This window comes from uncultured Senegalimassilia sp. (assembly GCF_934630535.1).
Classification (GTDB): Bacteria; Actinomycetota; Coriobacteriia; order Coriobacteriales; family Eggerthellaceae; genus Senegalimassilia.
Map to the genome: position 1 here is coordinate 1 of NZ_CAKTVU010000010.1, position 57,671 is coordinate 57,671.

42 protein-coding genes and 1 pseudogene are annotated in these 57,671 nt (G+C 61.1%); 3 read left to right on the plus strand and 40 right to left on the minus strand.

The genetic code is table 11. The annotated features are described in order from the left end of the window. Window positions 1-3: 3 nt before the first annotated feature. From Q0D52_RS06540 to loaP, 21 genes and pseudogenes are all read right to left on the minus strand, one after another. Complete coding sequence (locus Q0D52_RS06540; protein ID WP_294381215.1) at window positions 4-984, minus strand: recombinase family protein; 981 nt, start codon at window positions 982-984, stop codon at window positions 4-6. Next, the gene (locus Q0D52_RS06545; RefSeq protein ID WP_294381129.1) at window positions 984-2,615 is read right to left on the minus strand and encodes a recombinase family protein; all 1,632 of its coding nucleotides are present in this window, start codon (window positions 2,613-2,615) and stop codon (window positions 984-986) included. The genes Q0D52_RS06540 and Q0D52_RS06545 overlap by 1 nt, the downstream gene beginning before the upstream one ends. Before the next feature lie 213 nt (window positions 2,616-2,828). Further along, entirely contained in the window at window positions 2,829-3,113 is a 285-nt protein-coding gene (locus tag Q0D52_RS06550; RefSeq protein ID WP_294381131.1) for a hypothetical protein, read from the minus strand. Then, the gene (locus Q0D52_RS06555; protein ID WP_294381133.1) at window positions 3,103-3,561 is read right to left on the minus strand and encodes a hypothetical protein; all 459 of its coding nucleotides are present in this window, start codon (window positions 3,559-3,561) and stop codon (window positions 3,103-3,105) included. Before Q0D52_RS06555 ends, Q0D52_RS06550 begins: the two co-directional genes overlap by 11 nt. Window positions 3,562-3,922: 361 nt before the next feature. Beyond that, the gene (locus Q0D52_RS06560; RefSeq protein WP_294381135.1) at window positions 3,923-4,462 is read right to left on the minus strand and encodes a hypothetical protein; all 540 of its coding nucleotides are present in this window, start codon (window positions 4,460-4,462) and stop codon (window positions 3,923-3,925) included. A 451-nt stretch (window positions 4,463-4,913) separates the two neighbouring features. After that, window positions 4,914-5,396 (minus strand): acyltransferase, encoded by a 483-nt coding sequence (locus Q0D52_RS06565; protein ID WP_294381138.1) that lies wholly within the window; start codon window positions 5,394-5,396, stop codon window positions 4,914-4,916. Window positions 5,397-5,435: 39 nt separating this feature from the next. After that, complete coding sequence (locus Q0D52_RS06570) at window positions 5,436-6,413, minus strand: Coenzyme F420 hydrogenase/dehydrogenase, beta subunit C-terminal domain (RefSeq protein WP_294381140.1); 978 nt, start codon at window positions 6,411-6,413, stop codon at window positions 5,436-5,438. Between the two features lie 9 nt (window positions 6,414-6,422). Further along, window positions 6,423-6,590, minus strand: a pseudogene (locus Q0D52_RS10110) (4Fe-4S dicluster domain-containing protein); the annotation flags it as partial. After that, entirely contained in the window at window positions 6,574-7,827 is a 1,254-nt protein-coding gene (locus tag Q0D52_RS06575) for an O-antigen ligase family protein (RefSeq protein ID WP_294381142.1), read from the minus strand. The pseudogene Q0D52_RS10110 and the gene Q0D52_RS06575, both read right to left, overlap by 17 nt. 83 nt (window positions 7,828-7,910) lie before the next feature. Further along, window positions 7,911-9,401, minus strand: a complete 1,491-nt coding sequence (locus Q0D52_RS06580; RefSeq protein WP_294381144.1) for a hypothetical protein — start codon at window positions 9,399-9,401, stop codon at window positions 7,911-7,913. Between the two features lie 16 nt (window positions 9,402-9,417). Continuing rightward, on the minus strand, window positions 9,418-10,518 hold the full coding sequence (locus tag Q0D52_RS06585; RefSeq protein ID WP_366930332.1) for a polysaccharide pyruvyl transferase family protein: 1,101 nt from the start codon (window positions 10,516-10,518) through the stop codon (window positions 9,418-9,420). A gap of 17 nt (window positions 10,519-10,535) precedes the next feature. After that, on the minus strand, window positions 10,536-11,066 hold the full coding sequence (locus tag Q0D52_RS06590) for a serine O-acetyltransferase (protein ID WP_294381146.1): 531 nt from the start codon (window positions 11,064-11,066) through the stop codon (window positions 10,536-10,538). A 1-nt stretch (window position 11,067) separates the two neighbouring features. Next, the gene (locus tag Q0D52_RS06595) at window positions 11,068-11,868 is read right to left on the minus strand and encodes a glycosyltransferase (protein ID WP_294381148.1); all 801 of its coding nucleotides are present in this window, start codon (window positions 11,866-11,868) and stop codon (window positions 11,068-11,070) included. Between the two features lie 37 nt (window positions 11,869-11,905). After that, a complete protein-coding gene (locus Q0D52_RS06600) occupies window positions 11,906-12,961 on the minus strand; it encodes a glycosyltransferase family 4 protein (RefSeq protein ID WP_294381150.1) in 1,056 nt (351 codons plus the stop codon). Next, on the minus strand, window positions 12,954-13,907 hold the full coding sequence (locus tag Q0D52_RS06605) for an ATP-grasp fold amidoligase family protein (protein WP_294381151.1): 954 nt from the start codon (window positions 13,905-13,907) through the stop codon (window positions 12,954-12,956). Before Q0D52_RS06605 ends, Q0D52_RS06600 begins: the two co-directional genes overlap by 8 nt. Further along, the gene (gene wecB / locus Q0D52_RS06610) at window positions 13,904-14,995 is read right to left on the minus strand and encodes a UDP-N-acetylglucosamine 2-epimerase (non-hydrolyzing) (protein WP_366930333.1); all 1,092 of its coding nucleotides are present in this window, start codon (window positions 14,993-14,995) and stop codon (window positions 13,904-13,906) included. The genes Q0D52_RS06605 and wecB overlap by 4 nt, the downstream gene beginning before the upstream one ends. Window positions 14,996-15,034: 39 nt before the next feature. Then, on the minus strand, window positions 15,035-16,252 hold the full coding sequence (locus Q0D52_RS06615; protein WP_294381156.1) for a nucleotide sugar dehydrogenase: 1,218 nt from the start codon (window positions 16,250-16,252) through the stop codon (window positions 15,035-15,037). A 3-nt stretch (window positions 16,253-16,255) separates the two neighbouring features. Then, entirely contained in the window at window positions 16,256-17,029 is a 774-nt protein-coding gene (locus Q0D52_RS06620) for a WecB/TagA/CpsF family glycosyltransferase (protein ID WP_294381157.1), read from the minus strand. Between the two features lie 4 nt (window positions 17,030-17,033). Continuing rightward, complete coding sequence (locus Q0D52_RS06625; protein WP_294381159.1) at window positions 17,034-17,666, minus strand: sugar transferase; 633 nt, start codon at window positions 17,664-17,666, stop codon at window positions 17,034-17,036. Between the two features lie 212 nt (window positions 17,667-17,878). Next, a complete protein-coding gene (locus Q0D52_RS06630) occupies window positions 17,879-18,670 on the minus strand; it encodes a sugar transferase (RefSeq protein ID WP_294381161.1) in 792 nt (263 codons plus the stop codon). Window positions 18,671-18,809: 139 nt separating this feature from the next. Then, a complete protein-coding gene (gene loaP, locus Q0D52_RS06635) occupies window positions 18,810-19,346 on the minus strand; it encodes an antiterminator LoaP (RefSeq protein ID WP_294381163.1) in 537 nt (178 codons plus the stop codon). A gap of 682 nt (window positions 19,347-20,028) precedes the next feature. Between loaP and Q0D52_RS06640 the strand changes: the two genes are divergently transcribed. The 3 genes from Q0D52_RS06640 to Q0D52_RS06650 all read left to right on the plus strand — a co-directional run bounded on the left by Q0D52_RS06640 (window position 20,029) and on the right by Q0D52_RS06650 (window position 25,514). Next, window positions 20,029-22,854: a transporter substrate-binding domain-containing protein gene (locus Q0D52_RS06640; protein WP_294381164.1), complete on the plus strand. Its 2,826-nt coding sequence runs from the start codon at window positions 20,029-20,031 to the stop codon at window positions 22,852-22,854. 225 nt (window positions 22,855-23,079) lie between these two features. Then, window positions 23,080-23,778 carry a cytochrome c3 family protein gene (locus Q0D52_RS06645; protein ID WP_294381166.1) on the plus strand — a complete coding sequence of 233 codons (699 nt, stop codon included), beginning with the start codon at window positions 23,080-23,082 and terminating at the stop codon, window positions 23,776-23,778. A 20-nt stretch (window positions 23,779-23,798) separates the two neighbouring features. Beyond that, the gene (locus Q0D52_RS06650; protein ID WP_294381168.1) at window positions 23,799-25,514 is read left to right on the plus strand and encodes an FAD-dependent oxidoreductase; all 1,716 of its coding nucleotides are present in this window, start codon (window positions 23,799-23,801) and stop codon (window positions 25,512-25,514) included. A 320-nt stretch (window positions 25,515-25,834) separates the two neighbouring features. Here the strand turns inward: Q0D52_RS06650 and Q0D52_RS06655 are convergent, their stop codons facing one another. The 19 genes from Q0D52_RS06655 to Q0D52_RS06745 all read right to left on the minus strand — a co-directional run bounded on the left by Q0D52_RS06655 (window position 25,835) and on the right by Q0D52_RS06745 (window position 57,341). Then, window positions 25,835-27,532 (minus strand): helix-turn-helix transcriptional regulator, encoded by a 1,698-nt coding sequence (locus Q0D52_RS06655; RefSeq protein ID WP_294381170.1) that lies wholly within the window; start codon window positions 27,530-27,532, stop codon window positions 25,835-25,837. A 266-nt stretch (window positions 27,533-27,798) separates the two neighbouring features. Next, window positions 27,799-29,040 carry a Fic family protein gene (locus tag Q0D52_RS06660; RefSeq protein ID WP_294381172.1) on the minus strand — a complete coding sequence of 414 codons (1,242 nt, stop codon included), beginning with the start codon at window positions 29,038-29,040 and terminating at the stop codon, window positions 27,799-27,801. Between the two features lie 560 nt (window positions 29,041-29,600). Further along, a complete protein-coding gene (locus Q0D52_RS06665; RefSeq protein WP_294381174.1) occupies window positions 29,601-32,858 on the minus strand; it encodes an SMC family ATPase in 3,258 nt (1,085 codons plus the stop codon). Further along, a complete protein-coding gene (locus Q0D52_RS06670) occupies window positions 32,855-34,213 on the minus strand; it encodes an exonuclease SbcCD subunit D (RefSeq protein ID WP_294381175.1) in 1,359 nt (452 codons plus the stop codon). Before Q0D52_RS06670 ends, Q0D52_RS06665 begins: the two co-directional genes overlap by 4 nt. Window positions 34,214-34,455: 242 nt before the next feature. Further along, window positions 34,456-35,370, minus strand: coding sequence for a HipA domain-containing protein (locus Q0D52_RS06675; RefSeq protein WP_294381176.1), 915 nt, complete (start codon window positions 35,368-35,370; stop codon window positions 34,456-34,458). A gap of 457 nt (window positions 35,371-35,827) precedes the next feature. Beyond that, window positions 35,828-38,074, minus strand: a complete 2,247-nt coding sequence (locus Q0D52_RS06680) for a DNA gyrase subunit A (protein ID WP_294381178.1) — start codon at window positions 38,072-38,074, stop codon at window positions 35,828-35,830. An 83-nt stretch (window positions 38,075-38,157) separates the two neighbouring features. Beyond that, the gene (locus tag Q0D52_RS06685; RefSeq protein ID WP_294381180.1) at window positions 38,158-40,155 is read right to left on the minus strand and encodes a toprim domain-containing protein; all 1,998 of its coding nucleotides are present in this window, start codon (window positions 40,153-40,155) and stop codon (window positions 38,158-38,160) included. 151 nt (window positions 40,156-40,306) lie between these two features. After that, window positions 40,307-41,839 carry a hypothetical protein gene (locus tag Q0D52_RS06690; protein ID WP_294381183.1) on the minus strand — a complete coding sequence of 511 codons (1,533 nt, stop codon included), beginning with the start codon at window positions 41,837-41,839 and terminating at the stop codon, window positions 40,307-40,309. Window positions 41,840-42,237: 398 nt separating this feature from the next. Beyond that, window positions 42,238-43,884 carry an ATP-binding protein gene (locus tag Q0D52_RS06695; protein ID WP_294381184.1) on the minus strand — a complete coding sequence of 549 codons (1,647 nt, stop codon included), beginning with the start codon at window positions 43,882-43,884 and terminating at the stop codon, window positions 42,238-42,240. A 498-nt stretch (window positions 43,885-44,382) separates the two neighbouring features. Further along, window positions 44,383-46,107, minus strand: coding sequence for a helix-turn-helix transcriptional regulator (locus tag Q0D52_RS06700; protein WP_294381186.1), 1,725 nt, complete (start codon window positions 46,105-46,107; stop codon window positions 44,383-44,385). 356 nt (window positions 46,108-46,463) lie between these two features. Further along, window positions 46,464-47,951, minus strand: coding sequence for an FAD-dependent oxidoreductase (locus tag Q0D52_RS06705; protein ID WP_294381188.1), 1,488 nt, complete (start codon window positions 47,949-47,951; stop codon window positions 46,464-46,466). A gap of 10 nt (window positions 47,952-47,961) precedes the next feature. After that, a complete protein-coding gene (locus tag Q0D52_RS06710) occupies window positions 47,962-48,534 on the minus strand; it encodes a cytochrome c3 family protein (RefSeq protein WP_294381190.1) in 573 nt (190 codons plus the stop codon). A gap of 170 nt (window positions 48,535-48,704) precedes the next feature. Then, window positions 48,705-49,298 (minus strand): ATP-binding cassette domain-containing protein, encoded by a 594-nt coding sequence (locus tag Q0D52_RS06715; RefSeq protein WP_294381192.1) that lies wholly within the window; start codon window positions 49,296-49,298, stop codon window positions 48,705-48,707. Next, on the minus strand, window positions 49,292-50,446 hold the full coding sequence (locus tag Q0D52_RS06720) for an ATP-binding cassette domain-containing protein (protein WP_294381195.1): 1,155 nt from the start codon (window positions 50,444-50,446) through the stop codon (window positions 49,292-49,294). The genes Q0D52_RS06715 and Q0D52_RS06720 overlap by 7 nt, the downstream gene beginning before the upstream one ends. A 12-nt stretch (window positions 50,447-50,458) precedes the next feature. Next, window positions 50,459-51,310: an ABC transporter permease gene (locus Q0D52_RS06725; protein WP_294381197.1), complete on the minus strand. Its 852-nt coding sequence runs from the start codon at window positions 51,308-51,310 to the stop codon at window positions 50,459-50,461. Further along, the gene (locus Q0D52_RS06730; RefSeq protein ID WP_294381199.1) at window positions 51,310-52,293 is read right to left on the minus strand and encodes an ABC transporter permease; all 984 of its coding nucleotides are present in this window, start codon (window positions 52,291-52,293) and stop codon (window positions 51,310-51,312) included. The genes Q0D52_RS06725 and Q0D52_RS06730 overlap by 1 nt, the downstream gene beginning before the upstream one ends. Before the next feature lie 244 nt (window positions 52,294-52,537). Next, window positions 52,538-54,172: an ABC transporter substrate-binding protein gene (locus Q0D52_RS06735; RefSeq protein WP_294381201.1), complete on the minus strand. Its 1,635-nt coding sequence runs from the start codon at window positions 54,170-54,172 to the stop codon at window positions 52,538-52,540. A 235-nt stretch (window positions 54,173-54,407) separates the two neighbouring features. Next, a complete protein-coding gene (gene ligA, locus Q0D52_RS06740) occupies window positions 54,408-56,609 on the minus strand; it encodes an NAD-dependent DNA ligase LigA (RefSeq protein ID WP_294381203.1) in 2,202 nt (733 codons plus the stop codon). A gap of 207 nt (window positions 56,610-56,816) precedes the next feature. After that, complete coding sequence (locus Q0D52_RS06745; protein WP_294361685.1) at window positions 56,817-57,341, minus strand: HdeD family acid-resistance protein; 525 nt, start codon at window positions 57,339-57,341, stop codon at window positions 56,817-56,819. Window positions 57,342-57,671: the final 330 nt, after the last annotated feature.

Consider the following 57,671-nt stretch of genomic DNA (forward strand, 5'->3'; position numbering starts at 1 on the left):
TTCCTAGCCACGGCAGGGCCTCCTTCCCTCGGCCTTAGTCGGGCAGGCATAGCGGTTGCGCGCAAGCCCCTCGTTGGCCTCCTCGAACAGCTCGCGGCCGACCAGCGCCGGGTGGTGTCCCTCGATGACGGGGAACGACCCGATCGAGATGCCGCTTTTGCGCATGCGGATGCTGGCGAGGCGCTCGGGGGCGAAGTCCCCCGTGTAGAAGGGGTTGGTCACCATGCTCCTGATGGCGGCATAATCCCAGCCTTCAATGGCGTGCCGATTGTGGCCGTAGAGCTCGTTGGCCCTCTGCCTGGGCCCGGGGCACCCAAGCTCGCGCACCTGGCCCTCCAGCTTGCTGCGCCACCAGCGCCCCTGGGCGGCAAGCTCGAAGATTCTGGGGACGAATGCCGCCACCTCGCCGTCCACGCGCACGCCGCATGGCGCGTCCTCGTCGAAGACGTAGCCGAAGGGCACGTTGCGCCTTATAAGCCCGCCGGAGACGAGCCTGCCGTGCTCGGCATGCAGGGCCAGCGCGTCGGACATCTCTGTCTGCAGCCCCTTGAAGTACGCCCGCACGTCGCCGCCCTGCGTGTCGAAGCCGCGCGCGCAGTCCACGAAGCGGAAGCCCATGGGCACCAGCACCTCCTCGACGTAGAAGCGGGCCTCCGAGAAGCACGGCGCGAACACCGCTATGTCGGGCACGACCACGCAGTCGGCCCTGCGGTTCTCGATGACGCGCATGAGCTCGTCGAAGGCGGCGCGCACGTTGCGCACGGCGTTGCGGTTCCTGATGGTCTCCACCTTGCGCGCATCGCCGTGGGCGGAAAGCCATGCCTTGCACGCCGCCGACTGCGCCGCCATGTCGGGGACGCGAAGCCAGCCGCTCATCCAGTCGTAGGCGGAGAGGTACACGACGCAGCGCCATCTGCCGTCCTCGCGCGCGCCGGGAATACCGCGCGCCGCCGCCAGCACGTCGGAGAGGTCGAAGCCCGCCATCACGCCACCCCCTCTTGCTTCGAGGCGCATGCGGCGACGGGGTCGCCGAACCGGAAGACCACCTCGATGTCGCCGCCCTCGCCGACGAGCACCCTGTCGATGAGCTCGACGACCATCACGCGCTCGAGGCCCTCGGCGTCGCGGTAGCGCGCCAAGGTTTGCTCCCAGGTCTCCGCGCGAACGTCATCCAACTGGGCCGATTCCCGCTCGATGCCGGCCTTCTCGCCCTTCAGCTCCTGCAGCCTGGCGTCGACGGCCCGGGCGAGCTCGGCGTACTGGGCCTTGTCGATGACGCCCGCTGCGTAATCGGAGTACATGCGCAGCCGCAGGTCGCCGTTGTGCTCGATGCGCCCCTTCACCGACTCCAGGCGGCAGGCGAGCTCGGCGCGCCTGTCGTGGCGGTACGCCTCGGCGCCCCTCACGGCGCCATCGCCGTCGACCGCCGCGAGGGCATGCCCGTGCACTGCCCGCATCACCGCCGCCGAGAGCTCGTCCTCCCACACCTTGTGCATGCCGCACTCGGCGCGGTTCTTCCTATGGGTCTCGCAGGAGTAGTAGAAGCGCTTGCCGTCGGAGCAGCGGCTCGCATGCCGCGCCATCGTCGCGCCGCAATCCGCGCAGAAAAGAAACCCCGACAGCGGCAGCGACCGCTTGGCGCCGGGCGACAGGCGCATATCGCGCCGCGCCAGCTTGCGCACCAGGCCGAAGGTAGCTGGGTCCACTATCGCCTCGTGAGCGCCGGGCGAGCGGTCCCACTCGGACTCGTCGACGGGAAGCACCGCTTTGCGCCGGAAATCGGGCTTGCAGGTCTTGCCCTGCACGAGCGTGCCCGCATAGGTCTCGTTCGACAGGATGCGCAGCACCGTGCGCGCGTCCCAGGCGGTCCTCTCCCCCTTGCAGAAGTTCGAGCTGCGCGCCGCGCCCTTCGCCGAGAAATACTCATAGGGGCTCGGTACGAGGCCCTCGTTGAGCATGGCGGCTATACCGGCGGCGCTCATGCCGCCGATGCGCGCATCGAAGATGCCGCGCACAACGCCGGCGGGTTCCGGGTCGATCACGAGCCTGCCGCGGTCGGGGCCCGACCCCTTGGCGTAGCCGTATGGGGCGAAGGCGCCAACGAACTCGCCGCGGCGGCGCTTGGCGGAAAGCGACGCCTTGGTCTTGGCGGAGGCGTCGCGGCAGTACATGTCGTTGAAGAGGTTCTTCACCGGCAGCAGCAGCGCGTCGGTCGGCGTCTTCTCGGCTACGGAGTCGTAGCCGTCGGCGATGGCCACCACGCGCACGCCGAGCGCCGGGAACACCTGGTCCAGGTAGCGCGACACGTCAAGGTAGTTGCGGCCGAGGCGACTCAGGTCCTTGACCACGATGCAGTCGATCTTGCCGGCCTCCACGTCGGCGAGCAGGCCGCCCCAGCCGGGACGGTTCTCGAAGGTGGAGCCAGAGAAGCCATCGTCGGAGTACTCGGCGACGATGCTCAGGCCGCCGTTCGCGTCGGCGAAGTCGCGGATCATGGCATGCTGATTGAGCACCGAGCCGCTGGTGCCGTAGCTCTCGTCATCGACGGAGAGCCTGGCGTAGCTGGCGGCGCGATAGACCCTGGCCGCCGGTTTCGGCATTTTGGTTTTGGGCATGAAAAGGCCTCCTTTTGCACATGTGTGTACGTGCGCCAGGAGGCTCTGAGGATGCCCTCGGGATGCGCTGCGCTTCCCGCCAAGAAAACAACCGACGCCGAGGGCCCTTGTATGCGTCTGGCGCAATCGTACCACGCCTTCGGCGGCTCGGCGCCGGCGAAGGCGGAAATCTCGGGATTGATGAAGATGTTGGCCGATGCCGGCCTAATCGCGTCAGGCAGGTTCGTCGCCTATGACGTCGCGCACGTTCTCGCGCGCGGCAAGGTAGCGCGACACGGCCTCCTCGATGCTGCACTCGCCGGCGTAGGACACGCGCACGCCGATCGATCCGCGTCGGGTGCAAGGCTCATCGCAGACAGCCGCAGAAGCACCCTGCTGAAGCTCGCGCGGCAGCACGCCGACAGCCGCGGCTTCGTTCGATCCGTTGCCAACGAACGGCTCGTCGCCGCTGCGAGGGAGCATCCCACCCTGTACAGCTTCCACCTGCTCACTTCCCATCGCGACCGCCGATCCCGAACATAGCCTCGAGCTCGACGCGCGTCTCATCGTCGAGTCCCTCCAACTCCTCAAGGACGATCTCTTTGATGACGGGATACGAGCGCGCAAGGCGCTTGTAGATCGCGTAGACGGTGACGTACTCCTCCTCGCTGTGCTGCTTGACGGTCTTGCCCTCGAAGTAGATTGCGCGTATGGTGCCCTGGCTGGACTCGCTCAGAAACGATATCGCCCAGTCCAATATGCTGCGCATGAGCGAATGCAGCTCATCCTCGTGGACGCGCTCCTGCTCGGAGGCGGGGCTGCGGTCGTCTGCGAACAGCTCCTCGGGGTTCATCGCCCCCTCTCCGTCGCTCCGCATGAGCTGGCTGAACAGTATCGGACGTGTGGTGACGCCCTTGATTTTGACGATGCAGTCGTAGCTGCTGATGCAGCCTCGCGATGAGGGCATGTTTCCTCCCCTGGGTCGGGGAGCGCGGGATTGCGCTCCTGCCCAGAGGCGGAAAACGGAATATTTTGGACGTGCCCTAAGGGCGAACGGCGGCCACGACGAAAGAAGGCCTTTTGCCGATTGTCGCCCCCCGGTAGTTAGCGAACGTTAACCGTCGGCGAATAATCCGCCCAAAGAACAAGAAACCCCGCAACTCGGTTTGAGTTGCGGGGAAAACGGCAGAAGCACAACGGGCCAGATTCGGTCAGCTGCGCAACCTCGGTCTCTCGGTCGCATCTGGGGCTTATGAGCCCTGAACCAACAAGCACGCCCGAGATAGCACGAGGTTAAAAGACACACTCAAGGTGTTCGCCTCGCTCTTTCACTTGCTTATCCTCTTCAGCGACTCGGCCATGCTCTCCGTCGCCACGACCATATTGTGAAAATCGCTCATCGTGTACAGGCTCCCTGCAAACGACCCCATGTCCAGCAAGAACTCCTCTTCGCGATGCTTGGGCCTGCCTAGCAGCCCGCGCTCGCTATAGCGCAGCGTCACAGAGCAAGAGACGTCGAGCCGCTTCTTCGTATCGTTTGCCCCACTCAGCAGAAGGGTGTCCCTTCTGGCGCTGGGGACCAGCATGGGGATACCGGTTTCGACGAAGCTGCGCTCTACGTTCTTCTTCTCGCCCTCGCCCACCAAAGCGTAATCGAACCCGCTAATCTCAATGTTCGAGGCAACCCCGGTACCGAAGTTTTCGATGACAAACAGGATGCACGACTTATCACGAACGTGCTCAAGGAAGGCGACAGGCTGTGGCCGCCGGCTCTCATGGACGGTCCAGATGGCAATCCCCATCGCGCCGATGCTGCACAAAGTTGCAAGCGCGCAGGCAAAAATCTGGACGATAACGCTCGCATCCATTATTTACCTCCTTACATCACAATATTATTAGTCCCTCTTGAACAAATCGCGCGTGTACAGGGTGCGATCAGCGTCAACGATGGCTCTGATCAGGTTCCTGGCGCGTCCTTATGGTCCGCCGGCAACTGCTCGGTATCTTCGGGCAGGCAGTAGTATAGCTTGGGTTGCCATTGTTGGCGCCAATGCGCGACTCCACGCCGTCGATGGCGTCGCAAGTGTCAAGACCGCACGAAACGCCATACCCACCAGAGCCCGAAGTATCTACCACGTTATGTGCCATTTGGAGCGTTGGAAAACGTCTTGGGCTTCATCTTCAGGCGGGGCAGTCAGTCAGTTTGCTTTTGAGTCAAAAGCAACGCTCAACCATTCGAAAAGCGCCACTATGTTTTATTGCGATGAGTAAAATCACTTACATACCTATGAAGCAGGGCATCACTGCAACCGTCCTCGACTACCGCAGATCCCTATAACACCGCTCGCGCTTCTCGTAAAACAATGTGTTCGCAGGTACGTCTTTTGAGACGACGCTGTTCGCGGCAATAACCGCATTATCCCCGATGGTGACGCCCTTGAGCACAACAACGTTCGCGCCCAACCACACATTGTCTCCGATGCGGACCGGCGAGGTCTTGGTCGGCTGGTCGCGGTACATCATGCCGTCCTGCGCCATGCCGTGGTCGAAGTCATATACATGCACGTTAGGCCCGAACAAGCATCCCTTGCCGATGTCGATGCGTTCGTGGGCAATCAAAACACACCCGTAGTTGAATGAGGTCCGCTCTGCCACGTTGATGCGTCCCGTAGCCGACACGCGACAGTAAAAAGGCCGCCTAAACGCCTTCGTCATAATAATCTGGCCGGGAAACCTGCCCATTAGGAATGCAAGTTTGCCGCGAACGTAAACCCAACACGCTGCCCGCTCGATGAATTCCATAGGATTCAAAGGAAGTCACCCTCTCCTTCTATTTGTTTGTCAAACTCTGCCCATAAGTCGCTTAACCAGAGTCTTAACAGTCTTGACGAACCCGTAGGCCCCCACATAGCGCGCCGCCCCTTCGAAGCCACGCTTTTCATACGCCCGCCAAAAATCCTCTACGTCGTCCTGGGGCGCTGAGGGCCTTTGCAGCATGGGGTTGCCGGGAATCACCTCGTCGATTGTTATCTCCACAGCCCCAGGCTCGAAAATACCCTGGTCTACAATATCCTTCGCAAGCTCACTATTGACCATGATGACAGAGAGGCCTCTTCGGTCATTAAGTTCTTTACGGCACCTGTCCACACCAAGAAAGTCAGCAAGAGTGAAATCGGCAACCCTACGAGTATCGGTGTAGAGGCAGCGGTAGCAGCAAGAGTTCAGCCCATCGTTGCTGTAGAAAACGTCTCGCCACGCATTGCTCTCAATCGTATCGTAGAGCGTGCTGCCATCTTCCAAGGCCGCCTTCTCAACATGAACCCCCCAACCCCTGTCCTTCGGGCGATGGCAGTAGCCGACCACCTTCTTGCCACTTTTCCGTTCGAGAAACGCGATGTACTCGCGGAACAGCCGGTTGCTCGGCGTCCCGTGGCATATCAGGTCACAGGTTATCAGCTGCCCAGAATAGCTCTTCTTGGAAAGGAAGCTCCGCAGACCCGCAATCTGGCAGGGGGTACCTGTATACAGCACGCACCTTCCCTGCCTCAGGTCTTCATAAACCTCGCCGTACGTCGTCCCCGTAAGACCCTGTGAATACTTCGACCCCCTACACGCCTGCGCCTCGCTCTCGGTGACGCAGCGCCTCTGCACAACCCGGAACTCGTCATCGAAACAGGCGCCGTACACCACGCCGCCTCCGCTAAGCGCGTATTGCGCCAGCGTCCAGAAGGCGGCACCCGAGGAACTCTTGGCCCTCTCTTGGTCGGCGCTCTTGTACGCTAGCACTTTGAGCGGGCCCCTCTTCAGTTCCTCCGCCATCCCCCCATTGGCAGGGCACACCGCCTCGCACAGGCCGCATTGCACACACTTTGCCTCATCCACGTTGGGACGATAGAACCCCCGGTCATCCTCGACTACAGTGATTGCCGAGCGAGGACAAGTCGATTGGCACGCCGAGCACCCACAGCACAGCTGCGGATTATTGCAGATTTCCATGGACCTCCCCGTCCTTGCGCTTGACGTCGATCCCGCATATAGCAAACACGGTGACGCACGATATGAAGTACGGCACGTAACACTGCGGATCGTAAAGAGGGTTACCCGAAAAACAATAGACCAGGAAGAAGATCTGCGCGCCCACGCAGGCCCAAAGGCAGAACGACTCCCCGTAAAGTCCTCCCCCGCGATGCGCGGCCGAGCGCCGCATCGCCGCGATTAGCGTGACCGCGGCGGGCACTAGGAACAGGGCCAACCCCACGATGCCCGTCTCGGCCAAAAGCTGCAGATAGACATTATGGGTACTCATCGACGTGAAGCCCAAATTGTTATACATGGCGCCAAGCGATGTCGTTGCAACGTACTTCGAATACGACCCCCACCCACTTCCAAACAGGGGATTCGAATAGAACATACTCCAGGCGCAGTCGTACAGCTCGCTCCTGCCGTTACCAGTCTCGTCTTCCGACAGTTCTACGAATCTTTGAAGGGTTGCCTCGACGCCCGGCACAAATGTCGCCAGCACGCCCACGGCAAGAATAGCCAGCATAACGATAATCAGGGCTTTCAACGCTGTACCCGTGAACTTATCTCTGTTGACGAAGAGGTAGCATATCGAAACGGCAACGACGGATGCGACGAGCGGTCCACGCTTCGTCGTCAAGAACAAGGCGAACAGAAACGCCACGCCCAAGATTATGTCTTTCGCTCGCGGCTTGGATTTCTCCCCAATTAGTCCGCACGCCCAACACACCAGGCCAAAGCTCAAATAGATGGAGTTGGTGCTGTAATGGGCGGTGAATCCCGATCGGTAGTCGCTTGCCATATAGCTCGAAGAGAAAAACGTCGCCTTCACAGGCGCATACAATGCGGGAAAGAGCCAGAAGGCTATCGTGCACGTGGCGTGGAAGGCCGCAAACGCAACCAGCACCTTGATACACGTCGAAATCCACCCCCTTTCCCCCGATGCGGCGTACATGCACACGAACAGGATGGTGTAAACCACCAGCAGCGTCAGGTTGTTCACTCCAAAAACGAAGCTATGTACATAGAAAAGAATGAAGAATGGGATCCACACAATCTCCAGGCCGAACTTCTTATTGGCAAACCTGCCGTTGGCCAAAAAATGCATGACGAGCGACACGAAGGAAACGGTGAGACACGCATAAAGCACCACGGAAGACGAGGCAAGGGATTGGCAGAAAAAGGCGTAAAAGAGCAGGGGGATGAAGACCATCGACCCATTCTTTAGGGAGAAACGCGCTCCACGCTGAGCAGGGAGCGCCGCATCGATTTGCGACGAGGATGCAAGACGCATGACTATCTATTCCTTACGAAGCGTTTGAAGATGGAGCGGAAACTGTTCTTGTCGAGCAGGGCGAGCGTCAGATACACGACGACAACGCCCCAAAGAACCAGAGCGGCGGCGACGGCAGCCCAAAGAGCCCAGGTGCAAGCCAAGCTCGAGAGAAGATACCCAGGCATCGCGATAAGAGCAGTCTGCAAGACGTACAGCCCGAAGGCCGAAAGTGAGCTTAACACCGTGTCCCTGGAAATCCTGGTGGGCTCGAACAACAGCAAGTCAACCACACGGTAGGCGTTCGACACGCAGGAAGCTACGATGGTGCCTACGATACCAAACCCCATTGTCAGGGGGATGCCCAGGACAACGATAATCAGCGCCTGCATGCAGGTCTGCCACCTTGTCTCATGATACATCCCTGCGGCTATGACAAGAAGCCCCTGGGAAGACTTGCCATGGTAGAGGAACACGTTCAGCACCACGAGAAAGCCGAGAAGCGCGTTATGGTAGTCCGCGTCGCGAAAATCCCCTGCATATAAATCAACAAAAGGCAGTATCAGTGAGAAGGCGCATCCACAGGCAACAGCTGACACCGAATAGACCAGCGCCCTGTAAGGCTTGTACGAAGCGCGAAGCGCCCCGTAATCGCCATTTGCAATCTGTCGCCCAAACGAAGCCTGCAGGCCCGTACCCAGCACATTGGGAATCATCTGCAATCCGTTTGAAATCAGCAGGTACACCGCCAAAACGCTGACCTCGCTCATGCTTCCGCACAGCACGGTGGCCAAGATAACGGGCGCACCCGACTGCACCGCACCCAGAATCTGCAGGAATAGAGCATCCCAGCGCTGCGGCAACTTGAAGTCCCCGTAATCTACCTTACAGTCAAACTCGGAGTAGCGCCGTCGCGTATACACAGCCAGGATGGCGCTTCGCGCGAACACGGCCGCGAGCGCCAACGCGTAGACCGCCACGACAGGCGTGCGCAAATACGAGAACACGATGATGATTGCGGTATTCAGCAGCGTGTAGACAGTCGAGGCGAGCTGGATGAGCCAGTTTTTCTTGTCGGCAGTGAGGAACACCCTATACTTCGAGAGCGAGAAGAAGTCAACAACGACCTTCGCGCCCAAAAGGAAGGTCAACGCCACGATCTCCCATGGCAGCAGCGCGCCCGCCGAAACAAACACCGGGTAAATAACCGAGAGCCCTACCAGCAGGGCCAGGAATACAGCGCCCGATTTCTGGTAAAAGGCCCGCGACGCGGACGCGACAATGTTGACGCCCCTCCAGTCGTCCTGGGCGAGCGGCTTGTACAGGGCGAACGTCGCCGCACCCGATATTCCGGCCTCCACGAGCGCAAAATATCCGATGAACTGGGTAAGGGAGGTCACCAGGCCGTTGACCTCGGAGCCGTACACTCCGATGATGGCCCTTGGGACCAGGAAGCCGGCGACCACGGCGGTCAGCTGGTAGACAAGGTTCCAGAAAGTATTCTTGGCAAACATAGGATAGTACCGGCCCCTAAAGCCCTGCGCACTCGGCGATGAACGAAAGAGCGTTAGCGCGGTCGCGATCCAAAGCCTGGTTAGCACGGCCGTAATCCACATTGCGTACCGGCGTCTCGCCGGCGGCGTATAAGCAGTCCTCGATACCGTAGCGCGCCAAAAGGTCGGTGATTCTAACGTTACTCTGAACAGCAGCGTCGGAGGTCTTTACAACAAATTGCTTATTAAAGTTCAGGGAAAAGCATGCGCCATGGAAGGAATCTGTGCACACGAACGCCGCCCTACGCACCAGCTCCAGAAAAGCACCGGGACCAACGTCCCTCACATTAAGCACGCCAGGAAAATCTTTGGTGTTGTAATGCAGGCAGACGACGGGAATGCCCAACCGCCCCGCAACCTCCAAGGCCCTGTCCAGAAGCTTCTGCTCAGAGTTGAGCGTGTAGAGCAGCACGTATTTCTCGGGGATGGAATCAAGGCCTTCCCCTGTGGCAAGCTCCGACCAATCGTCGCACGAGAGCAGAAGCGTCGGATCCGGCATGAAAACAGGCTCAAGACCCATGCTGCGCAACACTTCCATGGAGCTAGGTTCCCTCACCGAAAGGCCCGAAAATGTGGCAAGCCTCTCCGCAGCTTCCTTATCACACGCAGTGATTGCCTCGGCCGTCGCATCGCCCAGGCTAGCCGCATACGAGGCGACGCGGGCAACATCTGCAATACCTGCACCCAAGAAAACGGGGTCGTGTCCGTTTACGCGAGGGTTGAAAACCTGATCGCTGCCGATAAAGACGCAATCAAGCGTCTTGGCCTCATCGATCAGAGCCGCCCGGTCGAGTTTGCTCGTAAGATTCAAGTTGGCTTCGGCAAAGCACGAAAACGCCGCTACCCTGCGGCGTTCGAACCCCCGCCTCAAAAAGTAGCGCGCAGCCCCCGATGGGCTAAGCGAGAAATGCGTTCCCAGCTCGCGATCGTCAAGCTCCCTGTTGCTGTAATTGAGGATCTCACAGTCGCAGCCCAAAGACTCCACGGCCCTACGAAGTGCGCACGCCTGGAGCGACGCCCCATAGTTCACGGTATTAGAGAATGTGAGTATGCCTACGTGTTTCAAAATGCGTTTCACCTATCCTGAAGCCTGAACTAAACCAGGTTAATGATGTAACCCTCGGTCGCATTTTGCCTTTCGATAATCCTGCAAGGATTGCCAATGACGATCGAGTGGCTGGGAATGTCTTGATTGACAAACGTGTTCGACGCAATGAAAACGTCATCGCCGATGGTAACGTTCCCCGCAATCGTGGAGTTAATGCCTAGATAGACACAGTCGCCTATCGTGGGAACGCCCTTTCTTTTTCCACGGTTTTCCTGGCCGATGGTGCACCCTTTGTGAATGTTGACGTTGTGCCCCAGCTTAGCATCCACGTTGATCGTGATTCCATAGGGATGGCCGATATAGAACCCCTCGCCAATCTGAGTTGATGGGGAGATTTCAAGCCCGCATTTCCTTGAAAGATGCTTCCTAGGCAGCGTAAAAATAAGCTTTCGCAATCCCCCCGCCTGGCACATCCTCAAGTAGAAAACGTAACGGTACCCAAAATCGCCAATCAGGCGCCCGAATTTCACACCCGGTGCACCGAAGTAGTGGATTGTGTCTTTAGAGAAAGTGCCCACGTTAGTCTTCCCGTCCTTTCGCGACCTTCTCTCGAGCAACACCGAGGATGCGCTTCGACCCTTCAATCAAACCCCCGTCGCTCACTTCCATGAGAACTCGTCCGAGAATCTGCGCAGGCCGCCTGCCAATAAAAGGCGAGCATTTGCGCACTACGCTCCTCTTGATACGGTACTTGGGCTCGACCCAGCTGCCTGAAGAACGATGGACGCTGTATGTGCACGACTTAATATGATACCCGCCGAAACCGTACACGGGGTTGAATGCCCTGGAGTCCATAACGCGCCAATCTCCGAAAGACTGCTCTTTGTCCTCGCGTCTGAATCCAATTTTCTCAAGCTCAGCCGTGAACACCTCGTTGACGGTAGTCTTATCGAGAAAAACGGGATCGGTGGAAAACCGCATCGATTCATATCTGGCAACACATGCTCCGATTATAGGATCATGCGGTTCAACCGCAACGATCAGTCCAGTCGTGGCGGTCAACGAAGATTCTTCTATTGCGGTGAAGGGAACGCTACCTAAAAGGGGCGTTATGTCGCGGATGAGCTCACTGCCCACGTCCATGTAGACTCCGCCGTATTCATGCAACACCTTGAACCTGGCGTAGTCCGCAACGAAAGCCCACATCTTTGCTGCGTAGGCGTCCCTAGACCACGCACAGGTTTCGAAATCGAAGTTATCTTCATTCCATTGTCTCAACTCGAATCCGGGCGCAAACCTCTCCCATGAAGCCAAGGACTTCTCGGCTGTATCAGAAAGAGGCTTGCCCCCAAACCAACAGTAATGAATGACCTTTTTCATAGTCGCATCGTACCTAAATAGCTGAAATCGAACGAGATCATTTACGGATGATCTCGTAAATTGTATCGATTTGGTCCATATAGGCATCGAGGGAAAACGACTCCTCGATACATGCGCGACCGCATTTGCCAATTCTTTCTTTCAGGGCATTATCACTCATGAGTACATCGAGCTTTTCTGCCAGGGCAGTGACGTCACCGACTGAAGACAGGAAACCGTTCACGCCATCGTTGATGATTTGAGGAACGCCTCCAACAGGAGTTGCAATCGTGGCCAAACCGTACGACATTGCCTCGAGCACACTCATAGGCATACCTTCGTTTTTGGACGGAAGACAAAAAATACTGCTGCCTTGAAAAGCCTCAACTTTCTTTCCGCCAGCCGCCCATCCGATGAAATGGCATTTATCGCATATGCCGAGCTCATCTGCCAGCTTCTCATATGCACGCACATCACCATCTCCGCCGAAAATAAATCGAGCATCTGGATGCGTAGAAAGAGCGCAAGCCGCAGCACGCAAAAGCACGTCTGGGCTCTTGCGCTCGTCAAGGCGTCCCATGAACAAAACAGTATTAGAGGTATAGTCCGTCACGTTTTCGTCCGGAATATCCACTGCGTTATGAAGAACCTTTACTTGTTCAATATCGCAGATACGCCTGTTAAGCAGGAAGTCCCTCCACTCCTCGGACAGAACGACAATCCTGCTGCAAAGACGAAATGTTTGGCAGATATCACGCCTTTGGCCCTCTGTGCATTCCTCGTCGTACCACATAGCAAACTCGCTACCATGCAAATGAAGAAGAACCGGCTTTTTATGCGCAGCGGCTGCTGCAATGAAAGCCTTTTTCCGAAAGTAACTGCCGCGCGAAGCCATGTGAACGTGAACGAGGTCACAACTCTTCAGCCTTCTTAGGTACCTCGCATACGCAACCATAGCCGTTGCCAGCTTCCTAGCCTTGCCCCCTTCTATGGTCGTTGGTAGAAAGGTAACTTTTTCGCCTCTACGGTGCGCCGCCTCAAGCATGTTCTTCTCAACTGTTGCAATGCCGCCCATAGATTCTGGACTAGGCCCAACCATCAAAATGCTAGGCATCGCTATCTCCCGCAAAACTAATACCTACCTGCCGGGATAAAGCACTATTTGCATTGGAGTCACTTCCCTCAGGCAACACAAAGAGCTCGCCAAGCTCTCGGTCCAGCTTATCCGGCTGCTCTTCAAGAGCATAGAAGGGATCGTAGCCTCCGCCTGTGTAAAAAGTCATCTCACCAAAGTATGGCTTTCCGCCGATGTTGTACCAGTCAACACGAACGTGCGGGAAGTCCGCAGACAATCTCTCGGAAAGTTCAAGCATGAGCTCATAGTTCTCAGGCTTAGGCGTGGGTTCATGGTCGGAAACCTCGTGATTAATGTCGCCGCGCTGCTCCCACTTTGGCGAAAAATACTGCATATCGTGGTTGGTGAACCGGTCAGCGTCCGTCTGCACGAGCGCCGCTTTGCCATCGAAACAATAAAACTTATAGTCAGTCGGGGTCTCCCTGCCAGGCTCATCAAGGTACGCTTCGGCAACTACACGCGGCACAATATCAAGGTATGCCCACTCACGACCTTGCCAGTACCAATTGCGGCCAAGAGCCACACGCAACCGTCTCTTGGCCTCCTCGAAGTCGAACTTCGCCTTATCGGTGCACACGAAAGTGCTTTGCGAATCATGGGTGCACTTAAGCACAAACTTCTCAGGCAACTTTTCCAGGTCAATCTCTTCGACTGAGCCATACACACCGTAGAGGGGGACCAAATACTCGGCACCAACAAGCTCTTCAACGAAGGAACGGACACCGTACTTGTCGGCGAGCTGCGTCAAGACTGGATTACGATAATTAAGTTTATACCACTGAAGCTTTTCATTAAAAGTCTTGGGGTTCTCAAAATCGGGTTCGTAATGGAGCTTCGCTTTGAAATACATGCACATGTACGCTTCATCAGGTATGAATCGTAGATTGTTCTTGAGAGAAAGGGTGAACCTCTTCTTCAGTTTCATCGATTGCCTCCCAGCACATCCGCAATGCGCTCGCTCGCATGCCCGTCGCCGTAAGGATTTGAAGCCTGGCTCATCCCTACGTACTCATCCTCGTCGGATAGCAGCCTGCTAAACTCTCGGTAAATTATATCCTCCTCGGTTCCGACGAGCTTCAGGGTGCCAGCAGCCACGCCCTCGGGGCGCTCGGTGGTGTCACGCATCACCAGCACTGGCTTGCCCAGGCTCGGGGCCTCCTCCTGGATGCCACCCGAGTCCGTAAGGATGAGATGGCTCGCTGCCAGGAAGTTATGAAAGTCCAACACCTCCAACGGGTCGATGATGCGCAGCCTATCGAAGCCATCCAGCTCCTCATGGGCCGCCTTCCTCACGAGTGGGTTCATGTGTATGGGGTAGATGGCCTTGGTGTCGGGGTGCTCCTCCATCACACGTCGGATTGCGCGGAACATATGGTGCATAGGCTCGCCAAGGTTCTCACGACGATGCGCCGTGATTAAGATCAGGCGGCTGTCGCTAGCCCACTCCAACTCCGGGTGGGTATAGTCCTCGCGCACCGTGGTGCGCAGAGCGTCGATGCCGGTGTTGCCGGTCACCCAAATCTTCTCGGCACACTTGCCCTCGTCGAGTAGATTCTGCTTACTCGCCTCGGTGGGCGCGAAGTAATACTCGCTAACGATATCCACGGCCTGACGATTGAACTCCTCAGGCCACGGACTGTAGATGTCGTAAGTGCGCAGGCCCGCTTCCACATGTCCCACGGGAATCTGCAGGTAGAAGCAAGCGAGCGCCGCAGCAAAGCTCGTGGTCGTGTCGCCGTGCACGAGCACCACGTCAGGCCCCTCCTCCTCGAGAACGGCCTTGAGCTTCTGCAGCACGTCGCACGTGACGTCAAATAACGTCTGCCCCGGCTTCATGATGGCCAGGTCGTGGTCTGGCGTCACGTCGAAGACGCGCAGGACCTGATCAAGCATCTCGCGGTGCTGGCCCGTTACGGTCACAACCGTCTGAAACTCGTCGGGGCGACTCTTGAGCTCGTTCACGAGCGGACACATCTTGATGGCCTCCGGGCGCGTCCCGAAGACAAGCATCACTTTCTTCAAACCTGCTTCTCCCCGCATCTCTAAAATGGCTTACAGCTTATAGACGTTCTCGCCGTCGCCGCACACGTTGCGCGGGTCGATCAGAATGCGCCCGCCGAAGGCCTCGGGCTTGCCCTTGATCTGGGAATGGCCCACCATCACTATCACCATCTCCAGGCCGTCCAGGAATTCCTCCATGGAGTGCACCTGGTTAGGAACCTCGTCGCGCTCGACCCACGGGTCGTACACCTTCACGGCGCCGCCGCACAGGTGCTCCTCCATGGACTCGAGCATCTGCAGCGTCGGGCTCTCGCGCACGTCGTCAACGTCCTCCTTGTAGGTCAGGCCGTAGATGCCCACCTTGGAGGCATCCCTGATCCCACGCTCGGCCATAACCTCGTGGGCACGATACAGCACATACTCAGGCATGCCCGCGTTGGTCTGAAGCGCCAGACGGATGAAGTTTGCCGTTTCGGGGTAGTCGCCCACCAGGAACCATGGGTCGACGGGGATGCAGTGGCCGCCCACGCCAGGGCCGGGCTGCAGAATGTTCACGCGCGGGTGCTTGTTGGAGATGCGAATGACCTCCGCCACGTCCATGCCGCCGATACGGCAGATCTTGGCAAGCTCGTTGGAGAATGCGATGTTAATTGCGCGGAAGGTGTTCTCGACGACTTTGGTCATCTCGGCGGTGCGGATGTCGGTCACACTGATTTCGCCCTGACAGAAGGTTGCGTAAATCTTAGCAACCTCCTCACCCACCTCGGGGTCGTCTGCACCAATCGTACGGTTGTTGTGCAGCAGCTCGTAAACCATGTTTCCGGGGATGATGCGCTCCGGGGCGTGCACGAGCTTAACATCCTCACGCTCAGCCTCAATGAGCAGCGGACGCACAAAGCGATCCACCGTGTTGGGCGAAATAGTCGACTCGATTACGAGCACGGCGCCCTTCGGGGCGACCTCGAGCACCGTCTTGCAGGCGGCAATCACATAGCAGGGGTCAATCTTCTTGTCCAGCTTATCGTAGGGCGTCGGCACGCTCACGATGTAGGTATCGCACACCTGATACTCGGTCGTGAATTTGATGCCAGATTTCAACGCGTCGGCGAACAGCTCGTCAAGCCCCTCCTCCTTGAAGGTGGTATGCCCGGCATTCAGAGTTGCCACGAGTTCCTCGTTGTAGTCAGTTCCCACGACCTCCACGCCGTGCGTGGCCATCATGAGCGCGGTGGGCAGTCCGATATAACCGAGACCGATAACGTTAACCATTCTTTATTCGCCTTTCCCTGAGAACTTATATCGGTATGTAAGGGCAACAAACTTTGCGTTACCCACGATGTAGCGCTTCCAAAGCCTGCCAGGCTCCTGTATAAACCGGTAGAACCATTCCAAGCCGTGATTCTGCATCCACTTTGGCGCGCGATCGGTCACCCCAGCCACCACGTCGAAACTGCCGCCAACGCCCATCACGAAAGGAATTCCTATTTGATTAAGGTATTTGTGCACCCAATACTCTTTCTTAGGAGAGCTGAACGCGACAAACATCATGTCCGCCCCAGATGCAGCCATGTCCGCCACAATCTGCGGCTCGTCGGCCTCAGTGAAGTAGCCATTGCGATAACCGACTATCTGAATGCCGGGATAACGCTCCTCGAAAATCGCCCTGACCCTCGAGACAACTTCCTCCTTCGCGCCGAAGAGGTAAACCTTGTAGCCCTTCTCAGCGGACAGCTCCACCAGACGCTGGAACAGGTCAATGCCCGTCACACGCTCGCTCAGGGGCACGCCCAGCTTCTTGGCAGCCCACACGATGGAGGCGCCGTCGGCGTTGATAAGCGGGCAGGCGTTAACAATCTCGGCCAGCTTCGGGTCGGCCTCCATCAGGTTCACCTTCGAGGCGTTCACCACCACATGTTGGGTGGGCGCGCCGGCAGCAATAATCTTCTCAACCTCGGCAACCGTCTCGTCGAGCGAGAGAGCATTAACGTATGTGTTGAGAATGGGATAGCGCCTGGATGCTTTTATAGTTTTTTGAGAATTCAACAATTGCCTAACTTCCCTGTGCCGTAAGCACGACGCCCACGGTCTGAATAATCAGCTTCAAATCGCTCCATACGGAGCACTTCTTGATGTAAAGCAGGTCAAGGTCGACCCACTCGTCGAAAGTGATGGAGTCGCGGTTGCGGCGCGTCTGCCAATAACAGGTAAGGCCCGATTTGACCAGAAGCCTCTGGCGTTGGTAGTCGTCGTAAGTCGCAACCTCAGCCGGCAATGCGGGACGCGGGCCCACGATGCTCATATCCGCGCGTAGGACATTGATGAACTGTGGCAGCTCGTCGAGCGACAATTTGCGCAGCCACTTGCCAACGCGGGTGATGCGTGGGTCCTCAGCGATCTTAAACACCGGGCCGGTCTTCTCGTTGAGCTCCCTAAGCTCGGCGAGCCTGTCCTCGGCGTCCACGCACATGCTGCGGAACTTCAGCATCCGGAAAGTTCTGCCGTCCTTGCCCACTCGCTCCTGGCTGAAGAACACGGGGCCCTTCGGATCGTCGACCTTGATGAGGACCGCGATGATGACATACAGCCAGCAAAACACGATGAGCACCGCCGCACTGAAAACGATGTCGAACGCACGTTTAAGAAGGCGGTACGCCACCCTGTCCTCGATGCCGGTAACCGGCACACTCCCAAGCTCCTCCTTGAGGCGCCTGGCGCGCTCGGAGCTTTCGACTGAGCCCCCGCCGCCATTGATGTCGTACGCAAAGCCGCTACGAACAGTTTTCCGCCCCAAGTCGCCGTTGCCCGCCGTCGCTCGGCTGGCTTCGCCTGACGACGAATAGCGGAGGTCGGACCTTGCCTGCGCGGGTTCGCAAACGGCCGTAAAATCACTGGCCACTATGCGCACACCGCCCTAAAAACAGGTTTTGCAAGAAATTGCCCCTCCATGCTGCCAACGCGTTTACAATTGAACCAAGAGATGCGGTGCATCCGCAGGCCGCTCGCAAAACAGCTCGTGGCCTGCGAAAACACCTTTTTCTTGTTCGTGCTAGATTTGGCGGGAAGCGCGAACGCACCCATAGATTCCTCAGAGAACTCCGGGCGCGTTTTTAATATGCGCAAAGGGATATCCGAACGGAGCACGTTGATGAACTGCGGCAGCTCGTCCAGGCTCAGCTTGCGCAGCCACTTGCCTACGCGGGTAATACGAGGATCCTCTGCAATCTTGAACACCGGGCCGGTCTTCTCATTAAGTTCTTTAAGCTCCGCCAGCTTCTCCTCGGCATCAACGCACATGCTGCGAAACTTCAGCATCTCGAATTCGCGGCCGTTTTTGCCCACACGCTTCTGCTTGAAGAACACGGGGCCCTTGGGGTCGTCGACCTTGATCACGATGGCGATGACGACGAACAGCCAGCTCAGCAGCACGACAACCGCAGCGCTGAAAACGAAGTCGAAGACTCGCTTCACGAAGCGGTAGGCGATCCTATCATCGGTTCCCGTTATGGGTTCATCCCCGAGTTCCGCCTTCAGTTTCTCAGCGCGCTCAAGGTTTTCGCGACGACGCTCTTGCATCTTGAAATCGTAGACGGTGCCGCTACGCACGGTCTTGTTACCGATCGAGCTTTTGCTGGCCGACGAGGTTTCCGGCATGGTCACGATGTTGCATTGCTCCCTGCGTTCCCCCATCGTTTCCTTAACAGCTGTAGCTTCCCCGGACATTACGAATGCGCCATCCCATACGCCAGCGTCTCCAACAGCGCCATTGCGCCCGTCATCGACACCCGCGTCGTCATTCCGTATTCCCTTTTCAACCTGTTCTTGCTGCTCACTTTTCCCTGCCCATTAGTTTGCCTTGGGTTTTGCTTACCATTTGCAGGCCTGCTTGGGCTCGCACGGTGCGGCCGCCCATCGGCATTTCCAGATACGCTAGGCGCTTGCGGTGATTCACCTTGCGCACCCAGTCTTCCCTGCCCTTTAGCGGGCCCTCCACGATCACCAGCTTGCCGTTTTCCATGTAGCCCACGGATTCCCCAACGGTTCGCTGGTCTTTTTGGGTGACCTTCTGCACCCACGCTTGCTCGCCTTCGGTCAGGGGGATGAATGCGTTGTCGTTTCCCAGGATCTTGGTGAGGCTTCTCACGCGCCGCAGCTTGTCGGCCAGCTCGTCGACCTGCGACGTCACGCAGATCAGATAGCCGGGGAACAAGCACTCCTTCAAAGCCCTCCAGGTGCCATCGGCCTGCCTTTTGCCGGTCAGGTACTGCGGGACGAAGCATTCGTCCAGCACGTCCTCGGCTGCCTGCTTGATGTCGCTGCATGCCTTCTTCTCGCGGCCGGTCTCAACTTGCACGACGTACCACATGGCCGCCCCTTTCCGCTTGGCTTCCTGATTTTGGGAAGGCTTCGCCAACCCGCCATGGACGTGCGCGGGTGACTATTGGAAAACGCATTCATTCCCCTGGCACCAACGAGCATCGAACGCGATGCTGTTCAGGGCACCCAGGTATGGTGCAGGCCGCAGCGCCTAGGGCGCACAGGCCTACGGAAAACGCGCTGATGGGGTTTCGCCACCATGTCGGTGGCACGACATCTTTTGCGATGCGGTGGCCCCGACACGATGCAGGAAACGGGCCATCGGCTTGTTTTCCATCACGCAATAATACACGAGAATGTATTTACTGCTGTAAAGAATCTGTTACGCCCCCCTACATCTTCGCATGCTATGTCCCAAGAGCGCGTCTTTCTGCAATAAACGCGCTTTTATGTGGCTCTTTATGAAACCCGTTTCATATCGGGCGGAGGGGCGCCACGGACACGGCACGCGGGGGCCGCTTCCGCTTACCCCCACTGACGTTTTCGCGCTTCCCCTGCCGCCATCTGCATGGTTTCGCCAGCGGCCTGCTAAACGGCCTGTTGGGGTGCCCCCCGCGCAGGCTGCGCGATTTCCGCGTCCTTTGCTGGGGCCGCTCCCCTCGTATTCCCCGGTTCATCTGCTAGAATCGCTTGTGCATCGCTTCTGTGCTTTTTACTTGGGGGAGACCGCCTTGAAACACTTGTACACGCTCCGCGCCGTTGGCCGACGCGCCGCCGCGCTTGCGTTGAGCGCGGTACTGGCCGTCACCTGCATCTCGCTGGCGCCGCTTGGCCTGGCATCCGCCCATGCCGAAGCGGCTGACGTCCCTTCCCAATCCAACGCCCCCGAAATCAAAACCGTGCGCGTGGGCTGGCTGCTGAACAACCAGGGCTTCCAGACCGGCACGCCCGGCGACTACCTGTCCGGCTGGGGCTACGAGTACCTGCAAACGCTGTCCTACTACACCCCCGGCTGGAAATACGAGTACGTCACCGGCACCTTCCCCGAGCTTATACAGAAGCTCAAGGACGGCGAGATCGACCTCATGCCCAACATCTCCTACACCTCCGAGCGCGCCGAGAAGCTGCTGTTCTCGTCGAACCCTCAGGGCATGGAGCACTACTACATCTACGCGAAACCCACCAACGATGCGCTGGGAGCGGGCGACCCGGCCGCGCTCGACGGCCTGACCATCGGCGCCAACCCAGGCGTCGTGCAAACCGAAGTGGGCAAGCAGTGGATCGAGAACCAGGGCATCACCTGCGACTATCGGTATTACAGCAGCGGCAACGAGCTGTTCGACGCGCTTTCCTCCGGCCAGGTGGACGCCATCATCATGAACGACACCATCTCGTCAAACGACGCCATGCCCGTGTTCTCCGTGGGCGAGAGCAACTACTACTTCGCCGTGCCCAAATCGCGCCAGGACCTCATGGACGACATCAACGCCGCCATGACCATGCTCAGAAGCACCAACCCGCGCTACAACGACGAGGTGAAGGCGCGCTACTCCGCGCGCGACAGCGGCTCGGCGGCGCTGACCGGCCCCGAGTCCGCCTGGCTTGCCGACCACGGCAACGCCATCACCGTCGGGTACCTGGACAACCTGCTGCCGTTCTCCAACCAGGGCCAGGACGGGCAGATGGAGGGCTCGCTTTCCGCCCTGGTGGCCACCTTGAGAGAGCAGTTCGGCATCACGGTGAACGAGGTGGCGTTCGAGTCGAACGAGGAGCTGACCGACGCACTGCGCGACGGCAGCATCGACGTGGCCATGCCCATCAACAGGGACTATTGGCTTGCCGAGCAGGCCGGGTTCATCCAGTCGTCCATGATGAGCACCACCTCGCTCGTGGCCATCTACGCAGGCGGCAACCTTGATGACGCGCTGAAGAACATCGCGTACCACGACCGCTCGCTGCTGGACAGCATCGACCTGAAGGTGCGCTACCCCGAGGCCACCATCACGCAATACCCCGACGCCCGTGCGTGCATCGATGCCATCAAGGCAGGCAAGTCGACATGCATGATCATGACCGTCACCGGGCTTGACACGCTGCGCGACCAAGTCGACCTGGGGAACCTTGTCACCTACGAGATGCCCAAGAGCATCGCGCTGGCCTGCTGGCTGCGGCAAGGCGACGCGCAGCTGCTCAGCATCGTGAACAAGGGCATCGTCAACGCTGCCGACGACATCGCGGCAAGCGCGTATTCGCATTATTCCTACTCGGACGATCGATCCGACTTCGCCAAGTTCGTCGAACGTTACCGCGTGTCCATACTCACGCTGATCGGCCTGCTGCTTGCGGGCACGATCGCCGTCCTTGCGTGGTCGCTGCACAGCGCACGCGAGGCACAGCGCAGGGCGCAAGAGGCAAACGCCGCCAAAACCGCGTTCCTCTCCCGCATGAGCCACGACATCCGCACGCCGCTCAACGGCATCCTGGGGCTTTTGGAGATCAGCGACCAGCACCCCGACGACGCCGAGGCCAATAGCGAAGACCGCGCGAAGGCCAAGGTGGCGGCCAATCACCTGCTCACGCTGATCAACGACATCCTGGAGATGAGCAAGATCGAGGACCGCGCCGTGGTGCTTGAGCATGTGCCGTTCAACCTGACGGACCTGTGCCGCGACCTGTACGTGCTGGGGCAGATCCGCGCCAAAAGCCGCGACGTCACGCTGACCACCAGCGGCCCGGACACCTTCGCCTATCCCGACGTGTACGGCAGCCCCCTGCACGTGCGCCGCGTGTTCCTGAACCTGGTGGAGAACTGCATCAAGTACAACAAGCCTGGCGGCACCGTGCACTGCACGGGCGAGATGATGGACCTGGTCGGGGACAAGGTCGTCTACCGCTTCACCGTCAGCGACACGGGCATCGGCATGTCGCCGGAGTTCCTCAAGCACCTGTTCGAGCCGTTCGCGCAGGCCAACGACAACGCGCGCAGCAACTACCAGGGCACGGGCATGGGCATGCCCATCGTGAAGGCACTGGTGAAGAGCATGGGCGGCAGCATTTCCGTGGAAAGCGAGCTGGGGCGCGGCACCACGTTCACCGTGGACCTGCCGTTCACGATCAACCGCTGCCCTGAGAAGGCCGCGGAAGCGGCGGCGGACGCCGCGGATTGCGACATTTGCGGCATGAGCATCATGCTGGTCGAGGACAACGAGCTGAACACCGAGATCGCCCGGACGCTGCTGGAGAACGAAGGCGCGCTGGTCACCACCGCCGCCGACGGCAAGGAGGCGCTCGAGCTGTTCCGCGACAAACCCGCCGGCGCCTTCGACGCCATCCTCATGGACGTCATGATGCCCGAGATGAACGGCTACGAGGCCACGCGCGCCATCCGCCTATGCGACAAGCCCGACGCCGCCGACGTGCCCATCATCGCCATGACCGCCAACGCCTTCGCCGAGGACGTGGAGCGCGCCAAGGAGTCCGGCATGAACGACCACCTGTCCAAGCCGATCGAGCTGGAGAAGCTGAAGGCCACGCTGGCGAAGTATCGGGTGAGGTAACGCACGGGCGCGCGTCGGGCTTGCCGCGTCGGATGCCCAAGCGCCAACTTGCGGCGCGGCGGTAGGCGCGCCTCAGCCTCCTTCCCTACCCCCTTCGCCACCTTCTTCACCTGCGGAAACGCTGATATACCCTACTCCATGCGATTCTTTTGCCCGGGTGTTTTCCCTATTCTTTTCCCTGCTCGCACGTAGCAAGAGAAAAGGAATTCAAGGAGAGGAGAACATGTGAGCGAGAACGAGAATGCGCCTGCGCCGAAGCGCGCGCGGCGCGGGGCCATCGTGGGCGGCGTGGTCGCGGTCGTCGTGGTGGTTGCCGCGATCGGGGCGTTCGTCTGGCACGGGCAGCCCAGCTTCTGCAACGCCATCTGCCACACGCCGATGGACGGCTACCTGGAAACCTACGAGGCGACGCCCGGGCAACCCGCAACCGACAAGTGGGGCAACCCCGTGGCCGACGCGTCCGGCATGCTGTCCGCCGTGCACCGCACCAACAGCAGCGACGCTAACTGCCTGACCTGCCATCAGCCCGTCATGAGCGAGCAGATCAACGAGGGCATGGAATGGCTCGGCGGCAACTACACGCTGGTGGCCACCGACGGCAACCCCGACGGTGTGCTCACCGAGCGCAACACCGACCAGCTGACCGAGGCGCGCGGCGTCGAGGGCGACCAGTTCTGCCTGAACAAGGACTGCCACAACATGACGCGCGAGGACCTGACCGCCATGACCGAGGTCAAGACCGACAACCCCGCCATCAGGATCCGCAACCCGCATTCCTGGCAGCACGGCCAGCAGGCCTGCACCGATTGCCATAAGGCGCACCGCGCCAGCGTGCTCACCTGCACGCAGTGCCACGCCGACATGCAGGTCCCCGAGGGCTGGATTTCCGCCCAAGAAGCGAAACTGCTTCCCAACCAGGCCTAACGCGAAACAGGAGCAACCATATGAGCAATAAGACGTTAAGCCGCCGAAGCTTCCTCACCGGCTTCGGCGCAGCAGGCGCCCTGGCTGCCGCAGGCGCGCTGACGGGCTGCGGCGCCCCCGCCGTGACCACGAAGGAGGACCTGGAGCGCCAGAAGGCCGCCGAGAAGGCCGATTGGTGCGAGAAGCCGGCCGTCCCGCAGAAGGTCGCCGAAACCTTCGACGCCGACGTGGTCGTGGTCGGCGCCGGCAACGGCGGCATGGTGGCCGCCACCACCGCGGCGCAGGCGGGCGCGAAGGTCATCGTTCTGGAGGCGTCCAACGGCCTGGCATGTGCACGCGAGGCCATCGGCGCGCTGAACTCCAAGCTGGCCGGCGAGCACACCGAGGACGTGGCGAAGCTCATCAACTACGCCAGCCAGGTCGAATCCGGCGACATCAACCCGCCGCTGTACCGCACCTGGGCCGAGAAGTCCGGCGAGATGATCGAGTGGATGGCCGAGACGTTGGCGCCGCTGGGAATGGTGTTCCCGTTCGAATGGCACAAGCCCGACGACGAGCATGCCTACTACCCGGCCATGTGCTACAACCCCTGCCTGGGCGAGTACAACCCCGACGGCCCGAACTACACCGCCTACATGCACGTTAAAATGCTGCAGCAGGTGTTCGAGGGCCTGGGCGGCGAGATCAAGTTCCTCACGCCCGCCGAGCAGCTGATTCAGGACGCTGACGGCCGCGTGACCGGCGTGTATGCCACGCAGGCCGACGGCAGCTACATCAAGATCAACGTGGCGAAGGGCGTCATCCTGTGCACCGGCGGTTACGGCGCCAACGACGAGATGCTCGAGGCCCTGCAGCCCGGCGTGACCGACTGGTGCGTCACCGGCAGCGCCACGTGCGAGAAGGGCCAGGGCATCAAGATGGCCCTGTGGGCCGGCGGCCAGCTTGAGGCCGGCGGCGGCTCGATGATCTGGAACCGCGGCGGCATGACCGACGACACCACGTTCGGCAAGCCCTACAACGGCGAGCTGTTCATCATGGGAAGCCAGCCCTACCTGCACGTGAACACGCGCGGCGAGCGCTTCATGAACGAGGACCAGTGCTACCCCATGAGCTACGCCATGGGCTGCAACCAGCCCGGCCACTACAGCTGGGAAGTGTTCGACGGCAAGTACTACGAGGACGCCGAGCGCTTCGATACCTGCGGCTGCTCGCGCATCGTGCCGGCGCCGTCGGGGACCGCGTTCAACGCCGACGTGTACAGCCTTGAAGCGGTCGGCAAGGACAACCTCGACAACTTCTGGATCGGCCCGGCGCTGGAGAAGGGCGTGCTGAAGAAGGCCGACACGCTTGAGGGGCTGGCCGACATCATGGGCTTCACCGGCGAGGAGAAGAAGACGTTCCTGGCCACGGTCGAGCGCTACAACAAGCTGTACGAGCAGGGCGAGGACGTGGACTTCGGCAAGCCGATGTACCGCATGAGCTCCGTGACGCAGCCGCCGTTCTTCGCGGCGCGCATCGCCGGCACCATGCTCGTGACTCTCCACGGCGTGATCACCGACACGAACAGCCAGCCGCTGCGCGAGGACGGCAGCGTCATCGAGGGCCTGTACGTGTGCGGCAACGACCAGGGCGGATTCTATCCACACAACTACCCGAGCAACTTCACGGGCATCAACGCCGGCCGCACGGCCACGTTCGCCCGCATCGCCGCCAAGCACGTCTGCGGCGTGGAGTAGGAAGCGGAGCGCGAGGTGCGGGCGCTCGCGAGGCGCGCGGGGCCGGGGCCCACGGGGCATAGCAGGATTGAGCGATGCCGGATTTGGGTTTGCCCCGCGTGCTTGCGCGCGGCGAGAGCGGGAGCGAACGCGCGGAAACGCTTGCAGGGGGCGTCCTTCGGGGCGCCCTTTTTAGGTTTGGAGAGCGGGAGCGCGCCGCATTGCCGACGTGCCAGCCGCACATGCAAGCGGGGTTCCCACCGTGAGTTTTGCGTGCGACAAGCATTTAGCATGTCGCGCGCTTTTCGTTTTGGGATAGGTTTGCGGGGTGCGATTCGGGATTACAGTTCGTCGCTCATGACCAGGTCGATGAGCTCTTGGCGCGAGTGCACATCAAGCTTCGCGTAGATATGCTTCGCATGCGTGGCGGCCGTGTCGCGGCTGATGATGAGCGCATCGCGGACGTACGGGATGGAGCGCCCGTGCGCCAGAAGGCCGAACACCTCGGTTTCGCGCGGCGTCAACTTATGCTCGCGAGCCAAAAGCGCCACCCGCTGCCCGATGGAGTCCACAGGTTGGGGGTTTTGCGAAGAGGAAGCGGACGCCGAAGAGGAAGCGTTGCTCGCAGCAGCAGCGCCCGCCGCTTGCGCCTCAGAGACCGAGCCCCCTTCGCCTTCCCCTTCCCCACCTGCATTCCTGACACTTTGGGGACGTAGCACTAAGTGTCCGGCCTCTGCTTCGCCAGCTGCGCCTGCGCCCGCCACCGCGCCAGCCGCCGCGCCGGTACCCGTTGTCATGTCCGCACCAGCCGCCGACGCCGCGCAAACCGCGCCTGCGTAAGACCGGGGCGTTTCCCAGGACAAAAACCTGGTTTCGTCGTTGAGCGCCAGCATGACCGCGGCCACCAGCGCGACGATCAACACCGCCGCCACCCCAGACGGCTCGATGGCGCCGGCGCCTATCGCGCCCTGCAGGGGAAACGACACCAGCAGGCCGAGCAAATCGCCCACATGCACGAACAACCAGCCCACAGCATACGACTGCACCGGGGTGGCCGCACCGCGGGCGGCGTAGGACGCGAAGTACATCTGCGTGATGACGCAGAACGCGAAACGCGACGCGATACCCACGCCCGCTGCCGCAAAAGCCCCCGTTTTCGTGCCAAGCACGATGATCGCGGCGAATCCGGCGACCATGAGCGGGCACATCCATCGATACGCGAACGACAGCGACACGCGGCGCGGCCCGGCGGTTGCGGACACGCTGACCACCGCCATGAACAGGGCGCTTACCACGAAGATGATCACGGCATGGGACGCATCGGCCGAGGCCGATGCCCAAAACGAGCCCTCGATGCTCACGAACATGCACGCGGCCAGGATGCCGAAGCCTCCGCGGCCCATGGAGCCGAACGCCTCGCGCAACGGAAGCGGGGCGGCCGGCGGGGACGCGTGGTCGGCCGAGGCCGAGGCGCTGGTTTCAGACCACGCGCGCCAAAGCAGCGCGCCGCTGACCAGCGGAAATGCCGAAACAAGCGCGATCGACGCACCTTGCGGCGCCGCCATGGCCGCAATCGACAGCAGCGCCGCCACGAACGCGGACGCCGGCGCGCACGATTCGACGGCATCTTGCGGCAAACGCGCGTACAGCTGACCCCACATCACCCACATGAGCGCGCTGCCCGCGCCCGTGAGCACGGCCGATACAGCGAACAAGAACGGCGTTGCGGCAAAGCCGTACGCCGGTAGGAACAGCATCGGCGTGGTGACGGTCACCGCCAAAGGCGCGGCAACAACGAGCGCACGGCAGTTCGTCGGCGGTCCGAGCCGACGCTCCGCCGCAACGATGACGACCAACGACACCACTGCGGAACCGACCGGCAGCACGCTCATCGCCAGGCGCCGGGCAACGCCGCCTCCCATCGCATCGACCACCATGGATAGCCCGTCCATGGACCCGGAATAAAACGCGCAAAACACCCAAGCAAGCAGGAATCCCCATCCCAGGCAGCGGGCGTTCGCTTTCAGCTCATCGATCATGATTCCCCTTTCGCTTCGCCTATCATACGGTAAAACACCAGGTGAAAGGAACCACCCTCTTTCGAGCATTGACGCAAGCCGAGCACAGGGAGCGCGTCAGACCCAAAGTGTCCGACGCGCAAACCCGCAGCATCCGATGTGCAAACGGTTAATACCCCGCGCCTCGTGTCAAATGTGCTGGCCTGTCCTTATTCCCCCATCAGTCGGCCTTTCCTCGCTTCCCCGCCAATCGGCTCTCAGCAGCCTCCTTAACGTTCAATGTACCCCTACTTCCCCGCTAAAATGCGGCGGATGCCCTGCATGGAGGACACGTCCTCGAGCACGGCGATTAGCTCGTCGCATTGGTAGAACACTCCGCGGCGACGGTTTCCCATGGGGCTGAGCATCCCCATCTCGCACGCCCTTTCGATGATCGTTGCAGCGGTGCGCGTGGAGATTCCCAGCTCTGCGGCCACGAACGAACCGTTCACCACCGGCTGCTTTGCCAGCAGGTTAGGCAAGCGAAGCAAGGCGGACCCTTTGCGCTCGTGCATGCACTCCGCCCATTCCGCGAACACGCCGTCGATGTCCCGCGCGACCATGTTCCCGACGGCCACCGCAAGCTCAAGCGCGTCGACCAGCTGCTCGACGATCGCAAGCGGATTGCCGGCCTGGAACTGGACGATAGCATCCATGTACGCGTCGATGTTGTGCAAAAGCCCGGCTGAAATGGGCAGACTTGCATGCCGCAGCACGTCGGAGCTGCGCAATATCGCATGCAGAAGGACCCTGCCCGTGCGGCCGTTTCCGTCTATGAACGGATGAATCGTCTCGAATTGCGCGTGCGCGACGGCGGCTTTCGCGATAGAGGGCATGTTGCCGTGATTCATGAAAGAGACCAGGTCATCAAGGCAGCCGAGCACACGGCTGACGCATGGTGGCACAAACAGCGCGCCGTGCGGACTGTACGCGGTGCCGCCGACCCAAACCTGCTCATCGCGCAAGCAGCCGCCGAACGACAAACCTGCATCTTGCCCATCCTGCCCGCCACGCGTGATCAGGGCTTCATGCACCTCGCGGATGCGCTGGACCGAAAGTTCTCCCGAAAAGCCGAGCGCGGCGCGCATGGCCGCAACGTTTCCAGCGATAATGCGGGCGTTTTGCGCCACATCGCCTGACAGCTCGGCCAAGGCAACGTTGCGCACGCTCGACGTCATGTTCTCTATCTGCGAACTTGCCGCCGACTCGCTGCGCAACAGCAAAGCCGGCAAATCGTAGCCGCGAGCCTCCTGCTGCGTATCGAAGCGAACAAGCAACAAGGCGACTTCCTCCATGCGGCTTTGCAATTCGGCAGGGACGGAGATGTCTTTGTCGCGCAACTCAAAGGGGACCGCCGCGCGATACGTTCCGGTGATTTTTCGGCGACGCGACTTCGGCACGCCCTCTAACGCATCGGGATCAACCCGCCACGCAAGCTCTTCGTAGCCCACGGGCTCCCATTGATAGCCCAGCTCGCCGTTGCCACCCATACGCCCCTCCGTTTCGCGTCCATGATGCTTTTGAATAGGGAACCGATGTCGTTTCGTTTCTCTTGTGACTAGTATAACGGAAGCGAATCGCGCTTCGCTTCCGTTAAGTAATGGTTTACGGAAGTGTAATGAGTTTCACTTCCGTTAGATGCACATTTGCGGAAGTGAATTGCGTTTTGCTTTCGTTAGACACACGTTAGCGGAAGCAAATTGCGTTCCCTTCCGTTATTGGTGCAATATTTGAAGCAAAACCGCGTCTCGGGCGTTCTTACACATCGACGAAACTTGTCGGATTTGCAAGTTTCGTCGATGGCATAGTCAAAACTTGCAGCAGATGCAAGTTTCGTCGATGCGATGGTCAAAACTTGCAGCGGAAACGGGCTTTGACAAACGACGGTGCAGCAGTGAGCGTTATCGACTCTCAGCCTGACGACCTTCGCAGCAGGTGTTGCGCGACCTGATCTTTACGGCTTTTACGACGGGTATTGCCCGCACTAAACCTGACGGCTTTTGCGCCAGGCATGGCCTAGCGCAAAAGCCGTCGATTCGTTCGGAAACCCTTAGGCTTCCACTTTTGCGGTAGAACCTGACTGGGTTTTGGTCACGATGATACGCTTGGGGATGTTCGCCTTCAGATCCTCAACGTGACTGATGATGCCCACCAGCTTGTTGCCGCCCGACAGGTCGGACAGCAGGCTGATGGCATTGCCCAGCGCACCCTGGTCGAGCGAGCCGAAGCCCTCATCCACGAACATGGTGTCGAACTCGATGCCGCCGGCGTGCGCCTGCACGATGTCGGAAAGCCCCAGCGCCAGGCACAGCGACGCCTGGAACGATTCGCCGCCCGAAAGCGACGACGCATCCCTGGCGCGGCCCGTGAAGCTATCGATAACGTATAGCCCCAGGCCGGCCTTCGAATTGCCCGTGGACTCCGACCAGCGAACCAGCTCGAACTGACCCGCCGTCAGCACCCGCAGGCGTTGGTTGGCCGCCGCGATGACCTTGTCGAAGTACATGCCCTGAACGTACGCCTCGAAGCGGACTTTTGCGCGCCCGGTCAGGTTGCCGTTCGCGGCATCGGCCATCAGCTTGATCCGGCCGTAGCGCTCCTCGATATCGCCCGCGCGCTTCAGCGTTTTGCGCAGCTGCTCAAGGCACTCCCCGTTCGCGGAAACGCGCAGGTTCACGGCGCCAAGGTGCTCGTTGGCCAGTTTGCCCTGCTCCTCGTAGTCGCTGCGTTCCTTTGCCGCTGCGGCAGCGTCGCCGGCAGGCAGCTCGGCCAGCTGCTTGTCCTTCGCGGCCAGCAGCTCGCGTTTGGTTGCAAGTTGCTGCGCATTTTGCTCGACCGCCTGCTGGGCCGCATCACGCCTGCGCTTCAGGCCATCCGCCCGCTGACGCAGCCGCGCGGCCTCGGTTTGAGCCGCCTCGAGCGAGGGGAAGTCCAGGTCGGCGCGCAGATGCTTCGCCTCCTGCTCGGCAAGCTGTTGCGCCTGCGTTTGGCTTTGCAGCGCCTCCCCGGCCTTGCGCGCCTGCTCAGCCGCCTGTTTCGCGGCTTCTTCCGCAGCCTGCTGGTCGCGTTGAGCGGCGGCGAACGCGGAGACCGCGCGTTCGGCATTGTTCAGCTCGGTTTGCGCAACACCTGCATCATGCTGCGCGTTCTCGAACGCACGCTGGGCTTCGTCCACGGAAACGACCGCCAGGCGCTCTTTAAGAGCGCGCGCTTCGGCTTCGAGCGACGCGTAATCGCGCTCCGCAGCCTGGCGAGCGTCCTTGACCTGCAACAACGCCGTTGTAGAACGCTCATGCGCCGCCTCAGCGTCGGCAAGCGCCTTCGCAGCGTGCGCCGCCTCGTCGCAACGCAGCTGCGCATCGGCTTTCGTGCGCTTTGCGGCCGCAACGCCATTGCGCGCCTGCTCAAGAACTTGCGCGATGTTCTGCTCGCCGCCGTGCTCCTTGTCAAACTCACCGAGCGCCAACCGTGCAGCTTCGCAGCGGGCCTTTGCGCCCTCGGCTTCGCGCGCCGCCTGATCGACCGCCTTTTTGGACGCAGCCTCGACGGCCGCTGCTTTGTCGATCTGATCATCGCTCGGGATGCTGCCCGCCGCCTGCGCCGGCATGGGATGATGCACCGAACCGCACACCGGACAGGGCAAACCATCCTGCAAATCTGCCGCAAGCAGACCCGCACGACCCGCACGCTGGGCCTTTTGCAGCTTCTGCACCTGCGCCAAGTCCTTATCATGAACGACTTCCGCAGCTTTGAGCCGCTCGACGGCACGAAGGTGCGGCTCGGCCGCAGCCTGAGCCGCCTGCTGCAATTCGCCGCGACGCTGCACCGCGCGGGAAGCATCCTGCTCCGCACGCAACGCGCGATCGAGCGCGGCGCCCGCTTCGCTCAGCGCAACGTCAGCACCGGCGAACGACTCGCTTGCCGCCTTCGCCTGCGCAACCGTATCCTGCGCTTTGCGTTCGGCCGCAACCAGCGACTCTTCCTGCTCCAGCAAGGTTTGCACCTGCTTTCGGGCCTTTTGCGCCGCCGCAAGCTTGGCAGCAAGGTCTTTTGCGCCCGCAAGCGCCTCGCCCGCGGCATTCACGCGCAGCTGCGCCGCATCGAACGCCGCCTGCGCCTGCGCCTGGCGAACGTCCGAGCCCGCAAGTTTCTCCACGGCCTGCGCCGCCTGCGCCCGCTGCTCTTCCGCCTTGCCGGCAGCTGCCTGAGCAGCCTTGGAAGCCCGCTCAGCACGCGACAACGCTTCCTTCGCAGCCGAAAGCCCCTGATCAGCACGCTGCAGTGCCTGATATTTCGCAAACGTCCCCTCGATAACCGCCGCGCGCTCGGTTGCCTCCAGGCGCTCGGCATCGTGCGCGCATTCCTGTTGCAGCGCCGCCTGCAAACCTTCCGTCCGCCCCTCGTGCTGAGCGACCTCTTCGGCAAGCGCCGCGCGTTCCTGCTCGTAACGCGGACGGTTCTCCACCTGCTTCACCAGCGCGTTAGCGTCCGCCCATTTGCGACGCAACGCCTCCACCTGCTCGCCCAGCTGCGCAGACTCCGCCTTATCGCACGTCAAAAGCCCCTCAAGCAGCTCGACCAGCCACGCGCCCATGGGCGCCCCGCTGCGACGGCGCTCGTCAAGCTCCTCCTTGCGCGCATCCTCTGCCGCAAAACGGACGGTTTGCGCGCACCGCAAAACCTCGCTTTTCAGCTTCTCGTTCTCGCGCTCGAGCTTGCGGCACTCCTCGCCCAGGCGATCTTGCAGCATCTCGTACTTTTGCGTGGCGAACAGCTTGCGGAAAATGCCCTCGCGCGTTGCCGTGTCGGCCGTGAGCAGCTTGCGGAACTCGCCCTGCGCCAGCATGACGATCTGCTTGAACTGGTTCGCGTCGATGCCCAGCAGCTCTTCCACCTGCATGTTCACCTTGCGCACGCCGCTGATGCAACGCCCATCGGGCAGCTCGATCTCAGCGTTCGCGGGCTCCTTCGTGGTGCCTTCGCCGCGCTTCTTCGCGCGCTCGTAATCGGGATTTCGCTTCACGCGATAGGTTTGTCCGCGGTAGGAGAAGTCCAGTTCAACGAACGTTTTGCTCGCGGGATCGGCGAAATCGCTGCGCAAACTTGCGGAAGACCGGGCGCCGTTTCGGCTGTCGCCGCTTGCCTCGCCGAACAGCGCGAAGCAGATGGCGTCGAAGATCATGGTTTTGCCCGCGCCCGTGTCGCCGCACACCAGGTACACGCCCGAGCGTCCAAGCGTTCGAAAGTCGATTTCCGTCTCGCCGGAATACGCCCCGAATGCGGACATGGTCAGCTTCAGCGGCTTCATTTCGCACCTTCTTCCTGCCCATCGGGGCCTTTTGCGGCCGAATCCTCAACCTTCGCGATCAGATTGCGCGCGAAATCTTGCTGCTCATCATCCAGGGGATTGCCCACCTGGCTTTCATAGAAGGCGCCGAACAGCTCCAACGTGTCCATGCTGTCGGGGTCGGCCGTAAGCGGGGTTTGCGGGCGATCGATCAGCACCGTCACGTTGTCATAGTCCAGCATCATGGCGTTAGGGAACACCTCGTGGATCTTCGCCATGGCATCCAGCTGCGGATGCTCGTCGGAGAGCGTGATGTGCAGATAGTCCTGCGAGGCATCGCGCACCGCGGCTGCCGGAGAATTCGCTTCGCCATCCTGCGCAGCCGCATCACCGCCGCTATCGGCCAACGCAGCCGCGTCGCCAACGCCATCGGCCTGCGCCGCTTCGTCGCCAATGCCGCCAACGAGCACCCCGGCACCCGCCAGCGAACCGCCCGCTGCCGCACCCATCGCCAGCACATCGGCCAGCGTGCCGCGCACCTCGCGCACGTCATGCAGCGGCACGAGCGGAATCAACTCGAACGACACGCATTCGCCCACGTCGTCGCCCGGTTTCTTCTCCCCCAGCTCAACCAACGCCACGCTCTTGCCATACCGCGCTTCGCTAAACGAATACTTCAGCGGCGACCCCGAATAACGCACGGTGTCGCGCCCCACGCGCTGCGGGCGGTGCACATGCCCGAGCGCCACGTAGTCGAACGCGCCGTATACCGACACGTCCACGTTGTCCATGCCGCCCAGCTTGATCTCGTCGTCGGCGCGATCGGGCGCCGTGCCGTACGCTGTCACTAGCTGGTGCGACAGCACAACGTTGCGTTTGCCCTGATCGATATCGCATGCACCCAACACCGCACGCAACGCGGCCGAATAGTCATCGCCGATTTCCTCATCGGGGAAGAACCTGCGCACATCGCCGGGCTTCAAAAAAGGCAGCAGCCAGAACTCCACCGGCCCGTGCTCATCCTCAAGCTCAACCCGCTCGACCGTACCCGCATACACCGGAGGCAGGCAAACGCCCTGCTTCTCCAGCAGCCCCTGCGCGTACGCGATGCGCTCGGCGGAATCGTGGTTGCCGGGAATGGCCAGCACACGCAAACCCGCCGCCACCGCATCGGTCAAAAACGCGTCGAACACGGTGACCGCCTCGGCGCTAGGCGATGCCTTGTCGTAGATATCGCCGGCAATCAGCAGCACGCTGACCTGGTGCTTCTCCGCAATATCCAATATCTGCCGCAGAATATAGCGCTGATCGTCCAGCATCGACATGCCGTTAACGCGCTTCCCGATATGCAAATCGGAAACATGCAGCACCTTCATACCGCCACCTTCTCTCAAGCCTTAACCCCGAGCCATCCCATCACGCCGACAACGCTGACCATGCCGGCCGCCCAGCAATGCAACATCCCAGGTCAACGCTGGATTTTATCACTGCAGAATCATTGCTTCCCTCGCGTGATTCTGCAGCACATCTACGAAATGCAGGTTTTTCACAGCCGTCTTTCCGACGAAATGCGGAATTTCTAAAGCCGGAAATCCTACGAAATGCAGATTTTTTACCATCAGCCCTTCAACAGGACGGCGGCGTTTTCCCGAACAGCACGCCCGAGCGTAAGCAAACGCTGCTCCGAAAACACAAAACCATCCACCTGCCGCCCCACGCGCGCCAACGCGGCATTGTCGAACGCGAAATCATGCAAACGCTCAAGCTGCGCTCGCTGCTGCGGACCCAAAGCCGCACGAGCCTGCTGATAAGCCGTCGGGCCAAATGCACCGGGTGTGACAACAAAGCGTTCACGCAGCAGCTCCCTAGAAAGCGCTTCCGCGCCGTACTGCGGCAACAACGCTAAGTTGTTATCAAAAACGGGCGCAAAACCCAGCACACGTCCAGTGCGATTGTCGCGAAACACGCCATAATTGCCCATGTGGCGATCAGGGTTCATAATCACCGCGTCGAACACTAACATGGACCGGAACCGCTGCGCAGCCTCTTCGCCAAGTTCATCGAAGAATGCCAACGCGCGCTCCAGGTTCATCCCGTCTTTCGCATCGCGATCAAGCATATAGGCGAACGGCACGAACGACGTTTCCGCATCGTTCATCAAAACACACGTCGAACATAGGCGCCCTTGCCAAACGTCCAGGTCATACGCAACACGCGGCAATCCCATGGCAGCGGCAACCTGGCTTGCCAAGTACTCGGACACAGGTTCAAGCCCCAAGCCATCGGCGTGCGCCGCCTTATAAAGCACGCGCTGCCCGTTCGCAACGCGCCACGTCTTCGGAAACGACCCCGACGGCGACAACTCGCTGGGAATACCGGAACCCACCTGGCTTGAAGGAATGCGTCCCGTGTACGCAATGATGGAAAGTACCGTATCGAAGCTGTTGGAAAACAGGTTATACTCGGCGAAGCAAGGCCGTTCACCTGCGGGAACAATGCAATAGGAATCATTGATCGACATGCCCTTCGTCACATCGATGATTCCTTTCGTGTCGGAAGCCTGCAACCCGAACGGCGCAAGGATGCGCTCAACGTACGCGCGATTCTTCGGGATTCTGCGCGAATCCAGGAATCGCCGCAACTCGACATCGTTCGAGCAGCCCACCAGGTTCATAGGCAGCAGACGCTCCGCCCCCGGCTCTACGCGCAAGCCGACGGCGCAAGACTCGCCAAAACAGTTCGTCTCGAACACGAACGAGGCGATTCGCTTGTCGAACAATCGTATCTCGTAATCCTGCGACGCCATGTTTCTCCAAACTGCTTTCCGCTGACCTACCAGGACGAACGCACCCTTCTCGCCTAGCCCGCACGGCACACCCGACGCCCAATGCATCTCGCGCACTCGGCACACCCTTTGTGTTGGCCGCGCACCGCACCCAGCACGCCCAGCACGCCGAGCGCGCTGCGCGTTCGCCCCGCTTCGCCGGTTGTTACTCTTCCAAGTCGAACAGGCTCTTCATGTCCGTTTCCTTCATAGGCGAGCCGGAGGAGGGCAGGCTTGCCGCGCGGAACTTCTCCACGCTGGCGGTGCCGCCCAGGAACTCCTCGGCCGTGCCCACCATGGTCACGATGCGGCCGTTCTTCGCGGTGAACGCCTGGACGCCCTGCGTGCTGTTGGTGGTCTTGGTTTTCAGCAGCGACGTGTTGAAGTTGATCAAGCGCTGATCGCTTGACACCAGGGCCAGGTCGCGGTCCTCTTTCAGCACAGTTGCGAACAATAGCTTGCTACCGCCGTAGATGGCGTTCTTCAGGCGCTTGCGATTGGTCTTCGTGACGTAACCCGCCAAGGCCACGCGCGCCACGCGGCCGTTCTCGAACACGAACAGCACATCGGCCTTGTAGTCCTCGGGATCGATCACCCAGGTCACGCTCTCGTCGGGGTCCATCCCCAGGTCGGTGGGCAGGTATGAGCCCAGCTGCGCCGACTTGGTGTCCTCGAACTGCGCCACCTTGCACTTGTACACCTGGCGCTGGTCGGTGAACACCAGCAGCTCGTGGGTGTTCGACGACGGGAACTCGATGAAGGGCTCGTCGCCGTCCTTGTACTTCAGCGTGGTAGCCTTGCGCAACACACGCTCGGTCATCTTCTTCAGATAGCCGTCGCGCGAGAGCATCATGGTAACGGGGTATTCCTCCACCTCGGGCTCCAGGCTGACCTCCACGATGTCGCCCGGCTCAACCAGGCCGGTTTTGCGCGGCGTGACGTGCTTCTTGTTCACCGCGGCCAGCTCGTCGCTGATGACCTGCTTGATCTTCTGCTCGCTGGCCAGGACCTCCTTCAGCTCGGCGATATCGCCTTCCAGCTTCGCGATGTCCTTCGTGCGGTTGAGGATGTACTCCTCGTTGATGTTGCGCAGCTTCAGCTCCGCCACGAACTCAGCCTGCACCTCGTCGATGCCGAAGCCCTTCATCAGGTTCGGCACGACCTCGGCCTCCAGCTTGGTGTTGCGGATGATGGCGATGGCCTTGTCGATGTCCAGCAAAATGGCCTCAAGACCATGCAGCAGGTGCAGCCGGTCGCTTTTCTTCCCCAGGTCGAAGCTCATGCGGCGTCGCGTGGAATCCACGCGCCACGCAACCCACTCCTGCAGAATCTGGCGCACGCCCATAACGCGCGGGTACCCGTCCACCAGCACGTTGAAGTTGCAGGAGAACGAATCCTGCAGCGTGGTGGAACGGAACAGCTTCGCCATCAGCAGCTCGGGGTCCACGCCTCGCTTCAGGTCGATGGCGATGCGCAGGCCCGAAAGGTCGGTCTCGTCGCGGATGTCGGCGATCTCGCGCACCTTGCCTTCTTTCGCCAGCTTGACGATGCGCTCGATGATGATGTCGGTTTTCGTGGTGTAGGGGATCTCGTACACCTCGATGATGCGCTCGTCGGGCAGGTAGCGCCAGCGCGAGCGGATCTGGAAGCTGCCCAGGCCCGTGTTGTAGATGCGATCCATCTCCTCGCGGCGGTAGATGATCTCGCCGCCGGTGGAGAAGTCGGGCGCAGGCATGTATTTCTGCAGGTCGCAGTCCGGGTCCTCAAGGAAGTGCATGGTGGCTTCGCACACTTCGTTCAGGTTGAAGCCGCAGATGTCGGAGGCCATGGCAACGCCGATGCCCTTGTTCGCCGACACCAAGATATTGGGGAACGTGGTGGGCAGCAGGCGCGGCTCCTTCATGGCGCCGTCGTAGCTGTCCATAAAGTCGACCGGGTCCTTGTCGATGTCCTTGAAGATCTCGGCGCAGATAGGGGAAAGCTTCGCCTCGGTGTAACGCGAGGCGGCGTAGCTCAGGTCGCCGGAGTAATACTTGCCGAAGTTGCCCTTGGATTCCACGAAGGGCGTGAGCAGGGCCTCGTTGCCCGTGGCAAGGCGCACCATGGTCTCGTAGATGGCCGAATCGCCGTGGGGGTTGAGCTTCATGGTCTGGCCGACGATGTTGGCGCTCTTTTGGCGCGCGCCGTTGAGCAGGCCCATCTTGTACATGGTGTACAGAAGCTTGCGGTGCGACGGCTTGAACCCGTCGATCTCCGGGAACGCGCGGGACACGTTGGTGCTCATGGCGTAGGGCATGTAGTTCACTTCGAGGGTTTGCGTGATGGGCTGCTCCAAAACCTCGGAGTGCAGGCCGATCACGTTGGGGTTGTCCACATGCTTTTTCTTCGGTTGTGCTTTGGTCTTTCTTGCCACGGTCTCCCCTTGATGCGAATGGGCGGGCGCCGTCTTGCGCGCGCCCGCCGGTTTAGATCTTCAACAGCCTTGCGAAAGGTGCCTTATTGCAGGTCAAGCTGGTCGAGGTATTCCCTACCGTGCTCGGCGATGTGGCGCTTGCGGCCCTCGTCGTCGTTGCCCAGCAGCAGGTTGAACATGATTTCCATACGCTCGACATCCTCGGGCTCCACCTTGATCAGGCGGCGCGTCTCGGGGTTCATGGTGGTGAGCCACATCATGTCGGGATCGTTCTCACCAAGACCCTTGGAGCGGTTGATGGAGCACTTTTGCCCGTCGATTTCCTTCAGGATGTTGTTCTTCTCAAGATCGGTGTAGGCGAAGTAGGTCTTCTCCTTGCAGTTGATCTCGTACAACGGCGATTCGGCGATGTAGACGAATCCCTCGCGGATGAGCGTGGGCACCAGGCGATAGAGCATGGCCAGGATTAGCGTGCGGATATGGTAGCCGTCGACGTCGGCGTCGGTGCAGATGATGACCTTGCTCCAGTTCAGGTTGTCCAGATCGAAGGTGCCCAGGTTCTTCATGCGGCGGTCGTTGACCTCCACGCCGCAGCCGAGCACGCGCAACAGGTCCATGATGATCTCGGACTTGAAGATGCGCGGGTAGTCCTCCTTCAGGCAGTTGAGGATCTTACCTCGCACCGGCATGACGCCCTGGAATTCGGCATCGCGCGAGGTGCGAATAGCGCCTGCTGCCGAGTCGCCCTCTACGATGTAGACCTCGCGGCGGCCCTTGTCCTTGGAGCGGCAGTCGATGAACTTCTGCACGCGGTTGGCCATGTCGGTCTTCTGCTGCAGGTTGGTCTTGATGCTCTGGCGCGTCTTCTCCGCGTTCTCACGCGAGCGCTTGTTGATGAGCACCTGCTCCATGATCTTGTCGGCGGACTCTTTGTTCTCGATCAGGTACGTACCCAGGCGCTCCTTGAAGAACGCCGTCATAGCCTGCTGGATGAAGCGGTTATTGATGGCCTTCTTCGTCTGGTTTTCGTAGGACGTCTGCGTGGAGAAGCAGTTGGTCACGAGCACCAGGCAGTCCTGCACGTCCTGCCACTTGATGGCGCTCTCGTTCTTGTTGTATTTGCCCTGTTGCTTGATGTAGGCATCGATTGCGCTGGTCAGGGCGCTGCGTGCGGCCTTCTCCGGCGAACCGCCGTTTTCCAGCCACGACGAGTTGTGGTAGTACTCCTGCATCTGGAACGTGCGCGAGAAGCACAGGCACGCGGTGATCTTCACGTTGTAATCGGGCAGGTCGTCGCGGTCGCGGCCACGGCGATCGGCCTGGATGAAGAAGGGCTCGGTCAGGTAGTCGTGGCCCACCTTCTCCATCACGTAGTCCTCGATGCCCTTGGGGTAGCAGAACTCCTCTTCAGAGAAGACGCCTTCCTCCCCCTCGATGCGCAGACGGAACGTGACGTTGGCGTTGACCACCGCCTGGCGGCGCATGGTTTCGCGATACCAGTCGTCGGGGATGTCGATGGCGGTGAAGACCTCCAGGTCAGGGCGCCATTTGATGGTGGTGCCGGTGCGCGCCTCGTCGGTGGGCTCGACCTGCAGCGCCTTCTTCTTGGCGCCGACGACCTTGCCCTTCTTGAAGTGCAGCTGGTACTTGTTGCCGTCGCGCCAAACGGTGACGTCCATGTATTCGGAAGCGTACTGCGTAGCGCACGAGCCCAAGCCGTTGGTGCCCAGCGAGAAGTCGTAGTCGCCGCCCTGGTTGTTGTCGTATTTGCCGCCCGCGTACAGCTCGCAGAACACCAGCTCCCAGTTGAAGCGCTTCTCGGTGGGGTTCCAATCCAGCGGGCAGCCGCGGCCGTTGTCCTCCACCTGGATGGAGCCGTCGGCGAAGGCAGTGAGGGTGATCAGGTTGCCGTAGCCCTGGCGCGCCTCGTCGACCGAGTTCGACAAGATCTCGAACGCGGCATGAGCGCAGCCATCTAGGCCGTCGGAGCCGAAAATGACCGCCGGACGAAGACGTACGCGCTCCTCGTCCTTCAACTGGCGGATGCTGTCGTTACCGTAATTGACCGTGCTTTTTGCCATACCGTTCTTTCGCTTCTCGTATTCCCCTTGTGGTGTGTCTACCGCAAGTTACCACAAGGGTTGCCCGCCCCACAGCAACATCACGGCAAAAACATCGTACACCTGTTCGCTGATTTAAACAAGCGACTGTGCAGCAAACGCGAAAAGCGCCTTACAGCCCCGCCTTCGCCAGTTCGTCGAGAAGGGCGACCTTGCGCGGATATCTCGCGCGCAGCTCGTCGGCGACCTCTTGGGCCGCATCCTTGCCGCCGGGAAGCTCGAGCAGCCGCACAAGCTCCTTCGTCTTGCGGCGGTAGCCCTTGCGGTCATGCGCTTCCTCGAAATCCCTCAGAACACGACGCTTGTGCCACGCAAGAACAAACGGCGCATCTATCTGCAGCAACGCATCTTGATAACGCTCAACGTCGAAACGTTCCTCGGCTTTCGCAATCTGATAGATGCGCTCCGGCATGCCCTCCGCCAGCAGGCAATCGCATAACGTATAGCGATTCGCCATTCCCGCAAACAGCTCCTCGCGGGCCTGCGACCACGATTCCGCCGAGACCGTAGCTTTATAGCGCGCCAGCAGCTCAGCCGCCGACGGCCCGCGAAACGGGAGCTGTTCGGCTTGCAGCATGGCGCGCAGCAGTTCGCGCAGTTCAGCGTCCATACCGCATTCGGCATACGCATCGAGCAGGCACAGGCGAACCAGATTCATGCCGCCTGGACCCAGCCGGCCATCGTTCGTCCCAGCCTCCAAATCCGCAACGGCCACGCACGGCTCACCGGCTCGCGAGCATGCGTCCGCAAAAGCCACGAGCACGCTCGAGTCGTCGAAGAACGGGTGCGCGAACTCACGCAGCGCGGCAACGCCCTCCCCCAACGACTCCATGGCCTCCATGCGCGCAAGCGCCCAGCGAGCCGCCTCGTAATCGGACGTCGTCTTCGTTTCCGGATTCTTTTGCGCCAAGCCGGGCCACCGCCTCCGCAACTCCTCGCGCTCGTGCTGCGCACGAAGACGCAGACAGGCAATCCGTTCGTCGGCTAGTCCAACGATTTCCGCCGCGAACTGCGAGTTACCGGCGAAAAGCCGCGCGGGGATGAAGCGCAACTCGGGAGCGATCAGGTCGTCGAAGTCGCCTTCGCGCTGAGCTCCTTCTATTTTGTCCGCCAATTTGCAAACGTCGCGGATCCGCGCCGGCACGCAATCCGCCGGCGTAGCGGAAAACGCCTGCTCATAGTATGCGTTCAGCATGTCCATCGTTCCGGTGACGAACCCGTTCGAATCATCGATATGAACGCCCCGGAAATGCATGATCGCCACATCCAACAGGGCGAACAGCGCATCGGCGTCGCCGCGCTGCGCCGACGGCTCGAGATACGACTCGAGCACGTCCTGATAATCGACCTCAAAACCCCAGGAATCGCGATAGTCGATAAAGCCACCGCGGGCATACTCCTTGCGAACCGCCGCTAACTCGGAGCGAAGGATTTTCTTCCGCACGGCAAAATCCTGCTTGCCGAAGCGAGCGGCGAAACGCATCGCCATACGCTCATCGCGTTGCATCTCGTCAAGGAGAAACGCGCGAACATCAGCATCAGAAGCCCCGGCGAGCGCATCCGCAACCGCAGGCGGTATACGTGGCTCGGTCACCCCACCGCACAAGCCGGAAGAAGCCGATTCAAACCCAACGCTTTGCGCCATAGCAAGTCCTTTCGCACCGAAACCACAGCACGCCCCAAAGCCGCAAGCCACTCGAGAAGAACATGCCGCCAGTATACCCGCACATCAACGAATGACACTTCGGAGACGTAGCATTAAGTGTCCGGAACCAATGGCGCACGCCGGACGCGAGCCCGGACGAATAACCCCGCGTCCCCGAAGCGTCAGAATTCGGCCGATTGCGAACGAAACGACGATGAAGCGATAACGGAAACCGACAGCAACCGGAGAGACGGCAACCCCGCGTTCACCGGTATCTCGAGATACCTCAGAGTTAACTCAGGAATTCTGAGTTAACTCACAATTCCTGAGTTAGTTAAGACATATTTTCTGAGTTATACCTATTTCCGCAGGTCATCTGCCAACTATGCATATCAGGATTATCCCATTATATAAAATGCATCTGGACCGTTCTTTTCCTTTTTCAGCACACCTTGTCGTATCAACTTGCTGATTTCGTAATACGCCTTTTGCTTCTCGACATGAAGCAAATCGCTCACATCAGCCGTCGTCACTCTTCCCTGGCTCTCAACAAGCTTCATAATGAGTTCCGAGTACCTTAGCTTGTCAATTTCGGCTTGCCGGACGTACTCTTTCGCTTTCCCCGCTTTTCTGTACACGTGCGAACTCAGCATATATACACGATTCCGACCCGTTCCAGACGTCTCCAGCAATCCCGCCTCCACTAGCATCTCGACCGTTTGTCGCAGTCGAGCCTGACGCATGTCTATCTGAGATTGCATCTCGCCAAGGGTTAAACGTCTAGCATTTCGAACAGCATCGAGAACGAGTAGCGATTCAAGGGACAATGACAACCCGGTTTTTTTCGCCTCCGACGCCAGCAAGCTGATAAAAACCTGATCGGGCTTGCTCCTAGCAAGATACAGCGAAACACGCGTCGTGTTCGAATCGGAGTAATCCGGAGCCGGGCGGCCGTATTGCAGCGAACCTTCAAAAATCCTGTCAATACCTCTTCCCGTGCGCTCCGCCAAACCCACGCGCTTCAACGCGTCCATTAGACATTGGTTTCTACCCCGGGGATCGGCGGTCAGCAGATTATCCACCGATATCCCTTCGATAAAACCTCCAGGATTGGTTATCGTAAGCCCAGAATCATCAATCAGGATTCTTACTTCTCCCAAGACTGAATAATCCCTATGCCCAAACGCGTTTACTATTGCCTCGCGTATCGCACGCTTATCGAATAGCGGAACCGGCGCGCTATATACGCCTATAGCTATTTCGGTTACAGGGTTCCAAGGCTCAATATTGTCGAACAGCCGCTCTATGATGCTGAGAAGGGGGGCGTTTGATGCTATATTCACCTTCACGTCCGTTCCTTGTAACACCTGAAAACTGGCACCATGAGTGGGTACAAACCTTTTCAGAGAGTCAGTTTTTCCTAGAAGAAGCATGCCCGTTAACGTAGGGACGCTTTCGCCGCTCACGTTTGCCGTTAGGGACAGCGCTCGCTCGAGCTCTTCATCAGGCAGTTCTAAGAGCGTTTTATCCCCTCCGCTATACTTTTCTATAATCGCACGAAGTCTCTCGCGCTCTAAGACATCAAAATCCTCCCTTGTTGCATCGGGAATAGGTTGAGCCGAAAAGTCCAGTCGACCCAAATCGGTCAACCTCGATGTGATTTCATAGGGGAACATGGGCACGGTCTCAGGTTCGCCATTTGGCTTCAGCCGGCGGCGCAGCACTTTTCCAGACGACGTGGCAACGACGCTTTTCGATTGCGCAACCTCCAACCTTAGCACCGGCATTTCGTAATCAAGAAGCACTGCCCTAACCGAAAGCGGCGGCACCGTTCTCCCCGCAATCAATGCCGCAATACGAATAACATCCCGATGCGCGGGCTGAACTCCGGTTATTTCCCCATTATCCTCCACGCCAATATACAACTCGCCACCATCGGTATTGGCAAGGGCAACGATTTCTTCCACGATAACCGATTCGCTAATCGTTTTGCGATCGCTCTTAAATTCAACCGTTAGCGATTCTGACATCGAGATATTCGACATGGCAATCTCCTTGCTTCCCAATGCCTAAATCATATCTCGATACATCTCAGAGATAACTCAGAATTTCTGAGTTATCTCAAGAATTCTGAGTTATTTAAGATATATTTTCTGAGTTAAATCTGTTTCCGCAGGTCATAGGTATATCTACTCGTGTGTTTTATCTCAGGATTCAGAGATGTTATTCTGAGATATATCGGAACGAAGTATTATAAGCCCGCGCTGAATCGCCCATGGATGCGTGCGAACCCCCGATACGATACCGGGCACTTCGAGGAAGTGGGGTTAAGCGTCAAGGAGCACCGCGCAAGAGCGCGACGCTCGAATCGCAACTTGCACGGGCACGCTCACCACACCCCCGGATAGATAGCCCCACGCCCCAAAGCGCCCTGCCGCATTCGACCCCAAGGCAAGGCGCGCTAGGCGCAAGCCAGACGCGAACCCTGACGCTTGGTACTACGTCCCCGAAACGTCCCCGAAGCGTCAGGCACACGGAACTCGCTAACGCATTTCGCGAACGGCTTGCTGAAGTTCCCGTTTGCTATGCACGTCCATCTTCGCGTAGGCGTTTTTCGCGTAGCCGCGCACGGTGTTCTCCGAAAGCACCAGCAGCTCGGCAATCGCCGCCTTGCTTTTGCCCTCCGCGAGCATAAGCGCCACTTCGGCCTCACGGCGCGTCAGCCCGAATCCCGCGATCAACCGTGCAATGCCCCCATCGTCGGCCGCATGCAAGACCGCCTCGGGCTCTGGTCCCGATTCGGCAACATCGCCCGCAAAACCCGACCCGGCACCGCTTTCCGTCTGCGCTTCGCGACGCCCGGCAATCGGCAGCTCGACGGCATCGCCTTCGCCGCCGGCAATCTCAACGGCAACGCCCGCGCGACCAGCGACCGCGCCCTCCGCAACACGGCTCGCAGGCCTCGCATCGCCTTCATCAGCTTCTTCACCGGGAAAGCCCACCAGCAACGCTCGGCTGCGCGGAACGTTATCGCCAAGCAGCACCGCGATGGAAACGGACAGCACGCACACCATCAACGCGGCCAGCAGCGTCATCAACGAGCTTTGCGGCGCGAAAACCAAGATGCCCCAGCGCCCGACTTCGCGTGCGAGCAGAAACACCGCCCAGCACACGCCGAGCACCGCGTACGGGTTCCACGGAGAATGGCGCGCGACGTCGTAGCAGATGATCCACAGAATGCCGAGCGTCATGGTGTTGGCGATGGACACGAGCGCCGCACCGCCGGCAAGACCCCACCATTCCAGCGTGGCCATCAGCACCACGCCCGCCGATGCCGCAACCACCTCGAAACGCCACAGCGTCGCCGACGAAACCGCACGGCCACGGCCCAGCGCAGCCCAGGCCCACACCGCGCACAGCACGATCACGCCGCCTTGGTGCAACAGTTGCATCCCCAGCGGCAACGCGATGGACTCGCCGAACGGGAAACCTCGCGACACGCCCATGACCAGCATGAACAACGCCAATCCGGCCAACAGCCGCAAGAAATCGACGCGCGACCCCGCACCATACGCCTTCTCGGCGATCGCGAAAGCGGGGCACTCGCGCGACGACGAGAAGCCGCCTGGCGCCTGCGACCACCCGCGCTCATCGGCCACGCGCATCGACCGGCCGAAGCACACATATGAAACGGTAGGGAGGAACACGCCCACCAGATAGCATGTCGAACGCGGCAACGCACCCATGACGAAGCCGCCCAACGACCCCAACGCCAGCGACCCCAATGCGCACAGCAAAGCTGTTCGCGGACGTAAGCGCAGGTAGAACGCCATCCACATACCGCCGCCCCACACGATGCCCAGCCCCGCGCACGTGCACGCCGCGTACAAGACCGCGTCGGAATCAAGCGTTCCGTTTAAGAAGAACAGCACGCTGCCCAGCGTCATGGCCGTAACGGAGAACCATTCGAGCGCCTTCGCGAACCGACGCCCCATCAAACCGCGCAGGGCGAACGCCACCAGCAAAACGGTAAACGCGATACGCACGAAATTGATGACGACGCTGACCAGCCCGGCATCGGACAGCACGTAATTGCCGTACAGGTTGCACTGAATCCAAATACGAACCACCGCAAGGCCGAAAAAAGCAAGTGTGCAGCCGTCGAACGCCTGGCGCAGCGCCGCGCACGCTGCCGCCCTTTCGACGACGCGCCGCCCGCCGGCATCGGCCTTGCGAACTTCTCGTATGTTCTCTAAATCGCTTCCCACTGAGCCCTCTCCCGGACTTCCCTTCTCCAACCTCGGCAGTATACCGCTTCCTGCAGCCTGCGAAAATCAGCGGAAACGAGATGCCGGGGCAAAGCGCAAGCTGAAAGCACGACAAGCTCGCCCAAGCCTTTTCACGTCGACAAACGCAAAGGCGTCGCACCCCGAAGCACGGGCCGCGACGCCTTATCGGCTTGACATCTTCTCCAGCCGCGGACACGCAGCCCGAAACCATGCTGCGCAAACGATTGCAAGGACGTAGCGGCTCGCCGATCACCGCCGCATTCCGCCGACGTGGCAACCATGCGATGACCTACCTGGCCCCGCCACGCTGACCGCGTGCTCCCACTGCGGCGGTCTTACGCGCCAAGCGCCTCCCTTGCCGCGTTCGCGCCCGCAAAACGGCCGGACGTGTATGCGAAGTTCAGACCGCAGCCGCCCGCCGGGTAATCGTCGTAGATGAAGGTGCCGCAGCACACCTCGCCGGCGGAGTACAGGCGCGGGATGACCTCGCCCTGCTCGTTTTTCACCTGGAAGTCGGTGTTGATGTCGAAGCCGCCGAACGAACCGTGCGTGCACACGCCCATCTTGAGCAGGTAATACGGCGCCTGCGTCAGCGCCACCAGGTTCGCCGCACCCTTCTTGAACTGCGTGTCGGCGCCCGATGCGACCATCTCGTTGTACGCCGCCAGCGTCTCGGCGCACGCCGCGCCGTCCACGCCCAGCTGGGCCGCTGCGGCCTCGACGGTGTCGCCCTTGGCGAACATGCCCTGCTCAAGGCCCATAGCAACCTTCTCCTTGAGCTTATCGGTCAAGCCGTCGACCATTGCCTGGTCGTACACGGCGAAGAACTGCTGGTCATCGAAGTGCGCCACCTGATAATAGATGTCGTGAGTCTGGCCGCCTTCATTCACGAAACGCTTGCCCTTCGAGTCGACCCACAGCGCCTTGGCGCTGATCAACTTGGACTGACCAGGCTCGACCGGACACGCCAGAATGCCGTTCGTGCCGCCGTGACCCGTGTAAGCCGCGCCGATGTCCAACCCCATCTGCAGCCCGGAACCGTCAAGGCCAACGCCCACTTCCGTGTAAACGCCAACATAATCAGGGCAATACTTCGCGATCATCTCGGGATTGCGGCAGAAACCGCCCGACGCGATGATAACGGCCTTGGCGTTGTAGATGACCTCCTTGCCCGCCTTCTCGGCACGCACGCCCACAACGCGGCCCGTTGACTCGTCCACGATGAGCGCGGTGGCGTCGGTATCGAAATGGAAGTCCACGCCCTGCTCGTTGGCGAACTGGGTGACGGCCTTCAGCGCGTCATCGGCGTTGTTCTTGCACATGTGGCCGCGCTTGACCTTGTCCTTGCCGTTGCCCTTGATCTCGTCCTTGAACGGGACCTTCAGGTCCTCGCGCAGCCAGTCGATCGTCTCGCCGGAGTGATCGGCCATGAAGCGATTCATAGCCAAGTCGACCTTGTCGGCGTTACGCGTGAGCAGATAGTTGTAGTAGTCATCCGGCGTGTCGTCGATACCGAGCTCCTTTTGCTGCACCGTGCCCGAGCCGTAGAACGTACCGAGCGCCAGCGAGCTGGAACCGCCCTGCCAGCCGAGCTTCTCGATGCACACCGTCTTCGCGCCGTTTTTAGCGGCGAAGGCTGCCGATGTGGTTCCCGAACCACCGGAACCCACGACCACCACATCGTAGGTGTACTGCGTCGCGCCCTTCGAACAGCCGGTCAGGTTGCCAAGCGCGATGGTAGCCAACCCAAGGCCCGCAAGGCCGACGAACTGGCGGCGGCTCATGCCGCGACGTGCGTCAAGCGTCATATCGTTCGTAGTCATTCCGCTCCCCCTAGCTCTGCTTCGCGCTCATGTAGTCGCTGTACGACATCCAGCCATCGGGCACCTCGGCCTCGGCATGGCACTGCGTGCAGTACATCACGGACTCGGAATGCGCCTTATGGCATTCGCCGCAGTCGATATCGCCATGCTGCTGCACATGCGGGTTGAACGCCATATCGCTGGTGGATTCGGTGAGCTCGTCGCGCGTCATGTTGTGGCACGACTCGTTCAGGCAGAAACTCTCGTTGTATTGGAACGTATTCTCGGCAACGGGGTCGGTGAAGTCGCCGGATACCCACGCGGTGGCCTCGGCGACCTGGTCGTCGAGCTTCGCCTCATGGCAATCCAGGCACACTTTGCCCTGCTTCGCGTGAACCGCCGACAGCATCGACGAGTTGCCGGATTCATACGTTTCCACGTAGCGGTCCATCGGCTTGTGACAGATTGCATTGCAGAAGCTCGGCTGCTGATGCCATACCCAAAAGCCCGCACCCGCAAGCGCGATCACGACGATCGCGACAACCGTGACGATGAGTCCCTTGCGCCCTTTTTGGGCGTTTCCGGAGACATCCGTTTTGCTCATGGCCCTTCCTCTCCCTCGTGAAACCATGCAAGATCCTCGCGCATCCTTGCGGAGGACATGACGAAGGATAGGCTGGGGACAAAGCGACCAGCAGACACGAAGCAGGGTGGTTTACCAGGCAATTTCGAAAACGGGTGGGCAAACGGGTGGGCGAAACGTCCAGGATTACGTTACGCCAGTGCGACCTCTCGAGTCGCGATGCGGGCGGTGAGCGCAGGGGTATGGGACACCAGCAACATGCCGGCGTTTTCTTGGGCGACGTAGTCTAGCAGCACGTGCCAGATGTGGGCTTGGGTGACCGCGTCGAGCATGGTGGACACCTCGTCGCAGATCAGGTAGCGCGGGCGCGTGGCCAGCGCGCGGGCGATGCAGAAGCGCTGCAGCTCGCCGCCGGACAGCTCGTGAGGAAAACGCTGCAGCCATTCATCGCGGATGCCCAGGTCGTCGAGCAGCTGCTGCGGCACCTCGCCCGCCTCCGCCAGCGTTTTGCGCATGCGCAGGCGTGGGTCCACCGCCTGCTCGGGATGCTGCTGGATCAACTGCACCGGGCACACGCCGCGGCGCGGGAGCGGCTGCCCATCCAGCAGCACCTGACCGGATTGCGGGCGCTCAAACCCGGCAAGCACGCGGCACAGCGTGGTTTTGCCGAACCCCGAGGGCGCCTGCAGCGCCACACGCTCGCCAGGTTCCACCTGCAAGCTGAACCCGCTGTACAGGGGTTTTGCGCCGGGATACCCGAACGTGATGTCTCTGGCCTCTAGCACGCGCCACCTTCCTTCCCGTCGAAACCGTCCGCACCCTCGCGCGCCTGCGCCGGCTCGTGCTCATCTTCACGCTCGGACTCTGGCGCCAGCTCCTTCTCATCCTCGCCCGTGCGGACTTGCTCCGCTTCTTTCCCATCCTCGCACCCGAGCGCCGGCGCCGACACCTTCTCGTCCTCGCGCTCCGGCGCCTTCCCGCCAGCACCTTCGCCCACGGCGAAATCGTGCTCGGGGAGGGCATGCCATAGCTCGCGGGTGAACGGATGGCGCAAAAGGCCGGGATCGGCGAAGCTCGCCGTCGCCGTCTCCTCTACCACGGTTCCGTCCTTGAACACCGCCACGCGGTCGGCCACGCGCAGCGCCAGCTCGATATCGTGCGTGATCAGCAGCACGCCGTTGCCCTCGTTGGCGAAGGCGCGGAAGTCGTCGAGCGCGCGAACCGCCAGGTCAAGATCAAGGCCGGGCGTGGGCTCATCGGCCACGATCACGCGCGGCGAATCCATGAGCGCGCAGCACAAAAGCACGCGACGCGCCATGCCGCCCGACAGCTCGTGCGGGTACAGGCGCGCAACCTCAGGCCCCAGCCCGTAGCGCTCGAACAGCTGCTCGCGGCGCGCTTTGCGCTCGGCCTTCGACAGGTCGTTCGCAAAACCCTCGACCTGCTTGCCCACGCGCATCATGGGGTCCAGGTGGCTCACGCTTTGCGGCACAAGCGACAGCCCATGCCCGCGCAGGGCGCGCAAACCCGCCGCATCCATGCGCTCGCCATCGAACCAGATGCGCCCCGTCACCGTGGCGTTGGGCTCGAACAAGCCCAAAACCGCATCGGCAAGAAGCGTCTTGCCCGAGCCCGACGCGCCCACCACGGCCACGATCTCGCCCGCGTGAACGGCGATGCTCAGCTCGTGAAGCACCTGCACATCGTGCTGTTTCGCCTTGAAATAAGGCGCGTCCTCGTCGTACATGCGGAAGCCCACGCTCAGGTCCTCCACCTGCAGCAAGTGATGCCCGCCGCCGTGGCTCGACGTGGCCGCATGCGTATGATGATGGTGCAGCTGCGCACCCTCGTGCGCGGTGCGCTCGTGCGCCAGCTCGGCGGCTTTGCCCGCCGATGACGTCTCCATGGGTGCACCGCCGTTCGTCTTCGTCATCATCTTCCCTACCTACTTTTGCGCGGTATGCGGGTCAACCAGCTTGCGCAGGTTCTGCCCGGCCACGTCGAACAACAGCACCGTCGCCATGAGCGCCAGACCGGGGAACACCGCCAGCCACCAAGCGCCCGTGGACAGATAGCTCATCGATTCGCTCAGGATCACGCCGATGGCCGGCTGCTCGGGCGGCAGGCCGAAGCCCAAAAACGTGATGGACGCCTCATGCAAAATGGCATGCGGGAACAGCAGGATCAAACCCACCACGAACTGCGGCAGCACATACGGCACCATATGGCGAAGCGCGATGCGCGCCGGGCTTTGCCCCAGCTTGCGCGCAACCTCCACGAACTTCGATTGGCGGCATTGCAGCACCTCGGCGCGCACCACGCGGGCAAGGCTTGCCCAGTGCGTCACGGCAACGCCGATGGTCACGCCCCAAAAGCCCTTCCCCAGCGCGAATGAGATGAGCACCAGCAGCACGATGTGCGGAACGCCCATCATCAGATCGATCATCCAGCTGACCACGGCGTCCACGCGCTTGCCGCCGAGCGCGGCGGCGCAGCCGAGCACCAGCGCAATCACCGACGACACGGTAGCCGCCAGCAAGCCCACCAACACGCTGGTGGAAAGGCCGGCCAGCGTGCGCGCCAGCATGTCGCGGCCCATCCAGTCGGTGCCGAAGGGATGCTCAAGCGAAGGCGCCAGGTTCTTCGCGGTGAAATCGGTGACCGTCGCCTGGCCGTACAGCGCGATACCCGCCGCAACCACGGCCAACAGCGCAAAAGCCGCCAAAACGCACGCGGCCAGCGTGGCTGTACGGTTTCCGCCCCTGCGCTGCGCGGGAGCATGGAGCACGTTTTCCATTACGCCCTCCCCTCGCTCACGCGCATGCGCGGGTCCAAAACGCCGTACAGGATGTTCGCCAGCAGGTTGCCGCCGAACACCAACGCAGCGCTGACCAGGGCGATTCCGGCCAGAAGCGCCACATCGCCGCCCAGGCCGGCGGTGACGGCCGCCTGCCCCAGGCCCGGATACGAGAACACCTGCTCGACCAGCACCGAGCCGCCGAAGATCTCGGAGATGAACGCGCACTGCAGCGTGACCGCCGGCAGCGCCACGTTGCGCAGGCAATGGTGCAAAACCACGCTCAAATCGGATTCGCCGCGGGCGCGCGCAAAGCGCACGTAATCGCTTTCAAGCACGTCGACCACCTTCTCGCGCGTGTGCAGCGCGATGTTGGCCACGCCCGTCACCGAAAGCGTGAGCGCGGGAAGCACCAGATGGTGCGCCGCGTCGGCCAGCGTCACGTCGGCCGCCGACACGCCGATGGGCACGGAGAACCCGATGGGGAACCACCCCAACTGCACGGCGAAGATCATCAGGATGAGCAAACCCAGCCAAAACGTGGGCGTGGACGCCAGCAGAAAGCAATAGCCGCGCACCACGCGATCGACCGCCCCACCGCGGCGCGCGCCGGCGACGACGCCCAGCGCGAAGCCCAGCACGCCGCTGACCAGCCACGCGATGCCCATGAGAGCCAGCGAGTTTGCCGCGCGGTGCGCGATCACCTCGGACACGGGCGCGTTGAACCTGAGCGACGTTCCCATGTCGCCGTGCAAAAGCGCGCCCGCCCAGTTGGCGAACCGCTCCCAAAACGGCACATCGCCGCCCCAGTAGCTGGCCAGCTGCACGCGCTTGGCCTCCGACATGTTCACGTATGCGGCCTGCCCCACGTTGGCCTGAACAGGGTCGATGGGCGAGGCGCTCACCAGCGCGAACACCACCAGCCCCACCGCCAACATGAGCAGCGCGAACCGCACGATATGTCGAGCAAGATACTTCGTCATACCTACTAATGTCCCAAATCTCGAAACCTCGCCCGGAAGCCCTTCGGCCCCCGAGCCCAAAAACCCCTTCAATCGCCAAAAGGGCCTACACCCGCCCGCCTTCAGGCAGGCGAGCGCGCCACCCGAATCCAAGCCGCTAGAACCGCAAAAGCGGGGCAAGCCCTACGGCAAGCCCCGCCCCTACCGGTGAACAGGGGACGGAGGTGCGTTCACGCGCCCCGCCCCTGCGGCGTTCAGCCGGTTGCTACCAGTTCCACTTATCCACGTTGTTCACGATCGACCAGCCGTGACCATGCGGATGCGGCTTCTGCTCGGCAACCTTCAGGCCCTCGGCCACGAAGTACAGGTGGTCGACGTTGGCGAACCACACCCACGTGGCATCGCCCTGCGGCGCCACGCCGTTCTCGCCGTCCCACATGGCCAGCTTCCATTCGTCATACGAATCGGCGACCACGGGATCGGCCAGCGCAGCGTTCAGGTGCGCATCCACCGCGGCGTTCTCGTAGCAGGAGTAGTTGCCGTTGCCCGTGGAGTAGTTCAGGTTGTACACCTCGATCGGGCTGTTGGAACCCCAACCCCACACGACCGGGTCGCTGAACTGATGCTGGTAGATGTCGTCCCAGCTTGCGCCCTTCGGCGACACCTTGATACCCAGCTCGTTCATCTGGTTGGCGAACTCCATGGCGATGGCCTGGCGCACCGAGTCGGAGGACGAATAGTACAGGTCGAACGCGGCCGTCACGCCGTCCTTGGCGCGCACGCCGTCGGCGCCGGGCACCCAGCCCGCCTCGTCGAGCAGGGCCTTTGCGCGTGCAAGGTCCTCTTCGCACTTCATGGCATCCGTCGACCAAGGCATGTTGTCGCCCACGCTATAAGCGATCTGGCCGTAGCCGTTCAGCACGTTGTCGATGAGCGTCTGGCGCTTCACGCCATAGTTGATGGCGCGGCGCAGCGCCAGGTCCTGCGTGACCGCATTGCCGGCAGGGTACTCCTCGCCCGTCTGCTTCTTGGTGGCGCCCGGCGCGATGGTGGGCAACGAGATGCCGCGCGAGTCGACGGAAGCGCAGTTCAGCAGGTCGTAGCCCTTCGGCTGCTGGTTGGCGAAGGTGGCCGACGTGAACGCAACGTCCACCTGGCCGGAACGAGCGGCCGCCAAGCTGGCGTCCTCCTCCATGAACACCACCACGACGCGCTCGATCTTCGGCGCCTCGCCGTAATAGTCGGGGTTGGCCTTCAGGATGACCTGCTGGCCGCGGTCCCACTGCTCGAGCATGTAGCGGCCGCTGCCCACCGGGTTGCTGCCGTAGTCGGCATCATGGCCGCCATCAGGCACGATGCCGATAACCGCCAGCGTGTACAGCAGCGCATTGAACGGCTTGTTCAAGTGGATCTCGCAGGTCTCGTCGTCGATGGCGACGGCCTCGTCGACCATGGTCAGGTCGCACTCGCTGGCCTCGTTGTTCGCCACGCCGTTGATGGTGTAGGCCACGTCATGAGCGGTAACCGGCTTGCCGTTGGTGAACTTGGCATCGGTGCGAATGGCGAACGTCCAGGTCAGACCGTCGTCGCCGCACGAGTAAGCCGTTGCCAGGTCGTTCTCGAAGCCCATGTCGGCCTTCGTGGTCAGAAGCGTGGACTGGATGAGCGGCTCGTGCACATGCTCGCCGCAGCCCCAGGAGACGAAGGGATCGAAACCGGCAGCAGGCTCGCTGCTCACCGGCATGGAAACGGTAACCTGAGAGGCGTGCTCCCCGCTAGCGGCGGAGCCGGAACCCGCATTGGAGCCGCCGGCGCAGGCGCTCAGCACGCCGCCGAAGCCCACTGCAGCGGCACTTACGCCCGCCACCTGCAAAAACGTACGCCTGGAGAAGCTCTTCATCAAGAAATCCTTTCATCGACCAGGCGAAGGCGCGCGACGTCTGCGATTTCATTGCGCGCCTGCCTGGTGTTACGAGATATCAATCCGTAACACACTATAGCAGGCGCGCCGGTCGATTCGATGTTACGAATCCCAAATTCGTAACTCCTTCATGCGAACGGCCCCGAAACACCGGCATCTGGTAGGTTTGCGCGGGCGCAACACCCGGAGAAATGCCCCAGACAACGCAGTCGCGCTATTCCCCATCCGCCGTCGGCACTTCGCCCGTCTCGATGATGCGCAGCAGCGCGGCCTCGTCCAGCACGGGAACGCCCAGCGCCACGGCCTTGTCGTACTTGCTGCCCGCCGCTTCGCCGGCCACCACGAAGCTCGTCTTCTTCGACACGCTGCCCGACACCTTCGCACCGCGCGCCTTCAGGGCCGCACCGGCCTCGTCGCGCTTCATGCCGCTTTGCGTCAGGCTGCCGGTCAGAACGAACGTCAACCCCTCGAGCGTCTGCGGCAGCGCATCGGCGGCTTCCGCCTCCACGTCGTCGGCCAGGCGAACGCCGTGCTTCGCCAGGCGCTCGATGACCTGCACGTTGTCGGGCGTGCGCAGGAACAGGTACGTGGAATGCGCGATCTTCGGGCCCACGCCGTCCACCGCCGCCAGCTGCTCCTCGGTGGCCGCCATCAGCGCGTCCATGCTCGGGAACGCGCGCGCCAGCGTTTCGGCCATGGTTTTGCCCACGTGGCGCATACCCAGTCCGAACAGCGGGCGGGCGAACGGGCGCGTGCGCGACTCGTCGATGGCCGCCACCAGCTTCTTCGCGATGGTCTGCCCCAGGCAGATGGGCTCACCCTCTTTGTTCGTGCGGCCCGTTTGCAGCTGCGCCAGCTCCACCTCGTCGAGCGTGTAGTAGTCCGCCACGTCGCTCACGCGGCCGGATTCCACCAGGCGGCGCACGATCTCCTCGCCCATGCCGTCGATGTCCATGGCGCCGCGGCTGGCCCAATGCAGCAGGCGCTCAAGCGCCTGAGCAGGGCAATCGATGGAGATGCAGCGGTAATCCGCCTCGCCGTCCTCGCGGACCACGGGGCTTCCGCAGCTCGGGCACTCCTTGGGCATGCTCCAGGGCTGCGCGTCTGCCGGGCGCAGGCTGAGCACGGGGCCCAGCACCTCGGGGATCACGTCGCCGGCCTTGCGCACGATGACCGTGTCGCCCACGCGCACATCCTTGCGCAGCACCTCGTCCTCGTTGTGCAGCGTGGCACGGGCCACGGTCGAGCCCGCCACCAGCACCGGGTCCATCTCCGCCACCGGCGTCAGCTTGCCCGTGCGCCCCACTTGCACGGTGATGTCACGCAAAAGCGTGGTCTTCTCCTCGGGCGGGAACTTGAACGCGATGGCCCAGCGCGGCGCGCGGGCCGTGTAGCCCATGGCCTCCTGCTGCGCGAACGAGTTCACCTTCACCACCACGCCGTCGATGTCGTAGGGCAGCGCATCGCGGCGCTCCAGGCTTTTGCGGCAGAACTCGTGCACCTCCTCCGCGCTGCTTACCAGCGCGATATCGGGGTTCACGTGGAATCCGGCTTCGCCCAGCCATTTGAGCAGGTCCCACTGCGTTTCCGCAACCAGCTTGCGCTCGTCGCCCACGGCGTACACGAACGTGGAAAGGTCGCGATGCGCCGTGATTTGCGGGTCCTTCTGGCGAAGGCTGCCCGCAGCGGCATTGCGCGGGTTGGCGAACGGCTGCTTGCCGTTGGCCTCAGCGGCGGCGTTGAGCGACTCGAAGCTGGTCTTGGGCATGTAGCATTCGCCGCGCAGCTCGATGGAGACGTCGGTGTCGCGAATCCCAGCCAGGGCACCGTCGCGCAGGCGCAGCGGCACGTCCTTCACCGTGCGCACGTTCACTGTGATGTCCTCGCCCGTGGTGCCGTCGCCGCGCGTGGCCGCACGGATAAGGCGGCCGCCCTCGTAGGTGAACGCCACCGACGAGCCGTCGATCTTCAGCTCGCACACCAGTTCGGGGATGGTGCCGAAAAATTCCTTGACGCGCGCCAGCCATTCGTCGAGCTCCTCGGCGCCCATGGCGTCGTCAAGCGAGTACATGCGTCGCTCGTGCTGGATGGGAGCGAACTGCTCGCCCACGTAACCGCCCACGCGCTGCGTGGGGCTGGATGGGTCGATGAGCTCGGGGTGCGCCGCTTCGAGCGCGCGCAGCTCGTGCATCAGGGAGTCGAACGCGGCGTCGCTGATGGCGGGCGCGTCCTTGGCGTAATACAAGTAGCTGTTGTGCTCGATCTCACGGCGCAGCGCCTCGATGCGCGCCGCCGGATCGCCGGTCGCCTCCGCCAGCGCCTCCCCGCTCAACAGGGACTGCTGCTCGATGACCTGCTCGTTCGCCTGGTTGTTCGCCCTATCGTCCATCTGGCCGTCCACCTGCTCGTTCGCCATCTCAAGCCCTTTCGCTCGCCGCCTCGTTCGCAGCTTCTGCCGCCGCCTCATCCGCAGCTCCATCCGCCACTTCGTCCGACACGACGCCGCGCAACCGCGCGATGCCCGCCGACAAGAAAGCCTCGGGCACGTGCCCGAGGCCCATTTTTCCGTTGCGATTTTATCACGCGCGCACAGCGCCGGCCGAAACCCGACGCAGCGCACACGCTACATCGTGATATAACGGCCCGCGTTCCAACCGTACACCATCAGGGTTGCAGCGCGCACCAGCAAGATGATGGCCAGGAACACGCTGAGCATCTGGGGCATGACGAAGAACGCGACGCCGCACAGCACGTTCAGCACGCCGCTGAACAGCGCCCATCCCCACATCGGCACGCCCCAGCCGTGCGCCTTCACCGAAGCGACCACCTCGAACACACCGAACGCCACGAAGCACACGCCCACTAGCCAAGGCACCACCGCGGAGAACGCGATCGGGTGCAGCAGGAAGATCAGACCCAGCAGCACATCGATGATGGCATAGGCAAGCTCCCAACCGCTGCGCGGCAGGATGTTACGCAGCCTGATGTAGCTGATGATGTCGAACACGCCCGCCACCAGGAAGAACGCGCCCACCACGGCCGCGATGGTCACGATGGTCAGCCCCGGTGCCACCATGCAGAAGAAGCCGGCCGCCGCCAAGGCGATACCTGCAACGATCAATCCCCAGTCATGCTTGCTCGCGCTCATGATGCGCCCCTTTCCCCGATAACCTTTCATGCGAGACGGATATCTCCGCCCCAATCGCACCAGGCGGAATCTCCCACCCGTATCGCGTTGAGCGGGTTCCCCCACCCCCAACGTTTCCTTTATTGTACCCAAGGTCGCGCGTGCGCGGCGATCGGCAAGCAAATTGTAACGGGGTCGTATCTCGCGCCGACCGCAAAAGCCCATCTTGCACGCGAAGCGCCCCGTTCCTGCTTGAAATGGGGTATTTCCTCCGAGTTCTCCCATTCGCCCTATTGCACCGAAATTGCGCCGATACCGCAACCGATGGGCGAATCATCAGGAATCGAAGCC

What these genes read in the sequence shown, in the direction of transcription:
- Q0D52_RS06735 (WP_294381201.1), bottom strand. Translation starts at nt 54,172, where the DNA reads ATGAAGAGCTTCTCCAGGCGTACGTTTTTGCAGGTGGCGGGCGTAAGT.
- Q0D52_RS06605 (WP_294381151.1), bottom strand. Translation starts at nt 13,907, where the DNA reads ATGAAACTGAAGAAGAGGTTCACCCTTTCTCTCAAGAACAATCTACGA.
- Q0D52_RS06630 (WP_294381161.1), bottom strand. Translation starts at nt 18,670, where the DNA reads ATGGGGGAACGCAGGGAGCAATGCAACATCGTGACCATGCCGGAAACC.
- Q0D52_RS06595 (WP_294381148.1), bottom strand. Translation starts at nt 11,868, where the DNA reads ATGAAAAAGGTCATTCATTACTGTTGGTTTGGGGGCAAGCCTCTTTCT.
- Q0D52_RS06690 (WP_294381183.1), bottom strand. Translation starts at nt 41,839, where the DNA reads ATGGCGCAAAGCGTTGGGTTTGAATCGGCTTCTTCCGGCTTGTGCGGT.
- ligA (WP_294381203.1), bottom strand. Translation starts at nt 56,609, where the DNA reads ATGGCGAACGAGCAGGTGGACGGCCAGATGGACGATAGGGCGAACAAC.
- loaP (WP_294381163.1), bottom strand. Translation starts at nt 19,346, where the DNA reads ATGTGGTACGTCGTGCAAGTTGAGACCGGCCGCGAGAAGAAGGCATGC.
- Q0D52_RS06650 (WP_294381168.1), top strand. Translation starts at nt 23,799, where the DNA reads ATGAGCAATAAGACGTTAAGCCGCCGAAGCTTCCTCACCGGCTTCGGC.
- Q0D52_RS06685 (WP_294381180.1), bottom strand. Translation starts at nt 40,155, where the DNA reads ATGGCAAAAAGCACGGTCAATTACGGTAACGACAGCATCCGCCAGTTG.
- Q0D52_RS06705 (WP_294381188.1), bottom strand. Translation starts at nt 47,951, where the DNA reads ATGACTACGAACGATATGACGCTTGACGCACGTCGCGGCATGAGCCGC.
- Q0D52_RS06725 (WP_294381197.1), bottom strand. Translation starts at nt 51,310, where the DNA reads ATGGAAAACGTGCTCCATGCTCCCGCGCAGCGCAGGGGCGGAAACCGT.
- Q0D52_RS06540 (WP_294381215.1), bottom strand. Translation starts at nt 984, where the DNA reads ATGGCGGGCTTCGACCTCTCCGACGTGCTGGCGGCGGCGCGCGGTATT.
- Q0D52_RS06730 (WP_294381199.1), bottom strand. Translation starts at nt 52,293, where the DNA reads ATGACGAAGTATCTTGCTCGACATATCGTGCGGTTCGCGCTGCTCATG.
- Q0D52_RS06565 (WP_294381138.1), bottom strand. Translation starts at nt 5,396, where the DNA reads ATGGAATTCATCGAGCGGGCAGCGTGTTGGGTTTACGTTCGCGGCAAA.
- Q0D52_RS06670 (WP_294381175.1), bottom strand. Translation starts at nt 34,213, where the DNA reads ATGAAGGTGCTGCATGTTTCCGATTTGCATATCGGGAAGCGCGTTAAC.
- Q0D52_RS06570 (WP_294381140.1), bottom strand. Translation starts at nt 6,413, where the DNA reads ATGGCGGAGGAACTGAAGAGGGGCCCGCTCAAAGTGCTAGCGTACAAG.
- Q0D52_RS06615 (WP_294381156.1), bottom strand. Translation starts at nt 16,252, where the DNA reads ATGGTTAACGTTATCGGTCTCGGTTATATCGGACTGCCCACCGCGCTC.
- Q0D52_RS06745 (WP_294361685.1), bottom strand. Translation starts at nt 57,341, where the DNA reads ATGAGCGCGAGCAAGCATGACTGGGGATTGATCGTTGCAGGTATCGCC.
- Q0D52_RS06580 (WP_294381144.1), bottom strand. Translation starts at nt 9,401, where the DNA reads ATGTTTGCCAAGAATACTTTCTGGAACCTTGTCTACCAGCTGACCGCC.
- Q0D52_RS06720 (WP_294381195.1), bottom strand. Translation starts at nt 50,446, where the DNA reads ATGACGAAGACGAACGGCGGTGCACCCATGGAGACGTCATCGGCGGGC.
- Q0D52_RS06545 (WP_294381129.1), bottom strand. Translation starts at nt 2,615, where the DNA reads ATGCCCAAAACCAAAATGCCGAAACCGGCGGCCAGGGTCTATCGCGCC.
- Q0D52_RS06600 (WP_294381150.1), bottom strand. Translation starts at nt 12,961, where the DNA reads ATGCCTAGCATTTTGATGGTTGGGCCTAGTCCAGAATCTATGGGCGGC.
- Q0D52_RS06710 (WP_294381190.1), bottom strand. Translation starts at nt 48,534, where the DNA reads ATGAGCAAAACGGATGTCTCCGGAAACGCCCAAAAAGGGCGCAAGGGA.
- Q0D52_RS06695 (WP_294381184.1), bottom strand. Translation starts at nt 43,884, where the DNA reads ATGTCGAATATCTCGATGTCAGAATCGCTAACGGTTGAATTTAAGAGC.
- Q0D52_RS06660 (WP_294381172.1), bottom strand. Translation starts at nt 29,040, where the DNA reads ATGGGTGGCAACGGCGAGCTGGGCTATCAATGGGAGCCCGTGGGCTAC.
- Q0D52_RS06655 (WP_294381170.1), bottom strand. Translation starts at nt 27,532, where the DNA reads ATGATCGATGAGCTGAAAGCGAACGCCCGCTGCCTGGGATGGGGATTC.
- Q0D52_RS06575 (WP_294381142.1), bottom strand. Translation starts at nt 7,827, where the DNA reads ATGGTCTTCATCCCCCTGCTCTTTTACGCCTTTTTCTGCCAATCCCTT.
- Q0D52_RS06555 (WP_294381133.1), bottom strand. Translation starts at nt 3,561, where the DNA reads ATGCCCTCATCGCGAGGCTGCATCAGCAGCTACGACTGCATCGTCAAA.
- Q0D52_RS06560 (WP_294381135.1), bottom strand. Translation starts at nt 4,462, where the DNA reads ATGGATGCGAGCGTTATCGTCCAGATTTTTGCCTGCGCGCTTGCAACT.
- Q0D52_RS06665 (WP_294381174.1), bottom strand. Translation starts at nt 32,858, where the DNA reads ATGAAGCCGCTGAAGCTGACCATGTCCGCATTCGGGGCGTATTCCGGC.
- Q0D52_RS06550 (WP_294381131.1), bottom strand. Translation starts at nt 3,113, where the DNA reads ATGGGAAGTGAGCAGGTGGAAGCTGTACAGGGTGGGATGCTCCCTCGC.